Origin of the sequence: Acanthopleuribacter pedis, assembly GCF_017377855.1 — a bacterium.
GTDB classification, from domain to species: domain Bacteria; phylum Acidobacteriota; class Holophagae; order Acanthopleuribacterales; family Acanthopleuribacteraceae; genus Acanthopleuribacter; species Acanthopleuribacter pedis.
In genome coordinates this window covers 115343-173013 of record NZ_JAFREP010000002.1, presented here as the reverse complement: position 1 = coordinate 173013, position 57671 = coordinate 115343, and the positions used below count along the sequence as shown (strand labels likewise).

At 56.3% G+C, this 57671-nt stretch carries 42 protein-coding genes (2 of these 42 running past the window's edge); 24 read left to right on the top strand and 18 right to left on the bottom strand.

The features are described 5' to 3' along the window. Nucleotides 1-1673 carry the 3' portion of a serine/threonine-protein kinase gene (locus J3U88_RS02525; protein ID WP_207856556.1) on the top strand. 925 nt of this gene lie to the left of the window's left edge, so only the last 1673 of its 2598 coding nucleotides appear in the window; the start codon falls outside the window, past its left edge; the stop codon is at nt 1671-1673. A gap of 23 nt (nt 1674-1696) precedes the next feature. On the opposite strand, the gene J3U88_RS02520 is transcribed toward J3U88_RS02525, so the two are convergent. Together J3U88_RS02520 and J3U88_RS02515 are read right to left on the bottom strand one after the other, a co-directional pair. Beyond that, on the bottom strand, nt 1697-2287 hold the full coding sequence (locus J3U88_RS02520; RefSeq protein WP_207856555.1) for a GNAT family N-acetyltransferase: 591 nt from the start codon (nt 2285-2287) through the stop codon (nt 1697-1699). Between the two features lie 263 nt (nt 2288-2550). Beyond that, on the bottom strand, nt 2551-2943 hold the full coding sequence (locus J3U88_RS02515; RefSeq protein WP_279382466.1) for a DUF3224 domain-containing protein: 393 nt from the start codon (nt 2941-2943) through the stop codon (nt 2551-2553). 180 nt (nt 2944-3123) lie between these two features. Here J3U88_RS02515 and J3U88_RS02510 point away from each other — a divergent pair, with 180 nt between their 5' ends. Beyond that, complete coding sequence (locus J3U88_RS02510) at nt 3124-3942, top strand: helix-turn-helix domain-containing protein (RefSeq protein WP_207856553.1); 819 nt, start codon at nt 3124-3126, stop codon at nt 3940-3942. On the opposite strand, the gene J3U88_RS02505 is transcribed toward J3U88_RS02510, so the two are convergent. After that, the gene (locus J3U88_RS02505; RefSeq protein WP_207856552.1) at nt 3939-4475 is read right to left on the bottom strand and encodes a hypothetical protein; all 537 of its coding nucleotides are present in this window, start codon (nt 4473-4475) and stop codon (nt 3939-3941) included. The two genes, J3U88_RS02510 and J3U88_RS02505, sit on opposite strands and share 4 nt — an antisense overlap. Nucleotides 4476-4576: 101 nt before the next feature. Continuing rightward, nucleotides 4577-5413 carry a PoNe immunity protein domain-containing protein gene (locus J3U88_RS02500; RefSeq protein ID WP_207856551.1) on the bottom strand — a complete coding sequence of 279 codons (837 nt, stop codon included), beginning with the start codon at nt 5411-5413 and terminating at the stop codon, nt 4577-4579. A 532-nt stretch (nt 5414-5945) separates the two neighbouring features. On the opposite strand from J3U88_RS02500, the gene J3U88_RS02495 reads away from it, so the two are divergent. The 6 genes from J3U88_RS02495 to J3U88_RS02470 all read left to right on the top strand — a co-directional run bounded on the left by J3U88_RS02495 (nt 5946) and on the right by J3U88_RS02470 (nt 12060). Next, entirely contained in the window at nt 5946-8297 is a 2352-nt protein-coding gene (locus tag J3U88_RS02495) for a type VI secretion system Vgr family protein (protein WP_207856550.1), read from the top strand. A 12-nt stretch (nt 8298-8309) separates the two neighbouring features. After that, nucleotides 8310-8705: a PAAR domain-containing protein gene (locus tag J3U88_RS02490; RefSeq protein WP_207856549.1), complete on the top strand. Its 396-nt coding sequence runs from the start codon at nt 8310-8312 to the stop codon at nt 8703-8705. A 176-nt stretch (nt 8706-8881) separates the two neighbouring features. Further along, nucleotides 8882-9796: a DUF4123 domain-containing protein gene (locus J3U88_RS02485; RefSeq protein ID WP_207856548.1), complete on the top strand. Its 915-nt coding sequence runs from the start codon at nt 8882-8884 to the stop codon at nt 9794-9796. A 42-nt stretch (nt 9797-9838) separates the two neighbouring features. Further along, entirely contained in the window at nt 9839-10765 is a 927-nt protein-coding gene (locus tag J3U88_RS02480) for a hypothetical protein (RefSeq protein WP_207856547.1), read from the top strand. A 10-nt stretch (nt 10766-10775) separates the two neighbouring features. Next, nucleotides 10776-11267: a hypothetical protein gene (locus tag J3U88_RS02475; RefSeq protein ID WP_207856546.1), complete on the top strand. Its 492-nt coding sequence runs from the start codon at nt 10776-10778 to the stop codon at nt 11265-11267. Between the two features lies 1 nt (nt 11268). Beyond that, complete coding sequence (locus J3U88_RS02470) at nt 11269-12060, top strand: cell division cycle protein 123 family protein (RefSeq protein ID WP_207856545.1); 792 nt, start codon at nt 11269-11271, stop codon at nt 12058-12060. 77 nt (nt 12061-12137) lie between these two features. Here the strand turns inward: J3U88_RS02470 and J3U88_RS02465 are convergent, their stop codons facing one another. The 10 genes from J3U88_RS02465 to J3U88_RS02420 form a co-directional block, all read right to left on the bottom strand. After that, nucleotides 12138-13064, bottom strand: coding sequence for an alpha/beta hydrolase family protein (locus J3U88_RS02465; RefSeq protein ID WP_207856544.1), 927 nt, complete (start codon nt 13062-13064; stop codon nt 12138-12140). A gap of 292 nt (nt 13065-13356) precedes the next feature. Next, complete coding sequence (locus J3U88_RS02460; protein ID WP_207856543.1) at nt 13357-14214, bottom strand: alpha/beta fold hydrolase; 858 nt, start codon at nt 14212-14214, stop codon at nt 13357-13359. A 116-nt stretch (nt 14215-14330) separates the two neighbouring features. After that, nucleotides 14331-16508: a TonB-dependent receptor plug domain-containing protein gene (locus J3U88_RS02455; RefSeq protein WP_207856542.1), complete on the bottom strand. Its 2178-nt coding sequence runs from the start codon at nt 16506-16508 to the stop codon at nt 14331-14333. Between the two features lie 99 nt (nt 16509-16607). Next, complete coding sequence (locus J3U88_RS02450; RefSeq protein WP_207856541.1) at nt 16608-18086, bottom strand: sodium:solute symporter family protein; 1479 nt, start codon at nt 18084-18086, stop codon at nt 16608-16610. Next, nucleotides 18076-19554 carry a class I adenylate-forming enzyme family protein gene (locus tag J3U88_RS02445; protein ID WP_207856540.1) on the bottom strand — a complete coding sequence of 493 codons (1479 nt, stop codon included), beginning with the start codon at nt 19552-19554 and terminating at the stop codon, nt 18076-18078. Before J3U88_RS02445 ends, J3U88_RS02450 begins: the two co-directional genes overlap by 11 nt. Beyond that, complete coding sequence (locus J3U88_RS02440) at nt 19544-20347, bottom strand: alpha/beta fold hydrolase (protein WP_207856539.1); 804 nt, start codon at nt 20345-20347, stop codon at nt 19544-19546. The genes J3U88_RS02445 and J3U88_RS02440 overlap by 11 nt, the downstream gene beginning before the upstream one ends. A 12-nt stretch (nt 20348-20359) precedes the next feature. Beyond that, nucleotides 20360-21085, bottom strand: a complete 726-nt coding sequence (locus tag J3U88_RS02435; RefSeq protein ID WP_207856538.1) for an SDR family oxidoreductase — start codon at nt 21083-21085, stop codon at nt 20360-20362. Between the two features lie 47 nt (nt 21086-21132). Further along, complete coding sequence (locus tag J3U88_RS02430; RefSeq protein WP_207856537.1) at nt 21133-22149, bottom strand: 3-oxoacyl-ACP synthase; 1017 nt, start codon at nt 22147-22149, stop codon at nt 21133-21135. Nucleotides 22150-22363: 214 nt separating this feature from the next. Then, nucleotides 22364-23203 (bottom strand): alpha/beta fold hydrolase, encoded by an 840-nt coding sequence (locus J3U88_RS02425; protein WP_207856536.1) that lies wholly within the window; start codon nt 23201-23203, stop codon nt 22364-22366. Beyond that, on the bottom strand, nt 23197-23850 hold the full coding sequence (locus J3U88_RS02420; RefSeq protein WP_207856535.1) for a TetR/AcrR family transcriptional regulator: 654 nt from the start codon (nt 23848-23850) through the stop codon (nt 23197-23199). Before J3U88_RS02420 ends, J3U88_RS02425 begins: the two co-directional genes overlap by 7 nt. A gap of 618 nt (nt 23851-24468) precedes the next feature. Between J3U88_RS02420 and J3U88_RS02415 the strand changes: the two genes are divergently transcribed. Beyond that, nucleotides 24469-29472 (top strand): ATP-binding protein, encoded by a 5004-nt coding sequence (locus J3U88_RS02415; protein ID WP_207856534.1) that lies wholly within the window; start codon nt 24469-24471, stop codon nt 29470-29472. An 11-nt stretch (nt 29473-29483) separates the two neighbouring features. Beyond that, complete coding sequence (locus J3U88_RS02410) at nt 29484-30782, top strand: ATP-binding protein (RefSeq protein ID WP_207856533.1); 1299 nt, start codon at nt 29484-29486, stop codon at nt 30780-30782. Between the two features lie 29 nt (nt 30783-30811). On the opposite strand, the gene J3U88_RS02405 is transcribed toward J3U88_RS02410, so the two are convergent. From J3U88_RS02405 to J3U88_RS02395, 3 genes are read right to left on the bottom strand one after another with little or no spacing between them, the layout of a single operon-like run. After that, the gene (locus tag J3U88_RS02405) at nt 30812-32332 is read right to left on the bottom strand and encodes an AAA family ATPase (RefSeq protein WP_207856532.1); all 1521 of its coding nucleotides are present in this window, start codon (nt 32330-32332) and stop codon (nt 30812-30814) included. A 47-nt stretch (nt 32333-32379) separates the two neighbouring features. Continuing rightward, nucleotides 32380-34539, bottom strand: coding sequence for an ATP-binding protein (locus J3U88_RS02400; RefSeq protein WP_207856531.1), 2160 nt, complete (start codon nt 34537-34539; stop codon nt 32380-32382). Continuing rightward, nucleotides 34536-35876 (bottom strand): OmpP1/FadL family transporter, encoded by a 1341-nt coding sequence (locus J3U88_RS02395; RefSeq protein ID WP_207856530.1) that lies wholly within the window; start codon nt 35874-35876, stop codon nt 34536-34538. The genes J3U88_RS02400 and J3U88_RS02395 overlap by 4 nt, the downstream gene beginning before the upstream one ends. 640 nt (nt 35877-36516) lie before the next feature. On the opposite strand from J3U88_RS02395, the gene J3U88_RS02390 reads away from it, so the two are divergent. The 7 genes from J3U88_RS02390 (at nt 36517) to J3U88_RS35210 (ending at nt 46612) form a co-directional block, all read left to right on the top strand. Beyond that, on the top strand, nt 36517-39735 hold the full coding sequence (locus J3U88_RS02390) for a hypothetical protein (RefSeq protein WP_207856529.1): 3219 nt from the start codon (nt 36517-36519) through the stop codon (nt 39733-39735). Nucleotides 39736-40110: 375 nt separating this feature from the next. Next, nucleotides 40111-41421, top strand: a complete 1311-nt coding sequence (locus tag J3U88_RS02385) for a DUF4032 domain-containing protein (RefSeq protein WP_207856528.1) — start codon at nt 40111-40113, stop codon at nt 41419-41421. A 160-nt stretch (nt 41422-41581) separates the two neighbouring features. Further along, nucleotides 41582-42034, top strand: a complete 453-nt coding sequence (locus tag J3U88_RS02380) for a hypothetical protein (protein WP_207856527.1) — start codon at nt 41582-41584, stop codon at nt 42032-42034. After that, complete coding sequence (locus J3U88_RS02375) at nt 42031-42438, top strand: hypothetical protein (protein WP_207856526.1); 408 nt, start codon at nt 42031-42033, stop codon at nt 42436-42438. The genes J3U88_RS02380 and J3U88_RS02375 overlap by 4 nt, the downstream gene beginning before the upstream one ends. 448 nt (nt 42439-42886) lie before the next feature. Then, a complete protein-coding gene (locus tag J3U88_RS02370; RefSeq protein ID WP_207856525.1) occupies nt 42887-43270 on the top strand; it encodes a hypothetical protein in 384 nt (127 codons plus the stop codon). A 301-nt stretch (nt 43271-43571) separates the two neighbouring features. Next, nucleotides 43572-46106 carry an esterase-like activity of phytase family protein gene (locus tag J3U88_RS02365; RefSeq protein ID WP_207856524.1) on the top strand — a complete coding sequence of 845 codons (2535 nt, stop codon included), beginning with the start codon at nt 43572-43574 and terminating at the stop codon, nt 46104-46106. Between the two features lie 356 nt (nt 46107-46462). Continuing rightward, a complete protein-coding gene (locus tag J3U88_RS35210) occupies nt 46463-46612 on the top strand; it encodes an IS66 family transposase (RefSeq protein WP_207856523.1) in 150 nt (49 codons plus the stop codon). A gap of 1412 nt (nt 46613-48024) precedes the next feature. On the opposite strand, the gene J3U88_RS34580 is transcribed toward J3U88_RS35210, so the two are convergent. Beyond that, the gene (locus J3U88_RS34580) at nt 48025-48159 is read right to left on the bottom strand and encodes a hypothetical protein (RefSeq protein ID WP_279382461.1); all 135 of its coding nucleotides are present in this window, start codon (nt 48157-48159) and stop codon (nt 48025-48027) included. A 37-nt stretch (nt 48160-48196) separates the two neighbouring features. Here J3U88_RS34580 and J3U88_RS02355 point away from each other — a divergent pair, with 37 nt between their 5' ends. The 7 genes from J3U88_RS02355 to J3U88_RS02325 form a co-directional block, all read left to right on the top strand. Next, on the top strand, nt 48197-49753 hold the full coding sequence (locus tag J3U88_RS02355) for a sensor histidine kinase (RefSeq protein WP_207856522.1): 1557 nt from the start codon (nt 48197-48199) through the stop codon (nt 49751-49753). Between the two features lie 23 nt (nt 49754-49776). Further along, on the top strand, nt 49777-51018 hold the full coding sequence (locus J3U88_RS02350; RefSeq protein ID WP_207856521.1) for a sensor histidine kinase: 1242 nt from the start codon (nt 49777-49779) through the stop codon (nt 51016-51018). Between the two features lie 414 nt (nt 51019-51432). Continuing rightward, nucleotides 51433-52896 carry a methyl-accepting chemotaxis protein gene (locus tag J3U88_RS02345; protein WP_207856520.1) on the top strand — a complete coding sequence of 488 codons (1464 nt, stop codon included), beginning with the start codon at nt 51433-51435 and terminating at the stop codon, nt 52894-52896. Nucleotides 52897-53487: 591 nt separating this feature from the next. Beyond that, a complete protein-coding gene (locus J3U88_RS02340) occupies nt 53488-54618 on the top strand; it encodes a PAS domain-containing sensor histidine kinase (RefSeq protein WP_207856519.1) in 1131 nt (376 codons plus the stop codon). Continuing rightward, entirely contained in the window at nt 54602-55075 is a 474-nt protein-coding gene (locus J3U88_RS02335; RefSeq protein WP_207856518.1) for a response regulator, read from the top strand. The genes J3U88_RS02340 and J3U88_RS02335 overlap by 17 nt, the downstream gene beginning before the upstream one ends. Further along, the gene (locus J3U88_RS02330; RefSeq protein ID WP_207856517.1) at nt 55066-56340 is read left to right on the top strand and encodes an ATP-binding protein; all 1275 of its coding nucleotides are present in this window, start codon (nt 55066-55068) and stop codon (nt 56338-56340) included. Before J3U88_RS02335 ends, J3U88_RS02330 begins: the two co-directional genes overlap by 10 nt. Nucleotides 56341-57467: 1127 nt before the next feature. Next, on the top strand, nt 57468-57671 hold the 5' end (the start) of the coding sequence (locus J3U88_RS02325; RefSeq protein WP_207856516.1) for a hypothetical protein. The gene runs 2172 nt beyond the window's last position; only the first 204 of its 2376 coding nucleotides appear in the window; its start codon is at nt 57468-57470; its stop codon lies beyond the right edge, outside the window.

The following is a 57671-nucleotide window of genomic DNA, read 5'->3' as shown; positions in this document are numbered from 1 at the left end:
TTCGCGAGCAGGCCGCGCCGCCGGCAAGCACACGCCTGGCCGGTTGGCAGCGCGACAAACAGCGCGAGGCGGCACGCCGCCGCGGCACCCAACCCCGCGCGTTAATCGCTTATTTGAAACAGGATATCGACTGGATCATCGCAAAAGCCCTGGCCAAGAACCGCGATCAACGCTACGCCGGCGTCAGCGATTTGCTGGCCGACATCCACGCCTTCCGCGGCTTCCGTCCCATCGAGGCCGCGCCCGACAGCCGCGCTTACCGTGTGCGCAAATGGCTGCAACGCAACCGCGTCCTCTTCGCCACAACCGGCGCGGTGATGGCGGCGCTGGTCGCCGGCACCGCCATGGCCGTCAACGGATTGGTGCAAGCCCGTCAAAGCCAAGCAACCGCCGTGCAGGAAGCAACACGGGCCAAACATTCGCTGGCCTTGTTGGAAGATTTTTTGACCTCGGTCGAGCCGGGGGAACGGGGTTATGAAACCCGTTTGCTCGATTTGTTGGACAGCTTCCGGGTTCGCCTGCGCGAGGAGGATTCCATCGATCCCCTCACCCAAGCTCATGTGTACCATGTGATGGGCCGGAGTTATACCAAGCTCGGCCAATTCGAACCGGCACGCGCCTGCTTGGAAAACGCACAGCGGATCCGATCCAACGCCCTGGGCGCGGACCACTTGGACAGCCTCGAAAGTCAATTGTTGTTGGCCAACCTGGATCGCGTCACCGGCAACCCCGCCGCCGCGGAAGCCGTTCACCGTGCCCTTTACAAGCAACTGGTCGACGGCCAGGGTGCGCGCCATCCCCTGGCGCTCCGCGCCTTGTCGGAACTTGCGCTGGACCGCCACGCGAGCGGCAACCCACAAGAAGCCTTGGCCAAAATGGTCCAGGTCGTCACCCTGCGTACCGAGGTGTTGGGGGCCGAAAACGAAGCTACCCAAAACGCCATGGACAGCCAAGCGGTACTGTTGACCGACTTGGGACGCCACGGGGAAGCGGAAGAGATTCACCGCAACATCCTTGCACTGAGAACCAAGCAATTCGGCAGCGATCATCCCAAAACACTGGTTTCGATGCACAACCTCGGCCGTAATCTGGCCAGACAAAACCGTCACGACGAGGCCCACGACCTCCTGGCCGAGGTGGTGCTGCGCGGGGCGCAGGTTTTGGGCGAAGATCATCCGCGCAACCTGAATTCCACCGCGCAATTGGGGCGTTCGCTGCTGGGTTTGAAACGGTATGCGGAGGCCGAGGCCTTGTACCGCGGGCTCTTGCCACGCCAAATCAAACGGGTCGGCGAAGACCACAGCTTGGTGCTGGGTACCAAAAACAACCTGTGTTTGGCGCTTTGGTATCAAAAACGGCACGGGGAGGCGGCCCGCCTTCAAGAGCAAATTTACCGTCAAAAAATAAAATTGCTCGGCCCGGACCATCCCAGCACCCTCAACAGCGGCAACAACTTGGCCTACATGTTGGGTGCAGGCGGTGAAACGGAAAAGGCGGAGCGCTTGGCGCGAGAGATTTTGGCGAAAATGAGTGCCCGCTTGGGGAGGGACGCCAAAAATGTGGTGGAAGTCGCGAAAACCCTCGTGGGCATCCTCAAACGCGCGGGCAAACACGATGAGGCCCGCGCGGTAACCAAAGCGTGGATCCCGCAAGAAGACAAACCACAGCCGTAATTAAGCACCTTATTTAGAAAGGTTTATCCAGGCAACGTGCAAGCCGGCGGTAACGGGATGGGTGGGGGAACCAGATCCGCGTGAAGGTCCTGGGTTTTGCCACTAAACACAAATTTCGGGTTCCTTAGACTGGGATCCTGAATCGCCGTGGACCCAATTTGGTAACCAAGTCTTCGGTATAACGCCAACTGACCACCCGTGGTATTGGTCATCCCCACGAATGAAGCAAACCCCTTGCGAAAGAAAAAGGATTGTCGCCGACGCACCAATTCGGTGCCGATCCCTTGGGACTGCATGAAGGGTGAGACAAAAAGCCCGGCGCAATAAAACGCATCTTCGGCCTTTAGGTGGGGCCAAAACCGAGAAAAAGGCAATGCCAAATCGAGCAAGGCCGTCGGGAAACCCAGGGCGGCCCCGATGATGCGGCCGTCGGCGCTAAAAGCCAGAACAACCACGCCGGAACGAATCGAAAGAAGCAATCGCTTGGCTAACTTTTCGGAACTCCAGGGTTCTCGATATTCGGGTGAGCCCAAGGTGCGCGAAATTAGTTCGCTTAACTGAGTGCTTGAAGAGCCAAGCATGGTTTCTTCAAGGTAACCGTAATGCACAGGCATGGCCTTACCTCAACACCTGCAATTTTTGTATAAATCCTCAGCTAAATTACATGAAATCACCCGGCGTTGCAGCAGAAAAAGCGCGGCCGATTATCATTTCTAACTTCGAACTAACCACCTCTATTAGAACCACTTAATCAACAACCGAACCCTCTTCAGTTATCCTCAATTCACACCAGATAAAAGCGCACAACCCCGAAAGTTCAAGCCGCGTCAAGGATCTCGACGGAGAAAAGGCGCCCAACCGTCGAGACCCGGACCCATCACTGGGGGAGTCGGTAGTGCATTTCGTAGAAGTGAAGGCCGTCCTTGATGATGATTTTCATCGTGCCCTCGATTCCGGCGAGTTCCCCCGACCCGGAGTTGGGCACCACCTCCAGTGTCTGCCGCTGTTCACCCTCGTGCATGGTGGCGGCATGCTGCACCACAAAACTACCGCTTTTCCCGTCGAGGCGACCGCTAATCTGTTCCATCGCCACATATGCCGCCGAGGACTTTACCGAGGTTCGCGCGCTTAGCATTTCGCCGACACCAACCCCTTCTAGGTCGCCGGAAAAGGTTTTGTCAAAACCCATCCGACCCAACACCACGCCTGCTTCACCCGTCATCGAACATTCCAGCGGTTTCAACCGCACCTCAAAAGAACCCTTCGCCATCAAAACTCCCCTTTGGTGGTCGCCCTCAACACCGGAACCCAAAAAAATCGCCGTTGCCAGCCATGTTGCGGTAACAATCACACGCCACCTCCTGAAATGGTGCCGGTACCCGGCATGCGTGTTAATTTAAGACGGCGGCCATCGGCCGGTATTGTAAAAACGCGACGAACCGAGGTCGGCATGGCCCCAAACCACCAGGAAATTCGCGGCGTGTTGCACCTGGCGCGCGGTCGCGATAACTACAACTTAACCCGTATCCCGCCCTCCCCGGCACTGGCGCCGTACATCGAACGTTATTGGTTGGTGGGCTGGGATTTACGCGGGCGCGAACCTCAAGTGCAGGAAAACATCCCCCACCCCAACGTCCATCTGGTGATTGAACAGGGCCGGAGCGAGATCGTGGGCGTGGTCACCCGTCGCTACACCCGGATTTTGGAGGGTGAGGGCCGTGTCATCGGGGTCAAATTCCATCCCGGCGGTTTTTATCCGTTTCTTAAGAAACCGATCACCTCCCTAACCGACCAAACGCTGCCCCCCGCGCACCTGTTCGGCGCCGCCTTCAACGACCTAGAAAACGCTGTGCTTTCCGGCGCCACCCACGCGGAACAAGTCCACCATTTGGAACGCTTCCTCAAGGCGCAACAGCCCGACCGGGCGGGGGTCACCGATGAGGTGCGCCTCGCAACGGAAATCACTCACTGGATCGCCGCCCATCCCGAGGTAACCAAGGTCGACCAAATCGCCGACCATTTCGCTGTCTCCAAACGCCGACTGCAACGTTTGTTTCAAAAATTCGTGGGTATCGGTCCCAAGTGGGTCATTAAAAAGTACCGCCTCCACGAGGCCTTGGCCCAATGCGAAACCGCGCCCCCCAATTGGACCGATTTGGCCTACACACTGGGTTACAGCGATCAGGCCCATTTCATCAAAGATTTTAAGGCGCTTACCGGGCACACGCCGACCGCCTACCTACGCCGAAACCAACACCCGCGGGATTAAGGCGCCAAAATAAACAGGTCGGCACCCTCTTCTAGGTTGCGATACCCTTTCATCACAAAATCACGGTAAAAGGTTCCGCTGCTGGTGTAGGTCCGGCCCGCAACCACGACAGGCACGCCGTGATTGAGGATTTGGCACAACACCCGAAAATTCCCAGCCAAAGCATCCCAATTTTTGGGGTCCTTGTTTTCCCGTTCCCATGTGGCGACGTCCTTGTCGGGCACCACCCATTCTTTGATAGGCACAAAGAGTTCCACGCCGCCCTTATCCAAGCCAAGCCGAAAGTGGTCGTCGTCCGACAGTAAGGTTTCAAGGAACTGCTTTTCAAAACCCAGCAAAGGCGTCGGCCATCCCTGATCGCGTGCCCACTGCTTTGGCGCTTTCTTCAACGGCGTTTTCTTGCAGTGTTTTGGGTGGAACCCGTGGGGACAATTCCAATTGGTCAACAAGCGGCCGGCAAGGTGCGCCTTCTCTGCCGCCAAGCGTTCGTTGACACCGACGCGTCGGTAAATCCACACCAAGTCCAGTTCCACGCGGCACCTCCCAAAGGCGTATTCAAAAAGGCTTTGCTCAAAAATACCTGAGCCCAACCAAAAAGAGAACGGCGGCGACCCAAGCGCGTGCTTAGGCCGGCCTAATCCTCAAGGGAAACGCCGAGTTCCATCGAGGGTTTGGCGATCTCCGGGGGGGTGATTTCCGGGGGTTCCACCTGGACACCCAAATCGGGATCGCGGTGGCCGGCCAGGTCGCCGGGGTACAGCATGTTCATCGCAAAAGCTTCATCGCTGAAACCCAGTTCGTGGACCACCGCGGCCAGGGCAAAGGACCAAAAGCCGAAATATTGGCCGTCGTTATCCATGTGGGATTGGCTCCAAGGCAAGGACTCAGTGCCCTCGCGGTAGCGATCCAAAAACCGCAGCACGGCCAAAAGGCGGTCATCGTCGTTTTCAACCTGGCAAACATCTTTAAGGGCTTCGTAGGGCTCGGGATGGAGCAGGGTTTCGACCGGCTCGCGGCCGGCGTCCCAGCAGGAAATCAGGAAATCCAACACAAAGTCACGAGGCGGTGTTTTGCCGGCCGGGGCGGCCTCAACCACCTTAACCACGGCTTCGAACCATTCGCGCGGTACGTCGAACAAAAGCCCTAAAGCAAGGATCTCAACGGCATAGGTATATTGTTCTAAATCGTTTAAGTCAAGCGGTTGAAAACCGGGACTCTGTTGGTAGGCGCACAACGCTTTGAGACACTCGGCAAACAACTGTTTGACCTCGTCCAGGTTTCCGCCGGCTGAATACAACGAAACCGCCAATTTATAACGGCGGATGAACAGCGGATAGAGGTACAAGGCGGTGTCGCCGTTGTTTTCCTCCGCCTCGCGCACCGACGCCTCAAATTCGGCTACACTCTTTTTTCGCCGCGCTACATCTTGCTCGAAGTAACCCTCGGATGCGAAAAACGCACGATGTGCCATCCTTCCCTCCCAATTACGTGATCGCCATGTTGTGAAAACCCAACCTCAGTGTACGCGATGAAAGAGGCCGCGGTTTATTTTTTTTAAAATTCCCAACAACTCATTCTTTAACAGATCTTTACATTAATCATACTCAGCCAAGCACCCTAAAATCAGCGCTCTTTGAAATTTTTTTTGAAGAAAATAGCCCATCTCTGTCGTAATCTTTGTAAGAAGCCCAACGGTTATCATACGGATCGGGGTCTGCCGTCCCACCACAACCCTTTTCCCGGCAAGCGTCCTTTTTACACCGACTTGCTCCACGGGATTCGCGCAAACCAGGCGAATGGGGTGCTCGGGACAAGCGTCTCGGCCGTCGTTGGATTTCCCACGTTTACGCCATTTTTTTATCACATCGCTTTTCTTCATTTAGAAGGCTTTATTTTATACGGCGAGCGGCGAACCTTTATTTCACGCCGCAACGACAACATATGCTGTCGTTTTTCGCCGAAACCAACCGTTCATCAGCTTATGGTACAAAAAGAGGTCCTACATGAGTGTTTTCCACAAACACAACGTCGACGATATTCTGTGGCGGGGCCCGGGCGAACACATTAAGGTGTTGCGTTACGGGCTGGAGGAACGCCTGCACCAAATCGGGGTACTTTGGGTCGAAATCGAATCCCGAGGTCTGGTGCCGGCGGCGGCTTTTATCAACCAATTCGCGGGCATCGACGTGATGGCCGGCAAAGAACAAACCACACCACGTCCCATCAACGGCATCGTCACCCAGGTACGCCAATTGCGCGGCGGTTTCCACGACACCGACGATCCCACCCAGCAACAGTACCGCTATCGCCTGGAAATCAAACCCAAAATGAGCCTGCTGGGCAAAACCAAACGCTCGCGCATCTTTCAACACAAAACCGCCCAAGACATTATCAGCGAGGTCTGCGGCGCCATGGGTGTCCCCTTCGAATGGCGCACCACCGACAGCTTCCCCGAACGGGAATACTGCGTGCAATACGACGAAAGCGACCTCAACTTCGTCAAACGCCTGCTTGAGGACGAGGGCGCTTACTTTTTCTACGACCACTTCAGCCGCAATATCGTTTTTGCCGACGCCCCAAGCGCCCACCAACCCTGTCAGCCCCACGCGGTGGCGAGTTACGACGAGGAAGGGCAAGTCAAAGAAAAGGACGAGGAAGTGGTGATGTCGGCCGAGTTTGTGTTGAACGTGGTTTCCGGCAAAGTGGCCTGCCACGATTACAACTACCAAACCTCGTCGACCCAACTCAACTCGGGGCAAACCAACGCCGCGCCGGCCGCCTTGGCCGACCTGGAAATTTACGACCACAACACGCTTCATGCCGACGGCGGCAAAGGCGACCGCATGGCCAAAATCCGCGCCGAATCCCATTTGGCGGAAATGTGCGCGCTCAGCACCCACGGCAACACGCGCTCCTTTGCCACGGGCGCGACCTTCACGCTCGAAAACCACTTCGATGAAGAACTCAACACGACCTGGCTGATCAAATCGCTGCGCATCGAAGGCGAACAAGGGGATTTCCGCTGCTGGTCCGAATGCTGCCCCACCGGCAACGTGTTTCGCCCGCGCGCGGAAACACCGCGTCCCCGCGTGCACGGTCTGCAAACCGCCACCATCACCGGGCCCGGCGGCAGCGAGGTTTACCTGGACCAAATGGGCCGCTGCAAACTGCAATTCCACTGGGATCGCGAGGGGCCCGGCAACGACCGTTCCTCGATGTGGGTGCGCGTCAGCAACAACTACGCGGGCCGCGATTACGGCATTCAGTTCATTCCCCGCGTCGGCCACGAGGTGCTGGTGGAGTTTCTGATGGGGAACCCGGATCACCCGGTCGTCTGCGGCCGGGTCTACAACGACAACCAAGCCGCACCGCTCGGCCCGGAAAAAAAATACCAGAACGCGATTAAAACCATCAAAGACCACCACATCATCTTTGACGATTCGGACGGCAAAGAGATGTTCGACATGCGTTCCCAGAAGGACATGCAAATCCTGGTGGTCAACGACCAAACCCGCACGGTCGGCAACAACCAAGCCACCATGGTCGGCGTCAATCAGAGCTTGGCGGTGGGCAACAACCGCTTGATGACGGTGGGCAACAACCAAGGTTTGAACGTGGGCAACAACCAGGCGATTACGGTTGCGGTCGACCAAGGCACCGCGGTGGGCAACGACAAAGCGGTGGCGGTGGGCAACAACCACACCGAACAAATCGCCAACGACCAGGTGACCCTGATCGGCAACGTGCAGAACACCGGGATCGGCGTGGATCAAATCACCCAAATCGGTGTCAACCGCGGTTTGCAGGTGGGCGTGGATCAGTCGGAAGTCATCGGCAACAACCACAGTGAAATCGTCGGCAACGACCACAGCGTGGTGGTGGGCAACGACAAAGTGGAAACCATCGGCAACATCAAACGGGAAACCATCGGCGGTAGCAAGGCACAACTCATCGGTGATAGCAAAAGCGTCAACATCGCCGAAAACTACTCGGCCAACATCGGCAAGGTCAAAATGGTGAACGTCGCCAAGGCCTCGGTGGAAAACGTGATGCAAGCCAAAGCCTTAACCGTGGCGGGCGCCTACATGGTGCAGGTCGGCGGGGCACACAACATGATGGTCGGCATCTCCCACACGGAGGAAGCCCTGGTGATGCGCAAAATCATGGCCGGGGTGATGCTCGGGCTGAAATGCGGCCCGGCCAAAATCTCGATGAACCGCGCCGGTGTCATTAATATCGAAGGCACCACCATCAATATCAAAGCCAAGGCGGCGTTGAACCTGGAAGGCGGCACCGTGGCGATCAAAGCCAAGGGCAACGTCACCGTCCAAGGCTCAATGATCAGCTTGAACTAGAGAGGGTCAACCATGGGAAAACCGGCGGCACGATTCAGTGACAGCACCGTGTGTCCCCTGCCGATGCACGGCAAAGGGGCCTTGTACCAAGGCGCGACCTCGGTGGTGATCAACAAACAAGCGGCGGCGCGGGTCGGCGACATGGCAATGTGTCCCGGTTCCGCGGCGGCACCCCAAACCATGTCCTCGGCCAAAGGCGGCGGCGCGGCCATGGCCGGCGGCGATTGCGACGGCGGCAAATGCGATGAAGGCCCCGCGGGCGGCGCGGGCGGCGGTGGCGCGGACATCGTCGCCATGGGCAGCGGAACGGTCTTCATCGAAGGTCTGCCCGCGGCGCGCATGGGCGATCAAATGGCGCACGGCGGGAAAATCGTCAGCGGTTCAAGCAATGTCGTCATCGGTGGATAACTTCCGGTCGTGTTAGAGTGCTCTCATCTTATCGTTCGGGAGCCATTACCGTGAATGCAGTCATTTTTCGCCAACGCGGATTTTTCCGCCTCGGGTTCATCGTGTTATGCGCGATGTTCGTGGCGAAGGCCCCCGGGCTTTTCGCCGACTCCCGCACATCCATCGAAGAGGTTTCCATGTTAGAACACGAATCTGGACTCGCAGAAGAACCGGCCACCTGGAGCGAATTGCTCGACAGTGCCGAACAGGGCCGTTTGTACGCGGTCATCGACGCCTGCAACATGCCGCCGGTTTTGAAAAAAGCGGAAAACTATCCCGCGGTGTGCCTGCACGGCGGACCCAAGGACAAGGGCCGGTGGCCCAGCGCGCCCTGGCTGTTCAAAGCTGACGCGGCACTGATCGACTGGGTGCGCGAGGACCTGTTTGCCGAGCCCTGGGGTTTTTTCCTCGAAAGCAACGCAACGATGAACGAGGTGCACGAGCATTTAAAAAACTTCGAACACATCGCCGATCTGGAAAAACGCAAATACCTGTTTCGTTATTACGATCCCCGCATTCTGTCGCCCTTCTTGCTCAGTTCCACCGCCCCCGAGGTGCGTCATTTCTTCGGCCCGGCCCAACGCATCACGGCGGGCACGGCGCAACTGAGCCTGGTTCACTACAGCACCGTGTCCCGCATTGAAAACGAAACCTATCCGTACCGCACCATGCGGTTGACCGAGGCCCACAACAGTGCCTTTTTCACCTACGACGAGGAACGGTTTCTCAAGGAAGTGATTGCCTTCATCCTCGACGAATTCCCCAAAAAACGCGACCTCGACCCCGACACCCTCGAAATGTGGTGCGAGGGCGGCATCCAACGGGCGCGCCGCAACGGTTTCGTTCTGGCCAAGGACATCATGGCGTTTGTGGCCTTGATGTTCCGCTTTGCACCCGACTTCGACCAAGACGAACAGGTACGCGCGATTCTCGACGACGAGGCCGTCGCGCAGGACCAAAAACTCCGCGCGTTGCTGGACCGCATCAGCGACGACCATTGGATGAACATCATCGCCAAAGGCGATCCCTCGGCTTGGTTCGAGGACGACTAAACCAAAAGCTACGAATGATTAGTACCGTCCTGAGAGGAAATTATGGGTTTAAACAATGCCACCGGGGATTTGGTCATTCCCGACACCATGTCCGCGCGTTTGGAGGAATTGCTCAAAAAGCTGAAAGGCGAAATGGGCGAGGCCGTCACGCAGGGCGTGCTCGACATCGCGGGGATCTTTGACCCCACGCCGGTTTCCGACCTCGCCGGTGGTTTGTTTAGCTTGTGGCGCGGCGATTTCGTCGGCGCCGGTTTGTCGGTGGTCTCGATGGTGCCCTACGTGGGCGACGCCGTCGGCAAAACCGGCAAGCTGGCCAAGCTGTTCAAAACGGTTCAAAAGATGCAAGATCGCTTGAAGTCGATGAAGGCCATTTTCAAGCACATCGAAAAGGCAATCGATCCGGCGACGGCGCGACGCATCAAAAGGTTGATCGGCCAGTTGGACGCCATCAACCAAAAATGGGATTCAGCAGTAAGCGCGGTGGAAGATAGGCTCAAAGGTTTGTTCAAGGGCCGCAACGACGAGTTGCTGGAAAACGCGCAGCGACGCGTGGCGGATAGAAACAAGGAAGGCTGCGCCAAAAAACACCAGCGCCAGACCATGGAAGCGGAGGAGCGCAAAACGGGCGCACACCGCGACACCAAGGGACCGGACAACCGACCGGACGGCACCTACGCGGAGTCGAACCACTCCCCGGCCAATTCCTCGAACCCGACCGTGAGAACGGACGACGGCGGGGCCTTCCAAATGAACTCCCAGGACCACGCGCGCGCGGCCACCACCGGCAGTTCCCACGAGGCTAAATTGTTCCGCGGCGTTCAGGAAGAGATGAACGGTCAGGGTTACTTGAAGGAAGCGGTCGAGATGGACCGCACCGATTCGGCGCTGAAATTTGGCGACGAGTACGATCTCCAGTACGACGACCTGCAGGACAATTTTTGGACCGACGCCAAACTGGACGAATTTTAGGAGGCCGCCCATGAGACTCGACATGCATCCCTACCAAGGTGTGGGCCCGATCCAGTTCGGCATGACCCGCGAGCAAGTGCGCAAAGCCGCGAGCGAGCCGGCACACCCGTTCCGCAAGAACATGTTCAGCTTGTGCGATACCGATGAATTCACCAAAGCCAGGGTCCATGTGTTTTACGAGGCCGAGGGCGACACCGTGGAGGCGATTGAGATTTGGCAGCCGGCCAAACCCACCCTGGGCGGCGCCACCTTACTGGACAAACCCATTGTGCTGTTGCGGCAGCAACTGCTGGAAACGGATCCCGAGATGGCGGAAGAAAAGGTGGGCGAGTTGCAGTCGGACAAGCTGGGTTTGTGCGTGTGGGCACCGACGGCCGACGCGGACCCGCACCTGCCACCGCGTTCGGTGATGATGTTTTGCCGCGGTTACTGGGACAATTTTGAGGAAAAACGCAAAAACGCGATGCTGCACGTGATGAAAAAGTTGGCGGAAGGCTCCTAGCATGGTGCCGTGGAGCCTGGAGACCTTCTGGGAACGCATCGCCCCGACCTTTATTGAAAACTGGCCGCAAGCCTTGCGCGAGCGTTCCCTGCCCGCGCTGGACTTACAGGTTCCCTGGGACGAGCTGCTGGCGGCAATGTCGCATAGCAAATACCGCGGCTGGTTTCCCAACCTCCAGCCGCATCTGTCGCTGGATGCCTTGGAAGAACGCATCGACGCGGGTTTGGCGCAAATCGGTGGGCCGGCCTTTTTGCGGCTGGGTTCACGCAGCCCCAAGGACGGGCTCCAGGCGCAACAGTTCGGGTTACGCATCGAACACGGCCATCAGGGCGTGCGCCTGCTGACAAGCGATTCGCGCCGCGCGGCGTTCGACATCCGCTGCGCCATGGATTACAGCACCATGCCGCGGCTGTTTCTGCGCCCGTGGCGAACCATCCCGACCTGGAGCGAGTTCCGCTGCTTCATCCAAGGCGGCGAGGTGGTCGGCATCTCGCAATACGATTTCCGCGACCTAGGCCGTTCCGAAATCATCGTGCAACACGCGGAGCGCATCGAAGCGGTGTTGCGCGAGGCGTTGGCGGCCATGCTTCCCGAGTTCCATTTACCCGACATCATCGCCGATCTTATCTTGGTTCCCAATGAAGACGACAGAAAAGAAATTACCAAGGACGCTGTAACCAACAATCGCTTCGACGCAATGCTCCTGGAACTCAACCCATTCATTGTCCAGACCAACCCCGCCCTCTTCACTTGGCTGGAACCCTTCGACAGGCGTTTCCGGTTCATTCACTGAGGGCTTTTCATCCAGAAAGGATGAGGCTATTGGCTTCTTAGCGTTAAACCTCAACCCTTGCAGTCTTTCCGATGAACTCAATACCCAAGGCGATCCAGTTGGACGGATGTTGTTAGGTCTTTGCAGTTGAAGTGGCCGTAGGGGGTTTCGCTGTAGACGGTTTCGCCGTCTTGGCCGTTGATGCGGGCGGTGTAGCGGCCGTAGACGAGGCCGCCGAAACCGACGATTTCGTCGACGGTTGACCAGATGGTATAGACCTTGGCGCCTTCGAAACCCGTGGTGCGGTTGAGGTCGGTGAGGAAACGGCTGACGCTGTAGGGTCCCCACACGCCGGCCATGTAGCCGGGGTAGAAGCCGTTGGTGGCGCCGCAGGTGGGGGTGCTGGGTCCGGTGAAATAGCAGGAAGCCAGGCCGTGGTTGGCGCCCGCGATGCCGATGAAGGTGTTGATGCGCGCGGTTAAGGGGCTGCCGAGGTTGTAGGTTCCGCCGTCGGCGCTGTCATTGCCGCCACCGCCTTTGATGGCTTTTCTGGCCAGGGTGACCCCCATTGAGTGGGTGATGACGTCGACTTGGGATGCGCCGGTGTAGGCCAAGACGGCCTCGATGAAGGCGCGGGTGCGGTCGAGATAGCTGTAGGAATGGTATTGCAGAGAAGCAAGGGCCGGGTTGGCCGGTCCCCAGGTGGTGGCGTAGAGTTCGGCTTCGCTGTAGCCGGCGGCGAGGAAGGCGTCGCGCGAGGCACGCCAACCGGTTTGGCCGAAGGTGCGGCCCCAGGCACGGTCGCCGTTGCCATGGACGAAAATGACGGGGCGGCGGTTGACGGCCTGGCCGGCGGTGGTTTTTCCGCCAAAACTGCCGCCGTCGAGATCGTCGCGGGCGAAGTCGTAGGCGGCGTAACCGTTGGCGTTCAGCCAGTTGCGGAAGTCACCGCTGAGTGTCGGCGCGGTTTGGGCGAAAGCCGGGGCAAAAAAAACACAAACGAACAACATACGAAAAACAGACATAGATATCTCCTTACCCGCACTTCTCGCCGAGTTCAAATCTATGGAGAATCGCGAGTCGTCCCCGGCCGGTTCAAACATCAGAAACGCACCCCGGCCGCGGCGAGCGGGTTGTGCAGCGCTTGCTCGTGAAGGGTCCGTTTCACTCTGTTTGTCTCACCGAGGGATTGGCTAAGGACCGAAATCCATTGAGATTAAGTTCAGGATAGACCGCCAAACGTGCGCCACACCATTGAGCAACGGTTTCTAGAAATAAAACACGTTGGCGATTTTTATTTTGAGGCAGTCATTCTGATTAAAAGGTTGGTGCGGTGAAGGCTAGGATCGCCGCCGCGGTCGCCTCGACGCTGTCGATGATGCACAAATGGCCGGCCTTTGGCAGCACCACGGTTTTGGCGTTGGGAATCGCTTCCCCGAGTTTGCGGCCGTTGGCGACCGGCACAACGCGGTCCAACGCGCCGTGAAGCACCAAGGTCGGCACGGCGATGTTTTGCACAACGGCGCTTTGGTCGAAAAAGAAACCCGCCATGGCGTGTTTTTGGACAGTTGTCGGCGGCGGTTGGTAGGCGGCCTCGCGCGCTACCAGTTCCCCATGGCGCTTGGGGTGGTCGGCCTCGAAGTCGGGACGCAAGGCCAGCACGTAACCCTTGCGCACGGCCGCCTCACGCGGCAAGGTCGCCGAGGTCGCGAAGAATTGCAGTACTTCCTGATCCGGCACCACATGGGCTTTGCCGCCGATGCTGGAACCCATCAGCACCAATTTGTCGACGCGCTCCGGGAACTGCAGTGCCATTGATTGCGCCACAAACCCGCCCAACGAAATGCCGGCCACCTGGCAACGGCGTATGTTGAGATGATCCAGCAGTGTCGCGGCGTGGCGCGCGAGGTCGGCCACGGTGCCGGCGGGTTGGTGAGCGCTGCTGCAACCCAAACCGGCGGGGTCAAAACGGATCACGCGATGGTGGGCGGTTAGTTTGGGCAACAGATCGTCCCAAACCGACATGCGGTTGCCGAGCCCGCCGATCAACAACAGCGGGGGCCCCTCCCCGGTTACCTCGTGGCACAGGTCGCCGCCGTTCAACGCCGGCGTGGTTTGCGACCACAGCCAGGCCGGTGCCGTCAGGCCCAAAAAAAGCAAAAATCCAAAACGCACGGTTCCCCCTTGCCCATGGGGCGAGCGGTTAACCGCCCGCCCTAACCCGCATATCTCACAAGGTTTTCTGCTTCTCGCTACGAATCCTTGTGAGAAATGCGGGCTAAGCGAATCGCTTAAAACTTTTGGTAGATCTCGAAGGTGAGGAAACTGGGCTGCGCGGGCGTGCCGAGCAACTGGGTTTTGTCCTCATCGGTGACGTTGGACCAACTCAACTTGAGCAGGGTGTCGACCTTGGGAACCGTGTAGCCCGCGGCCAGGTTGAACTCGCTGAAGGTATCGATGCGGCCGGACCAGTTGCCGGACAGGTAGTCGTAGGCATTGACGCGACGGCCGGTCAGGGTCAGGAAGGAATTGGGCGCGAACAGGTCTTTGATGTTCAGGCTCGCCTTGTACTTCCATTCCGGGGTGTTGAAGGGGATGTCGGGAATGGTGGTGGTGTTTTCGAAGGAGTCCAGCTTGGCGTAACCAATGCTCGACTTGAGGCTGATTTTGTCGTTGAAGAAGTAATCCACCCCCAAATCAAAACCTTCGATCTGAGCCTTGCCGTAGTTCAAATAGGTGAACAGCAGCGGCAACACGGCGCCTTGACTGTCAACGGCGGTCGTACCAAAAGCGGGGTGGGCCACCACCTGCAGCGGGCTAATGAAGTCCTCGTAATCGGAGCGGTAAGCGACGGCGTCGATCATCAGGGCGTTGTTGAACAGGCCGCGGTAACCAACCTCAAAGGTGGTGACTTCTTCGGGCGCCAAACCGGCGATTTCGCTGATGGTGTTGCCGGCGGCATCTTGAATGGTGAAACCATTTAAATTGCCGCGCGCCAAGCCGTTGAAGAAATACAGGTGGGTTTCGATAATTTCCGGCGCACGGTAGGAACTCATGAAGTTGGCGCGCAGGTGGTGGTTGTGGACGTTGTAGGTCACGCCCAATTTGGGGCTGAACTGGCTGTCGAACTCGGAGAAGTCGTCGTAGCGACCGGCGGCAACCACGCGCAAACGGTCTTCCATCAAACGCCAATCCGCTTGTAAGTAAACGCCTTTTTCATCACGGGAAATATCGTTTTTGGTGCCGTCCGGCAGGATGAAGTCATCTAAATAGCTGCCCTCGGAATTGGGCTGGTACTCACGGTAACTCAAACCGGCGACCAGGAACAGGTTGCCGACCTCGTAGTTGGTTTGGAATTCGACGTCGTTGAGGTAGGAATCGTTGATGAACTTGGCGGCGTCGGCGGCCTGCTCCAGACTCAAACCGGCGGCAAGTTGCGCGGGCACGTTTTGGATGGAGTAGGTGTTGCCGGCATCTTCACCGGTGCGGGTCACCTGGAAAAACCAGCGCGGCGCGCTCGCTTTAAACTGCACGTGGCCGATTTCCCAACCGTCGATGCGGTTGCGGCCGACGTTGGTCACGCCAAAGCTGTCGTTTTCGGACCAACCCACGAGCGCGGTGAACATGGTTTCCCCACGACGGTAGTACGCGGTCATTTCGGCTTTGGTGGACAACACATCGTAGTCGCCCACCACCAAGTCTTCCTCGCGGTAGGCGGTGCCGGCGTCAAGCGCGGCCTGCAATTCGGCCTGGGAGGCGTAACCGGTTTGATTGGCGCCGGAAACGTCAAACACGTTGTCGGAGACAAATTCGTCGGCGCTGAGGTATTGGCCGGTGAGTTTAAAGCCCCAGCCGCCCTCAAACACCTGGGCGTAACGGAACTTGGCGTCGACGAGGTTCTGTTCGCCGCCTTTAAAAGCGACACTCAAACCTTCCTCGTCCCAGGGGGTTTTGGTGATGATGTTGAGCACGCCGGCGGTGGTGTTGGAACCGTACAATGCGCCGGCGGGGCCGAGAATTAACTCCATCGAACGAATGTCCAGCGAAGAAACCGGTGCCAGCCCGCCCTGGGGCAAACCGGCGCCCGGCAGCGTCGACAAACGGCCGTCGACAAGCGACAGCATGCGCGAGTTAAACGAGGAGCTGAAGCCGCGCGTGGATACTTTTTGCAGGTTGATGCCGCCGTTGGCGAAATCCACACCTTTGACCTGAGCCAAGGCGCCGGAGAAGGTGGTCGCTGCCGATTCCAGCAAACCTTGGCTGGTCACGGTTTCAATGGTCGAGGGCGCTTCCATGCGTTTTTCCGGGCGTTTGGAAGCGGTGATCACCAGGGATTCCTCCACGGTGACCGCGTCGGGTTCGGTTTGTTCTTGGGTTTCGGACTGGGCCCAAAGCGGGCAGGTCATAACAAGCAGTGCGGCGAGCATCAAAAGCCGTTGGGGTGAACGGTAGGCACTGAGGACTTTCATCGTGGCGCTCCTTCAAGCAGAAACACGGGTGAACCGCGATAGACGAAACGGTTGAGCCGCATTTTTTAGGTATGGAAACAGGGGTTGTTCGGTCGTGGATCATTGGGGTTCGGCGGCGGTCACGGTCGCGCCAACCTCGGCGGGACGGTCGAGCCCCAGACACACAAAACCCAGACAGAAACTCGCCAAAATGGCGTAACTAGCAGATACACTTGGATTTGCCACCCCGAAACCCAAGTGCAGAGCCAGATGAACGGTCAACCCACAAACCGCGGCGGAAGCCGCGATCCAGGCCGACACGGGACGACGCATCAGCACACCGAAAACAATCGGTACAACCGACGCCGCCGCCAGCCCGTACACCCCTTTCTGCGCGAAAAGCCCCACCAGAGCAGGCGGTTGCCACGCCAAAGCAAAGGCAACCAAACCAATCACAACCAGCACCAGCCGCGACAAGTGAAGCCCGAGGCGTTCCTTGTCGGCCGCTTTGCTAAAAGGGAAATACAGGTCGTTGACCACCATCGCCGAAAGCGAAACCAATATGCCGTCGAGGGTAGACATCCCCGCGGCCAGCAACGCGATGGTAATGATGGTGAGAAAAAAAGTGCCGCCGACGATGCCTTCCATCTCGGCGGCAATATAATGCGCAACCACGGCGTCTTGGCTCCCTACTTCCAAGCCGCTGAGGCGCGCGTAAAAACCAGTGAACAGCATCAGTGAAAAGATCAGGCCGGCACCGATGGCGGTAACCAGGAACCATTTCACATCGCGATCATTTTTGAGGTACAGGACCTTGGTCAAAATGTGGGGTTGCATCATCAGCGCGAAGGTGACGATAAACCCGGAGGCGAACACGGACCAAAAGTCGTAGTAAAGCGTTGATTCGGCATTAAGAGGCGCGGCAAATTGGGGCGAAACCGCCGCCAGGCTGCCGAAAAAGTCGCCGTTGAAATAACCCAAACCGGAAACGAACAAAGCCACCGCGATGAACAGCATCAGCACGGCTTGGAAGCTGTTGGTGTAGGCGTGGGCGTAGGTGCCGCCCATGAGCACGTAACTAAACACGAACAACAACACGGCGATGAGCGCGGCTTGGCGCGAGATGTCGAACAGTTGCGCGGTAAGAATGGCGCACCCCACCAGGATCAGCACGACAAAGGTAATGCTGAGCAGATTAATCAGCGCGAAAAACAAGGCCAGGCCGCGGCTGCCGTAGTGTTCGCGGATCCAATGGGGGATCGTCAGCGCCTTGTAGCGCGCGCCGGTGCGGCGGAAGCCGTGGCACAGCAGGAGCAGCGCGGCGATGATGCCGCCTGAAGCGGCCACGCCGTAGTGCAAAAAGGCGGACAATCCGTGGGTGTAAACGAAACCGGGGTTAATGACAAAGGTTGCGGTGGAGGCAATCGAGGAGGCCATGGTCAGACCGACCAGAACCGGGCTCATGTCACCGTTGCCGATGGAAAAACCGGCCAGCGATTTGGTGCGACGCATGCCTTTGACGCTGAGGAAATAGGTCAGGCCGACGTAAAAGGCGGTAACCAGGTAGGCAAACCAGGGAATCGATGTTTCAGGAAGCATATTGAACCCCGGCTTGTATGGTTTTTAGGGCGGTTTCGGTGAGTGCTTTGCGGTTGACTTTGCCGTTGGCGAGCAACGGTAGTTCGGTCAGACAGACCAGGTGGCGCGGGTGTTTGTAACGGGACAGGTGCGGTTCGAGAAAGGCGCGTACGGCGGCCACATCGTAGCTTTGTTCGGTGAGCAGGAAGGCGAAACCGACCTCGCCCCAGCGTTGGTCGGGAACACCGATCACATGGGCGTCGCGCACGTCGGCCATGTTGATCAGGTGACGCACCACCTCGCCGGGGAACACGTTTTCGCCGCCGCTGATGTACATCTCTTTTTTGCGACCCACGATGGTGTAGCAACCTTGGGCGTCGCGTTGAGCCAGGTCGCCGGTGCGCCAGAATTGGCCGTGGCGGGCTGATGCGGTCGAAGCGGCGTTGTTGCGGTAGCCGGCGCACAGGTGCGGCCCGGCGATGCACAGCTCGCCCACACCGCCGTCGCCAACGGGTTGGTCATCCTCGTCCAACAACAGCATGCATGTGCCGAGCATCGGCCAACCGACGGCGGCCGGCTTGCGGCGCGCGGTGGCGTCGTCGATGGTGAAGCAGTTGGGACCAACCTCGGTCATGCCGAACCCTTGGCGGAAACACACGCCGCGTTCGCGCCAAACCTGCATCACGGCCTGTTGGCAGGGGGCGCCGCCGGAAATCACGAAGCGCAGTTGGGATAGATCACAGCCGGCGAAGGCGGCGTGACGCGCCAGCAAGTCGAACATGGTCGGCACGCCGAAGAAAACGGTGATTTTGCCGGCGTTCATTAAATCAAGGATCTGGTCAGGTTGAAAACAATCAACCAAAAGGATGCGACCGCCGGCCTGTAACAGCGGCAAGGTCAGCACGTTGTAACCACCGGTGTGGAAAAAGGGCGCGTGGGTACTGCTCGCATCACGGCTGTCCAGTTCCCAATTGAGGCGGGTTTGTACGATGTTGGCGCCGAGCATGGCGCCGTGGAGCAACACACCCTTGGGGCAACCGCTGGAACCGGAAGTGAACAACATCAACAGCGGCCGTTGTGGATCGACGGGCGCGGCGACAAAAGCGGTCGTTTCAGGCAGGGTCACCAAATCCAAATAGAAGGCGGCGGGATGGTCGAGATGGAAGTCCGCGCCGAGCAAAACACATGTGGCTTCAATGTGATCCAACTGTTGGGTCCATTCGGCCGGGCTGAGGCGGTAGTTCAAAGGAACCAACAAGGCACCGAGGCGCAGGCAGGCGAAAAAGAGGTGCAGATGTTCGGCGCGGTTGGTCGCCAGCACGACGACGCGGTCCCCTTCCCCAACACCCAGTTGGTGGAGGTAGGTCGCCCAACGGTCGGCAAGCCGGTCCATGGCGGCGTAGGTCATGGTGGCGCCGTCGCCGGCCTGTTCCAAGGCGATGCGATCACCAAAACGCGATGCGTTTTCGGCTAAAAAATCAAACCACATGCGCGTTTCCTCCTTGTAAACCCGCGAAAAAAGGCGCGATGGTTTCTGCAAACAACGCGGGCCGTTCCAGCAAAGCGGCGTGGGCGCCGGCAACCACGGTGAGCCGGGCGTCGGGCAAGGCGTCGGCCATGGCTTGCATCGCATGGGGCGGGGTTAATAAATCGTGCGCGCCACTGAGCAAGAGGGTCGGTGCCTTAACCGCGCTTAGGTCAATCGACCCGTCGAGGGCACCGAGGATCAGGCTTTCCACCGCGGCGTGATCGCGGTCGTCGGCGCGCTCGCGGTAGGATGCGATCAGGTCGGGTAAATCGCCCATGGCCGTTTCGCTCCAAATCCAGGGGGCGGCCACGTCGAAGCGACAGGTGCCGCCGCCGGCGCGATGGGCCTCCAGCCAGGATTGCAGCACCGCGCGCTGGACAAGGGTCGGGTTGGCAAAAGCGTGGGCCGCGGCGATGGCGACGACCCGCTCCGGGTGTTTGGCCGCCAGGGCGAGGGCCACGCGGGCGCCGTTGCTGATGCCCGCCAGGTGGCAGCGCTGAATGTCCAACCCATCCAATACGGCGAGGGCGTCCGCGACCTGTTGTTCCAGACGGTAAACGCCTTCCGCCGCGGGGGTTTCCCCCTGGCCGCGCGCGTCGTAACGGATGACACGCGTTTGGCCAAGGTAACCCAGGGCGCCGTCCCAGCTTTGCCGCGCGGCGAACAAGCCGTTGAGCAGCAGCAGCGGGACACCCTTTTCGGGACCGATCAATTCGGCCCCGAAAAAAGCGGCCTTCACAGAGGAGGAAGACAAGGCAATCACCGCTTAACCCAGCACCAAACCACCGTCGACGTTGAGGGTCGTGCCGGTGATGTAGCTAGCCTCGTCACTGGCCAGAAACGCGTAGGCCGCGGCGATTTCGTGGGCGTGACCCATGCGGGCCAGGGGTGGTTTTTGGCGGATTTTGTCCAACACTTTTTCGGGAATGGCCTCCGTCATCGGGGTTTCGATAAAACCCGGTGCAACCGCGTTGACGCGTACATTGGCGCGGCCCAATTCGCGGGCCAGGGTTTGCGTCATCGCGATCACACCCGCCTTGGTGGCCGCGTAGTTGGTTTGGCCGAAGTTGCCGTTGTGGGCCACCACGGAAGAGGCGTTCAGAATCACACCACTGCCGCGTTCTTTCATCATCACGGCCGCGCCTTGGCAAAGTTCGAACACGGCGGTCAAGTTGACGGCGATGACTTTGTCCCAGTCGGCGCGGGTCATTTTGGTGATGGTCGCATCGCGGGTGATCCCCGCATTGTTAATCAAAACGTCGCAATTTTTGTCGCGCAGAAGCTCGAGTGCAGCCTGCATGCCCGCGGATGTGGCCAGATCGGCGGCGAGCAGATGGTGTTTGTCGCCGAAACGTTCGCGGGTCACGTCGGAAATGTCGCGGTCCACCAAACAGAGGGTACTCCCCTCGGCCTCAAACCGCTCGGCGGTCGCCCAGCCAATGCCCTGGTTGGCGCCGGTAATCATCACGGTTTTTTGGTCTAGTCCTTTCACGGTTGGTCTCCTCACACGGCGCCGCTCCGGGTCGCCGTCCTACATCATTAAATAAGGGTGGCGGTGTCCTCGCCGTGAAAAACGGCGCGGTTCCATTCAAAAGCTAAAGCGGACCAAGTGTAGCCAATCCCGGCGCTTGCAAGCACCACCAGGTTGCCTGGCTGGAGCAGGTTCTCTTTTTCGGCCAGCCCCAGCGACAGGACTTGGTCGGGGGCGCCGAAATGACCAAAGTGGTCGAGGTAAATGCTTTGCGAGGGTTTGAGTTCGAGGTCCTGAAGCAAGGCGTCGTGGGCCGAGCGTTTGATGTGCAGCAAGGCCAGGTAATCAATGGCGCGGGATTGGGCCGCTTCGCGAATGACCTTGACGAAATTGGGTTGGGACACTTCGCCCAAGCGTTTGCGCATCTCGCCAATGTGGGGCACGGTCAGAAAGGTATCGGCGTGGTCCAAGCCACCGCGGCTGGTTTTGCGGGTACCGCCGCCGGGAATAATCACGTCCTCGCTGAAACGGCCGTCGGTAATCACCGAGGCGCCGCGCAAGGGATTGTCGCCCTCGCGATCCAACACCATGGCCGCGCCGCCGTCGGCCAGGCTGTAGAGGAACCGCGAATTGGGATCTTGGTAATTGGCGAGGTCGCCGGTACGGTGGCCGCCGCACAACAACACCCGATTGATGTTGGGATCCGCGGCCATCATCGAACGGGCGATATGCAGGCCGACGACGTTGCTGGAACAACGCGCGGCCATGTCAAAGGCCCAGGCGCGGCGTAGGCCGAGCTGTTCCTGCACGTAAATGCCGGCGGACCAAACGGGGTAATCTTTGTATTCGGAACCGGTCCACATGAGCAAGTCGATGGAATCGGGATCGATGTCGCGCAGGGCAAGGCGCGCGGCACGCACGGCCATCTCGCTGGGGTGCATTTCGGCACGGGCGCGGCACTTGCGCACGATGCCCATTTTCTCACGCACGACCTCGAGGGGAAGGTCGGCGGCGGCGGCAATATCGGCCGCCTGTTCGCGGTCGGGCGGCAGCCAAACGGCCGCCCGAGCAAGTGAAATGTCCATGGTAAACTCCCGTGAAAACAAGGCGAACGCGAAAACCACCAACAGCCTCCCCCGGACGGGGGTACAGCGCGGGAATCGACGCCGGTCGCATGACGACCATGAGGGTCGTCGCCGTCGGTCAGTTAACGCGACGGCCGCCGCGGCATAAAGCGGCAATTTATAAAAAATGTTATGGTTTTCGGAACATTATCAGACTCTGTGTAAAGACTTCCCTTTACTCAGCCTGGGATTCCGTGGCCTTGTCACCCGCGAGGAAGGTCGCAATCGCCGCGGCCGTTTCGTGGTGCCGTTCCCAAAAAAACCAGTGATCGCTTTCGGCAAAACGCGTCACCGACGCGTTCGGCAGCTGATCGGCCAGTTGGGTCGCATGTTGGGTGGGCACCAGGCGGTCGGCGTCGCCCGTGAGCAACAAGACGGGGTTGTTAATCAGGTGCAGCGGCACCGGGGATTCAAAGTAACGCGCGACGGCGCGGCGTTGTCGCAGTAGGGAGCGCAACGGTGCCACGTGGCGAAGGCGTTGGTCGAGAAGCAGTTGGTAAGCGGCGGGATCGCGTTGGGCGAAGCCGGGGTGGACGGTCGCCTCACTGTTGGCGCGAACCATGGCCGCGGGTTCCATTTGGTACATGGCGTGGAGCTGCGTTTCATCGAGTAAGGGAATCGCCTCGATGGTTTCATGCGCGGCGGTGGTGGCCAATAACACGCATGAGGCAACGGCTTCGCCGTGTTGAAGCAGCAGCTTTTGGGCGATAAAACCGCCCATGCTGATGCCGATCAGGTGGTAACGGGGATGGCCCAGCCGCTGCATCAAAAAGTGGCAATGGTCGGCCAATTGTTCAAAGCTGTAATCACAACCCGCGTCGGGACTGGCGCCCATGCCCGGCAGGTCGGGCAATAGAAACGAATACCGAGGTTGGAGCTGCCGCGCAATTGGTTTAAAAAGCCAATTGCCGCAGCCGAAACCGGGAATCACCAAAACCGGTTCACCGCGACCAATGCGGTCGATGTGAAGATCGAAATGCGGAGAGCGCCGCACCGGCAGCGGTGAAGTTAACATGAGGGTTCCTCGCCGACACCGTGGGGTTTGCGGCTGGGATCCAACAAACCGTGTAACAACAGTTGCGATACCTTGCCGCCCACTTCCTCCGATTCAATACCGAAATGGTTTTCCACCCCGAACGAGGTTTCAACCAGGTAGTACTGGAACAAAAAACGAAAACACATCATGACGGCGAACAAGGGATCGGCATCCTCGTGTAAAGCGCCCTCGCGGCGCAAGCGGTCAAAATGATCGCCGAACGCGTTCTTAAAGTTGGCGGCCATATTGTGGTAAAAACGCTGAATGTGGGTTCCCTGGAACTCGATCACATCAATGTAAATCAGCATGATGGATTCGCGATTGGAAACGACAATATCGCGAATGGCCTCGGCCAAGGCGGGAATATCGTTGGGAAAGTTGGACTTAAGGATCAACTGGTTCAAGGGCAATTCGGGATCTTCCAAGCGGCGCCAGTAGTTATCCAGCAACTCGGTGAACACTTGGAGTTTGTTATCGAAGTGATGGTACACGCGGCCGATGGAGATATCGGCACCGCGGGCGATATCTTTCATGGAAGTGGCCTTGTAGCCGTTTTGGGAAAAACAGCGCAGGCCGGCGGCGAGAATAAGCTCGCGTGATCGTTGTGATTTAAGCGATTGTTTCATTTTAAAAACCGAACACTCGTTTTGTTTTTTAGAATTCTGCGCCTCAGCGCGCGGGCTGTCAAGGTTTTTTTCGCACTTTTTCGCGCAACCATCTAGCCCGCATTTCTCACAAGGAATTCTGCTACGAACCCGAAACCCATGCGATTACGTGGGGGCGGCCTTCCGCGGGGCGGCCATCCGCATTACTCGGTCGAGCCGCCTTCCCCTCAGCTGCTACGCCGAAAGGTCGGCCCCGCGAAAGGTCGGCCCCGCGAAAGGTCGGCCCCGCGAAAGGTCGGCCCCCTATGCCGTCTCTCGGTCGTAATCTTCGAACTCACAAGGCTTTCAGCTTCTCGCAACGAACCCTTGTGAGAAATGCGGGCTAGGTGACGCCTGGGTGCGACCTGATTCGTCGTTTTTCCTCACGACTTACAAAAGAAGCGATTTTCAAACCATTCTGAGATACAATTCTTCACCAAGCCACCACTTTAACGCTTTTTCTCAATACCACCGCGCCAACCCACCTTTGCGGTTATATGAGTCATGACCCTCACCCACCTTTTTTCACCCATCACCTCCCCCCGGAGTTTTCTCCGACGCGGTAACGGCTTTCCTGTGCTTTGTCTGATGGTCGGCCTTTTGCCCTGGGCACAGGTCTCCGCCGGCCCCCCCTTGTTCAGCACGCGTTACAGCACGGAGGAAGGGCTACTCAACTATCAGGTCAATTGCCTGTTCCAAGATGACGACGGTTACCTGTGGATCGGCACCAATAACGGGCTAAACCGTTTCGACGGCCACGCCTTCTGGAAAATCCAACCCGACGTCGCCGGTGAGGCAGTCAACCCCTACATTTATATTCGTGCCATCGACGCCGACAGCGAGGGAAACCTTTGGCTGGCGGCCTCGGAAGGACTCTATCGCTTCAACAAAAACCGCGATCATCTGACCAAGGTGAAAGCACCGCGGACAGCAACCGAATCGGGGTTTCGCAACCTGCTGGTGGACCACCAGGACCGGGTTTGGGCCACGGACACCTTGGGTCGCCTCTGGCGCTATACCCCCACTACGGAAAACCTGGTCAACTTATCCGATACCATCCCCAACCCCACTCCCGAGGAAGCGATTCGCTGCACTGCCCTCACCGACCTCGGTAATAAACTGTGGCTGGGAACCCAGAAGGGCCTGTTCCGTTGGGACGCGGGCCACGACCGGCCCGTCCCGGTAAAAAACACACGCAATGCCGCGACCCCGGCCTTTGGAAGCGCGGTTCAGATCCTGGCGCGCGACCCCGAGGGGCGACCCTGGGTCGTGGGCGACCAGGGGGTGGCCTCCTTCTCCATGGCACTGGGCGAGTTTCTCCCTCGTTTTCTGTTTGAACAGGACACCCAGGCGCAACCCCCCTACCACGCTTTAGCGGTGGTCGATGCTTCGACCTTGTGGCTGGCGGGCAGGGATCATTTGCTCCATGTCACGTTACGCGGTACCCCGACGGCAACCCGCTATTCCTACGGCGCCATTCACGCGTTAACGGATGATCGGATCCGCACCATGCTGGTGGACGAGGCGGGCACCCTGTGGATCGGCAGTTTGTTTGGCGGTTTGAATCGGATTACCCGGGCCAACACCATCGAATCACTGCCGCTGACCCGTCCCGCCGGGGTCCGTTCACAATATCCCTCGGTTCGCGCGGTAGCCTTTGCGGACAACGATGTGTTATGGGTGGGCGATTACGATGGTTTGTTTTCCCTCCAAAACGGAACCACCCTGCAGCACCAGGGTGATGCGGGCGAGGTCCCAGAGAAGATGCGGATCGAAGCGCTGTTGCCCACCCGACGCAACCAATTGCTCATCGGCGGCACACCCGGCCTATACCAGCGTGCTTCCGCCTCGGATATGGAGAATCCGGGTTTTACGCCGTGGCGCGCGGGCGCGACAACCCCCTTCGGGGCGATGTCGGTACTTAGCCTTCACCAAAGCAGCTCGGAAACTATTTGGGTCGGCACGGCCCAAAACGGCTTGTTCAAAATCGACGAGGCACGAAACAAGGTCACCCCTGTCACGGTGGCCGGCACCCCGCTCCAAAAAATTCTGGGCAAAATTCTGTGCTTAACCCAAGACGCAAATAAGGCGCTGTGGCTCGGAACCAACCGCGGCCTTTACGAATGGACGGCGCGTGGGAAATTACAGCCGCACCTGCTTCCGGTAGACGGCCCGCTGGACAGCCGCCAAATTCGCATTAACAGCCTTTTTGCCCAAAAAGGCAACCAAAGCTTGTGGGTTGCCACCAATGAAGACGGGGTGTTCTTTCGAAACGCGGGAAACAAGGACTTTCAGCAACTAAGCCACAAAAACGGCTTGCCCGGCAATAAGGCACTTTCGCTGATGGAAGACCGGCTCAACAACATGTGGATCAGCACCGTCGCCGGCATCACCAAATACGATCCATTCAGCAGAGAACTGACCAACTATCCCTTTAACGACGGTTCGCGGGCGCTTCGTTTTGTGGGCAACACCATGGCAAGGGACGGCAGCGGCGCGATGGTTGTCGCCGGCACCAACGGCCTTTATCGGTTTCATCCCGGTGCGTTCCGCGGCGAGCTCCCTTTGCTGCAGCCGCGCTTCACCAGCTTAACCCTCTTCCAGGAGGGTAACCTTCGCGAGGTCATCCCCGTCCCAACCGTCACCGAGAGCGACGGCCTGCCCACCCTGCGCCTGCCCTACCAGTCAAGCCACTTCAAGTTACGGGTCTCGGCCCGCAAAATCGCCGATCCCAAGCTGGTGCGCTATGAGTACCAACTCGGCGACGAAGGCAATCCCTGGCAGCCAATCAACCACCCGCTCCCGGTGATTCAATTTACCCACCAGGAACCGGGAAGCTACCTGCTGCGGGTGCGCGCCCACCACGCGGGGAACCGCACGAGCCGGAAACCAACGCAGTTGCGGGTGGTGATCGTGGCCCCTTTCCATCGCAGCACCCCGGCGCTGTTGCTTTATGCCTCGCTGCTCCTGGCAGCCATGGGCACCTATGTGTTTTTTCAGCGGCGCACCACCCTGCGCCACCGGCGCATGACCGAACGCCTGCGCCACTTGGACCAAACCAAGGACCGCATCATGCACAACATCGGCCACGAACTCAAAACGCCGCTGCAGAGCATGATCGGTATCGCGCAAGCCCTGGTGGGCGGGCGTCGCGGCAATTTAAGCCCGGAAGCGCGCAACGATTTACGGGTCCTCATCGACAGCGGCGAGGGTTTGGCGGCCACGGTCGGCGACATCATGGACCTGGCCAACTTAAACAAAAAAGAGCTGCGATTTCACATCACCACGGTCAACCTCAAACAGGTCGTCGATGTGGTGGTGGCCCTATCCAAACCCTTCATCGGCGACAAACCACTCAAGCTGAGCAACAGCATCCCCGAACATTATTTCGTCAAGGCGGATATCAACCGCACAAAACAAATCCTTTTTAACCTGGTCGATAACGCGATTAAGTACAGCAAAAACGGGGTTGTCTCACTTTCGGCTAAAGAAAACGGCAACCTGACAACGATCAAAGTGACCGACCAGGGCCGCGGCATCGAACCCCACCAGATCGACCATATTTTCGAGCACTTCGAACGGGCCGACTTCAACATGGTTGGCAGCTTGGGCGGGGCTGGATTGGGTTTGGCCATCACCAAAACCCTGGTGGAACGCCACGGTGGCGACATCTACGTGCAGTCCACCCCGGGGGAGGGTTCGTCTTTTTATTTCACGCTTCCCAGGGCGGTTCCCGAGGAAGACCCAGCGTCGGAGGCCTCGATCTTCGGCGCGGTAACCCTCAATGATGATACGGGTTACCCAGTGCACGACCACGGGCGCAAAGGGTTCAAAATCCTGACCGTCGACGACAATCCGATCAACCTGCAACTGTTGGTCAATATTTTGTCGGCACAGGATTACCAAATTCAACAGGCCCAAAACGGTTTTGACGCCCTCGAAATCCTCAAAAACGAACCCGAAATCGATTTGGTTCTGCTGGACATCGCCATGCCGAGGCTGTCCGGTTACGACGTATGCCTCAACATTCGCGAGCGCCACGGACCCTCGCAGTTGCCGGTCATGTTCCTTTCGGCCATGCACCAAACCAGCGATATCGCCCGTTGCTTCGAGGTCGGCGGCAACGATTATTTGGCGAAACCGGTCACCAAGGTTGAATTGCTGGCGCGCGTCAAAACCCAACTGGACCTACTGGACGCCCACCGAAACTTGGAAGCCAAGGTCGCCGCGCGCACCCGCGAGGTGGAATTTTTGGCGGAAGTCGGCCGCGAGCTCACCGCCAAACTCGACTTTACCGAGGTCGCGCAAAGGCTTTACCACCAGCTCACCCCACTGATGGACACCTATGGCTACGGTATCGGCATCCACGAACCGGATTCGGCCATGATCCATTTCAAACACCTGATGCGCAACAACAGCCCCATCCCCGACTTCTCACTTGAGGTGGCCAATGGGGAACGCTTGCCCGCCCTCTGTATCCGCACCGGCCAAACCATTCATATTAACAACTTGGATGACGAGTTCCACCGCTACGTCGAAAACCCAAACGCGGCGGAATTTTACGACGGCATCAAATCCTACCTCGCTATTCCCATGATCGATCACGCCGTGGAAGGTGCGCTTGCCAAAGGGGTGATTCTGCTGTTCAGCCCGGAACCTTACGCATACGAGGAATCCCAACTTTCCGTGTTGCGCTCGCTCGCGGGTTCAACCTCCATCGCCTTGGAAAACCACCTCGCCTTTAACGCCATTCGCAAACAAGAGGAAGAAATCCGCCGCACCCAATCGCAGTTGGTGCAAAACGAAAAGATGGCGGGTTTGGGGACCTTGGCCGCGGGGATCGCTCACGAGATCAACAACCCCGCCAACTTTGTCAACGCGGGCACCTTCAACTTACGCGGCACCCTCGAGGCATTTCAAAAATTCCTCTTTGACCTGATGGAAGACGAGGCGGACGAACAGCTGGAAGCCCTGTTCCTGGAAAAATTCGACAAAATGAAAGGCCAACTAAGCACCATCCAAAACGGCGTGTCACGCATTCACGGCATCGTCAAAGACCTGCGAACCTTCTCCCGCTTGGATGAGGCCGAGATGAAAACGGTCAACATCCACGAGGGTTTGTTGTCCACCCTGCACCTGGTCCGCACGCAACACAAAGACAAGGTCACCTTCGACATGGGTTTTGAGGGTGCCTTGTACTGCGAATGCTGGGCGGCGGAACTGAATCAGGTGTTTATGAACATCCTCATCAATGGGTGTCAGGCGATTTACGCGCGTGATGATCAAACCAGCGAGCCCGGTCGGATTTCGATTACCACCAAAACCGTGGGCGACTTGGTGTGGATCGTGTTTGAGGACAACGGGTGCGGCATGGACAAAGCGCTGCGGGAACGCATTTTTGAACCCTTTTTCACCACCAAACAAAACCATGGCACCGGTTTGGGTTTGTCGATTTCCTACGGCATTATCCACAAACACAACGGCACCATCGAGGTGCAATCGGCACAAGGTGTCGGCAGTAGCTTCACCCTAAAAATCCCACTCAGTCAGGCGGTTCATCAAGACGAGAAATCGCCAAAACACCCATTGTCACAAAAAGCATGATGAGGTCGGAAATGGCATTATTTAATAAAGATAAAATCGCGGCCATTCGCGGGAGCAACGACAATAAGCCGTTGATTATGCTGATTGACGACGAGCCGGACAACCTCACCGTGTTGGTCGATCTGCTTGGGGCCCAATACCGTTTGATGACCAGTCCCAACGGCCGCGACGCTTACGCGCAAATTCAGGCCATGGACAACCGCGAGGAACTGAGTCTGATCATCAGCGACCAACGTATGCCGGAAATGACCGGCACCGAGCTGTTCGCACAAATCAAGGACCTGATTCCCGACACGGTGCGCATCATTCTCACCGGTTACGCGGACGTTAAAGCCATTATCGACGCCATCAACGACGCCAACATTTACAAGTTCATGCTGAAACCCTACGACCCACCGCAGCTTTTGCTCACGGTCAAACGCGCCCTGGAATACGCGGACATGAAACGCAAAATCCGCCGCTACACCAAAACGCTGGAGACCAAGGTTACGGAACGCACCCTGGCCCTCCAGCAAAAAAACGCGGAGTTGGAACAGAAAAAAGACCAATTGGTGATGCAGGAGAAAATGGCGGCCATGGGGGTGCTCACCGGCGGTTTGGCCCATGAGTTTCGCAACCCGCTGAACTTCATCACCAACCTATCGCGCATGATGTGCGAACTGGTGGCCGAGGGCCGCGCACTGCTGCACCAACCCCTGGACGAAGCGGGCAAGATCGCCTTGGACGGGGTATTCGAGGATTTGCACGCCAACGCGGATGTGATCAACACCCAAAGCGGGCACATGAACCGCATTGTCGACGCCATGGCGGCGATGATCCGACCGACCAGTGGGCAAAAGCGCCCCACCCCGTTAAACGAATTCGCCGCGGAATACGTGAATTTCGCCTACCACCACCACAAGCTGGTCCACGGCGGCCTGTCGGTCGATTTGATGTTTCATTTGGACGAGCGCCTGGGCGACATCATGATCAACCCGCAAACCCTGAGCCACGCGTTACTTAACTTGGCCAACAACGCAATTGAAGCAGTCTCAGGAGAAACCGGTAAAGCGGGCCGGGTTGTTTTGAAAACCCAACAGGTGGCGGACGGGGTGATCATCCGCTTGGAGGACAACGGATGCGGCATCAAAGAAACAGACCACACCAAAGTTTTTGAGCCCTTCCACACCGCGAAAGGCGTGCGTTCCGGGCACATCGGTCTGGGCCTCTCGGTCGCCTACGATATCGTGGTCAAAGAGCACGGCGGCGATTTAACCCTCCAATCCAAGGCGGGCGAAGGCACGGTGGTTTCGATTCATTTACCCGCTTGAGGCGAAAAAGCCGCGGCGCCGGGGACCCGTTAAAAAACCGTTTTGAGATCGGTTTCCAGGGCGGAAAGGGCGCTGTAGCGGCTGTCGGGCCGCACCTTGAGACACCGTGCCGTCACCATCGCCAGGCGGCGGTCCGGGAAACGCGCCACCTCGGCGTCGCTGAGCACAATGTCGTTTTCGGCCAAAAACCCGGCGCGTTCCCACAAATCACCGTAGCTTTCACCCGGCGCGTGGCCGACAAACCGATGGTACAGGTACAAACCCACCAAATAAACCTGGGTGCGCGCATCGCCGCTCACCTGGTTGAGGTATTCCGGGGTGGCACCGGCGAGGATCATGTCCGGGGTGATTTCGGGGTCGCGCAGGGATTGCACCAACTCGAGGCTGGGCGGTTCTTGGGCGCTCTGGATCCACTCGGCTGGATCGTCCGCGGCCAGCAGTTGCGCGGGCATCATTGCCGACAGCGGTTTGTCGCGGCGGGCGAAACCGCGCAACAATTGGAACACGGGATCCTCGGCCCTGGGTGGCGCCGGGCCGGGGCTTGCGTTGGCCACCGGCGGTTGCGGCGCCGTCGCCGGGTCCAGGCCACCGGTTTCCAGCCATTGCAACAGCGGGCTGATGTGAACCCGGCCGTCGCGTTCGACGGCCAGCGCCGACTGACGCACGTAAGCGAAATGGGGATGGTTGACGGGCAGGGCCGCGATTTGCGCGGCGGCGTTGCCGGCTTCCCACCAAGCGCGCATTTCGTCCGGCAAACACATAAAATTGGAATTAAAAAAGTAAAAGGCCGCTTTGCCGTGTTTGATCTCTTCCAGCACCAAATCCAAATCACCATGGCGCTCGTAATGTTCACCCAACAAGGCGACAAGGTGTGGATTGCCCAGGGTAAGGCGGTGAATATCGCGGCTTACCGTTTCTTCCAAACCTTTGCTCATCAGCACCTTGAGGCTTTCTTCCTCGCTAAACGGACCGAGCAGGCGCGGCGGTAGGAAATCGGGCAAAAACGGCGAGGTGCGCGCCTGGGATTCGTCCAAATCGTACATGCGCATCGAACCCGCCATCACGATGGTCAGGTTACGCGAACCGTGGGTTAACTTGCGAAACACGGCCAAAACCGCGGGTTCCCCCGCGGCCACGTCAACCAACTCCTCGCATTCGTCAATCAGCAGGTAACAGCGTTTGCCCTTCAGCGTTTTGACGCGGCGACGGAAGCGGTTGATCAGCTCTTGAAAGGTCGCTTCCTCGAGGGCGTCGAGGTCCAGATCCAGTTCTTCCGCCACTTCCTCCGCGTCTTCCAAGGCCTCCAAAAACGAATCACGCAAGCCCTCGACATTGCCCGATCCCTGCAAATCCCAATACAGCGCCATCTGATCCGGCCAGTAACCTTCACGGCACAGCCATTCCACCTGGCGCAGCAACGAACTTTTGCCGACGCGGCGGTTGCCCAGAATCCAACTGGTGCGCAGCCCCTCCTGTCGTAAAGCTTCCAAGTGTTCACCGCGCCCGACAAAATCCTTGCCGCGTACCCAGCGATTAATGACAAATGACATGCGTGTTTTCCTCTCAAATTAGCCGGCGCCGCGTGCCTTCACGGCCCTCATGCGCGCGCCTCTTCACTTTTTTCTTGCAGTAATTGTTCCACGTCGCCCAGGCGAATGTGAAACAAACCGGATTGCAGCTTCTGGTCAACCAACTTGATGCACAGCTTTTGAATCAGGTAGGGATGACCGGAAGTGGCCTTGAGCAAGGCGGTCACAGCGGCGGGTTCGTAGGTAAAAATGCCCTCGACGGGATCGAGGATCAGCTCGCGCGCGGCCTCCTCGTCGAGCGATATCACCGGCACTTCCTCAAAGAAGTTGTACCAGGGTGAACCACTGCTCTCCCATTCTTTTTTGAGGTGAATCCCGGCCATGATACAGCTGAGATGCTCGGCGAAATCCTTCATAAAAATACTGCGCAGTTTTTGGTTGGTCTTGTCACTGAACTCGTTCAACACGTCGACCTCGTCCATCAGCAACACGATCAACACATGACGGTCGGCGTGATCGGCCAAGCGCCCGATCAACCGTTTGATGTCCTTGGCAAAGTGCCTGGCCAAGTAACCTTCTTGACGCTGATGGACTTCAAGATCCTCGTGGTCCACGTCCCAATCGGCGGCGGCGGTACACACCTCGGCCATCAAATGATGAAACAGGTCGGGTTCATGCAATCCCTGAAGGTCGATGAATACCGGGTAAAACTGATATTCAGGGGCGTCCAGGGCTTCCAAGTTGCTTTTGAGTTGCAGCAGGAAACTGGTTTTGCCGATGCGGCGGTCGCCGTGAATCATAAATGAGTTTTTGTGGAGCGAACCTTGGATGCGCTGCATCAGGCGTTCCCGACCAAAAAACATCTCGGGTCGACGCACCGGGCTGCCGGCGATGTAGGGGTTGAAATGGCGCAGGCGCGCCAGTTTGCGGGCCTTGTTGCGGCGCACCACCCGCATGATCACCAATACCAGCAGCAACAGGACGAGGGCCAGGTACAGTTGGAAATGGAGGTACCAAGGCCGGGTCAGGGTGAGGCTTTCCCGCAATTCGAGACTGCGCCCCAAATCATCGCGAAGCACCAAGGACACCTCGTAATCGCCGAAGTCGGTGGCGTTCAGGCGACCGATGCGGTGGTGTTGTTGGGGTTGCTCGGTGGGCATCACCTCGAGTTCGAGGTGGTGTTCCTCGCCGTTCACACGCAGGACGCTGTCTTGAATTTGTTCGGCACCGAGGAACCGCGCTTCAAGCAGCAGTTGCCGCAAACCCTCGCGCCGCAGCAACAAGACCCCGGTGAATTCCGAAGGCAACGGCATGGCGTCACTCGCGGTGCGTTCTTTTTCCAACTCGTCCTGAAGTTCTTTGTTTTTCCCCTCGGAGCGCGCCAGTTGGTTGGCGAGTTGGGCTTTTTCTTGTTCCAATGACTTGGCCTGTTCCTCGATTTGAGCCAGCATCGCCTTGGTGTCGGCATCTTCCTGGGCGTCTTTTTGGGCGGCGGCGTCCCGGTCGGCCTGACTGCGGCGGCGCTCGGATTCGAGGGCTTGGATGCGTGTTTCAAACTCGCCTTGCCGACCGGTTGGAATTTGATCGCGGTAGGTGTTAAACAGGGCCTTGGCCACGGCCAAGTCACCTTGGTCCAGGCCGGTTTGAATGCGTTCGGTTAACTCGCGGCGCAAGCGTTGGTCCTTGGCGGCGACATCCTCGCGCATTTGCAGCACGGCACGCATATCTTCAAAAGCGCTTGTATCAACGCCTTGCCGCGCCAGCTCGGCCAATTCTTTTTGAAAATCATCGAGTCGACCGTTTTGCAGGTGTTGGAACAGACGGCGACGTTGGTCGAGCAGCACCCGTTCCGCTTCAATGGCGGCACTGAGTTCAGCGGCCTTTCTGCGATAAGCCTCGAAGATCGGCGTCAAATCGGCTTGCATTCTGGCGGATTGCGCCACCACCTCGCCGCGGAACGCCTGCTGGGCGGCGGCATTGGCGGCGGGTAATTGATCCAGCGCGTAATGGCTCAAGGCTTGGTAATAAAACGGGGCGTAATCAATTTTTTGGACGGCGCGGGTGAACTGATTGCGCTTGGGTTCGGCTTTTTTGGCCAAGGCGGCCTCCATCGCGGCGAGGCAATCCTCGTAGCGTTGCGCCTGGTAGTGTTTGACACCCTGTTCGTAGTGCTCGTACCAGGTCCAGCTCGGGTTCTGGACCAGCATCAACCACAGCAGCACCATCATTTCTTTCTCCAAATCACCGACAGCGTGACCTCGCGGCCGGTTGACCAAAGGTCCGCGGCGAGGTCGATCTCAAACCGGTTGTTCCACACCCAGCCAAAACCGACGGTGGCGTGGTCCTCGTCGCCTAGACCCGTCACCGAAAAACGTTCCGCCACCCGTTCGTCGTCGCCGCGATAGCGAATGGTGTGGCGGGGGTTGCGGAAGTACCCGCCGCGCACGGCCCACACGTTGTGGTTGGCGGCGATCAAATACTCAAAGCCCAGGTGGAATTGATCGATGTCGTCAACCACGTAGTTCTCGACCCGTTCCTCCTCCACGTTCTCGACAATGGCAAAATCGTCGCCAATGATCTGACTGTAGAAAATTCTTTGCCAATCCAGCATCAGACGCGCGGTCGGCAGCACCCGATACTGAACGCCGCCGCCGAATACGTCGGGCACGGCAAAAGGGACGGCAATCTCGTCTTCAAAAAACGGCAGGCCGTTGCGGCTTTCCGAAACCTGCTCCTGTAAAAACAGTTTGGGATTGCTGCGGTACACCAATCCCCAGGTGAAATCACCGCGCACCTCGTGCAACAGGCCGATGCTCCAGCCGAAGGCGTGATCGGTATCATCAATGGACGAGTTGAAATCAAAGGTTTCGGGCAATTCACCAATGGTTTGTTCAAAACCCTCGCGGCCGTAACTGGTTCGCCCCACCAATTCGAACCAATTCAGGGTGGCCCCCAATTTGAAGTCACCGTAGCGGCGCGCCACGCCGAGCCCACGAATATCACCGCTTAAATCAAGGGAAATACGCCGCTGCTCACCGATTTGCGTATCGCCGGTGAAGGAGCTGGAAACAAAGTCTCGGTTTTGCCGATCCTGCAGGTAGCGGTACTGGAAGGCGCCGAAGTACCAGGAGCCGAACCGGTAGTTGGCGGCAAAGAAGTTAAGCTGTTCAAAGTCAACAGCTTCCTGAGTAAAAGAGGTGTTGCCGGCGTTGAGAAAAAAGGCCTCACGGCCGTCCCGCTCGGTCAGGCGGTACTCAAGGGTGATGGCGGGTTCGGCAAGGAACGCCAAGCCGGCGGGGTTGGCATAACTGGCGGAGGCATCGTCGGCGGTCCCGATAAAAGCGCCACCCAGGGCGGCGGCACGGGCGCCCGGCAAACTGAAATCGAATTGGAATTCGCGAAAAACTTCCTCGTTGGTCTGGGCCCACACGGGAAGGCCACCCAAACAGACGATCAATCCGAAAAGGGGCGGGATATGTCGCCGCATGGCGAGACAGGGCAACATCCCGTTCCACAATCGATGCATCAACCGGCCGAGTGCCATGGTGAACCTATCCAAAATCAAAAGGTATTCCCAATCCTTTCATAAAAGCGTCATCGGGAAGCGGGCCGGGCTCATGAAGACCGACCGAGGCGGCGTAGACCGTTCGCGGGTGCGCTGGGTGGTTGGCCGGTTGGAAGCCTTGCCGAGGAACAAAAAGATCCCTAGCAAGAATCATTCATGGTCGGGCAACAACGGGGATGCCGCGTGGGCCGGCAGATTAGAACGAACAGGTGAAGAAGCAAGGATGGTTGTTAACGCGAATCCAGATGCCGAGACAGCTCGGGAAGGCAGCGGCGGAGCAGCCTTCCGGGACAGCCGTTAAGGCAAGCCGCGTCATAAATTAAGGAGCAAGCATACCCTAAGCCTCGTAAAAAAAGAAAGCGCGCATTTGTGGGCAATCGGGAAGGTTGACAGGTCGCGGGACAAAATGACCGGGCGCAAAAGGGAACAAAGGAAACGAACACGACCGGATCCCACGCGAAATCGCGCGTTGATCCATTGAGGGCGCGAAACGCGGTTTACCTCGACCTGTACCAATTCTCACTGGCCGTTTTGGCCCGACGATTGCTACAATCAGTGGTTAGCCTTGAGCTTGGGGTTTTATCGTATGTTGCGAATGATCTGCTTTTTATTCTTATGTGCGGCCTTATGCGCCGTTCACTTGCATCCCTTACAGGCCTGCATCGCCGTCCCACTAAACGCCACCTTGACCTCGGGAAGTTACACCGATGTGGTCGAGGTCAACGATTATATGGTGTTGGCCACGGGCAACGGTCTTGAGATTCGGTTCTTGGATCGCAGTCGCACGGATTTGTTTACCGTCCCCATTCCCGGTGAAATTACCCAACTCATTCCTCAAGGCAACGCCGTTTTTGTGGTCACGGCCGATGTGGGTATGACCCGCGTCCCCCTCGACGGTGACCCCGCCAACTGGAGCGCCCGCGCCCGCGAGATCCTGATCCCCGGCATCCAATCGGCGACGGTGGTCGGCATTAACGTGATCACCCGCCACGCGGACGAAGTCCAATTGCACGAATTCCGAACCCTAAGCGACATAGACTTACTGGACACCTGGCCGATTGCGGGCCACGGGATCTTGGCTTTCGGCAACGTTGTCGCGGTTCACACCAAGGAAAACAATGTTCAGTGGCGCTACGTCGAAAACGGTCGCTTCGCCGGGCCTAGCTTTACCCTGGACGTCGAGGGCCAAACCCGTTTCTACGGCATGGAACTACAGAACAATGTCAATCCCGGCCATCGCCTGGTGGTCCGTGCCGCCGACCGCATCCTTTGGGCCGGCTTCGATGAAAGCGGGCTCGCCGCGCGTACCGGCGAATACTTCCGCAACAACGCCCGGGATCTGGTTTTCGGTTGGTCCGTTTCAGATACCCATCTTTTCCTGCGTTTTGCCGACCGGCTCGAACGACGCAACATCATCCCGCCGGACAGCCCGATCCAACTGCCGATGGCGGGCACCCCGCTCGCCGAAATCGGCGCCACCCGCCTGCGCGCCGTCGGTGACCACGTCTACTTCATTTATGAAGGCAACGACAATGTCGATTGGACCTTGCGCAGTTTCGAACCCTTGGCCGGCGGTTTAGCGCCCGGTCACGATTTGAAAAGTCGTTACGGCGCCATTTCCAGTGTCGCCGTCGCCTCCGGCCACCTCTTTTTTGCCTCGGTTAACGGCTTGTTCAGCGCGGGTGTTGCCGGCGATTTTGTCGAACAAGTCACCCCCCGCGAGGCGCAAACCTTCGCCGGAAAAATCCAGTCGATCACCGGCAACGGTCAAGTTTTGTACGTTGTTACCAGCGAACCCGGCGCCAGTCTCTCCAAGTTGACCGTCCTCTTGGTCGACGCCGACGGCGGCATCAGCCCGGTCCTGGAAGAAGCCTTTACCGGCGCGGTTGAGCGGGTTTCGGTTTACGAGGACCAACTCGCGATTCTGCTGGTCAACCGCAACTACCAGGGACGCAACTACACCGGTTATGTGATCGATCAAAACGACCTGATCAACGGATCGGCCACCTTCGCCAACGCCGCGACCTTTACCGAATTGGTCTCCTTTGACTCCGAGGTTTCCCACCGCGATTTCACCCTTTCCCAAAGCGGCCTGATCCACCACGACGGCGCCACGGTGCGGTTGCACCCCAACCTGAACAACTTGAATACCCGGGTCATGTTGGACCTCAATCAAACGGAGCCGGTACAAACCGTCATCGTGCGCAACGACCAACTCTGGCTACAAACGGCCTCGGCACTGCACCTGTACCGTTTGGACGGGGACCAAGCCCAGCGCATTGGTTCCTACAACAACTGGCACAGCGTCAGTCGCCTGACCGGCAACGAAATCATCGCGCAAAACACCAAGGACCGCAGCCCCGGCCGTTACTACACCTTGGAAGCAGCCCCCAACGGTTTGGTGCAAGCGGTGAGCAGCTTCCGCTCCTCAAGCCCTCCCCTGTTTGCCGACGATACGCGCGACAGCGAAGAACGCCGCTTGTTTACCGTCGAAGCCTCTTCCCTGCGCAGCTACCGCATTGAGTGCAAGGACAACACCGACCGCTACCTGTTCCCTTTCTCCGATAAAGCCGAGTTAGAAGTGTCCACGCTCCTCGACAGCACCGACCAAATCAACTTCACCATCTTTGATCGCGAGGGCAACATCATTGGTTACCAACGCATGGACGGTGATTTGATCAGTATTTTTAACGGTGAACCCCTGGAAGAATGGATTTACGAGTACAACGAACGCGCCGAACCCTACACCGTGGTTTTGAACTCCACCCGTCCCATCGGCCCGATTCTTTCCGATCAAGCCGGCGCATCGCCCAACTCGCGCTACGCCTACCGCATCCCTTCAATCGACGAATTCAAGACCGACATCTACATGCCCCACGTGCCCGATCCGGCTGACTGGAGAACCACCCTTGTTTTGCAAAATGCGCAGCCGGGTTTAGACGACCTGGACGTGCTGAATACCAAAAACGAAACCTTGACCATTGAACTGCAGAACTCCAGCGGGGAACGGCTGTCGCGCCAAGTGCCCTTGGGCGGCACGGATCGTTTCGACATCGGCCTGGACCTTTTTGAAAAAGAAACCAGTTGGACCAAAATATCCAGCTTCGATCTGGGCACCCGCTTGGCCGGTTTCGGTTTGATCCAGCGCAACAACGAAAATCGCGCCGCGGCCATTCCGCTCACCAACACCTTGGGCGAAATTTTGGTGGTCCCCTATATCGCCAACGGCCGTGACCCGGAGTGGTTTACCGGCGTGGTGATGTCGAACCCCAACCCGGAAGAAGCCGTCGTCCGCGTTTTCCCCTACGACGCCGAGGGCCAGATTCTGCCGGCACAGACCATCACCATTCCCGGCCGCTCGCGGCGTGTCGATTTGGCCGAGGACCTTTACCTGGTGCCGGAAGGCTCGAACGAACCGGTATGGATGGTGGTGGCCTCGTCACACCCCATCATGGGCATGTTGCTTTACGGCGATTTTGACGACCAAAGCTTGGCCGCCCTACCGCTTTCTTATTTCGACGGAACCGAACTGCTCATTTCCGGCATTCGTCAGAACGACACTTATTGGTCGCGCATTTCGCTGACCAACATCGACATCACCGACACCACCGTGTTCATCCGCGCAATTGACGATTTGGGCCAAGAAATCGCATCCAAAACCTTGTTTATGCCGCGTCGCGGACACGTGGAGCAACCGGTCAACGAATTGTTTCCGAACCTGACATCACAGGAGTTAGCGACCGTTCGCACCATTCACGTGCAAAACGACCTCAACAATGTTTACGGGGTTTTGTTCCGCGGCCGCTACGATTCCGATTCGATTGAAGCGGCGAGCGCGCTGCACCTTAACGGCAACTAGCCCGCATTTCTCCCAAGGAATTCTGCTACTAAGCCGAAACCCATGCGATTACAAGGGGGCGGCCATCCGCCTTACTCGGTCGAGTCGCCTTCGCCTCAGCTGCTACGCCGATAGGTCGGACCCCTGTCCCGTCTCTCCGTCGTAATCTTCGTACGCACAAGGCTTTCGGCTTCTCGCGACGAATCCTTGTGAGAATTGCGGGCTAGCCCGATCCACGGTTCATCACCCGATAAGCCACCATTCACAACACCGACCCTGGGTTCCCACGGGCGACGCTGCATAAAATGACGTGTCGCCTCCGGTCCAAAGCGACCGGTTTCATGCGGCACAAGCTGCATGAATGCACATGCTTCGCCTGTATTGAAGGAGCCCAGCATGCGGATTCAGGTGTGTTCCCCCTCCGACCTCATTTCCGGTGCCGACCTGCCCTGGGAATTGCCACTGAAAGATTGGCCGGACGATATTTTGGTGGAAATGCCGCGCGGGATCTCACGCAACACGGTTCGCTTTGCGGCCCGCAACGGGATCGTTTACGCGGTCAAGGAATTGCCCGAGCGTCCGGCAACCCGCGAATACCGCTGGTTGCGCGCCTTACAGGAACACGACCTCCCCGCGGTTCAACCGGTGGCACTGATCACCGAGCGCGGCGAAAAGCCAGGACACATGATGGCATTGCTGATCACGCGTTTTTTGGAGTTCGCACTCCCCTACCGGACGTTGCTGAGCGGCAGCAGGCTGCCCATCGACCAGGATCGTTTGCTGGATGCGATGGTGAACCTTTTGGTACGACTGCACCTGGCCGGCTTCCACTGGGGCGATTGTTCCTTGTCGAACACGCTGTTTCGTCGCGATGCAGGTCGCTTGGCGGCGTACATGGTCGACGCCGAAACCGGTGAAATGCACCCGCAACTTTCCGAGGGACAACGGCGTTACGACCTTATTGTGGCGGAAGAAAACGTGGCAGGCGAGCTGATGGACGTCGCCGCGCAAATCGGATTACCGCCGGGCATCGACCCCATCGAAACCGCCAACAACTTGGTGGAACGCTACGAGCGCCTGTGGCACGAAATCACCCGCGACACGGTATTCCGCCGCGATCATCAGTTCCGCATCGCCGCCTACCTGAAGAAACTCAACAACCTGGGTTTTGACGTGGAGGAGCTGGAAATGCGCACCACGGACGACGGGACGCGGCTGCGCATGCGCCCCAAGGTGGTGGAGGAAGGCCACCATCGCCGTCGCTTACACGAGCTGACCGGCCTGATCGCCCAAGAGAACCAAAGCCGGCAAATCCTCAACGAAATCCACCGCCACCGCGCTTGGCTGAGCGAGCAGGAGAAACGCGACATTCCCCAGGCGGTGGCGGCCCACCGCTGGCTGGTTGAGGTCTACAAACCCGCCTTGCTCAAAATCCCGGAAGACCAGGCCGGCAAGCTGGAGGGCCCGGAGTTCTTCCACCAAATCCTGGAGCACCGCTGGTTCTTATCGGAAGCGGCGGCGGCGGATGTCGGCACGGAGGAAGCGACGCGCGATTACATTACCAGCATCCTGCCAAACGTGGCGGAAGAGCGCCTCAGCGGCAAGGTGGAAGAACCGACGACCCAAGTCACAACGCCTGAGCTAAAAACCGTAAAAAAACCGATTGAAATCGACCTCGCGAAAAACGAAACAACGCGTAAAGAATAAGCAGCCCACCTATCCCACCCGCGGGCCAAACCTATTTTTTTCAACACTTAACCCAGACCAAAACATCTCTCCAACACAAAAAAGACTTTCTTGTTTGCACATCTCCCTACAAGGGAACTAGAATTGATTAGCCCTGATTCTTGGGAACGCAAGAGCATCCATGGAAACCCTTCAAATTGACATAGAGGATTTATGGCAGGCTTTTAATCTAGCCTCCGGCATCTCCTCTATCATTGGTCTGCTTCTATCCATTTGGGTTCTTTACGGCGTTACAAAGCTCAGAAAAAGCTTCAAAATCAAGGCAGAACTACCACGCTTACTGGCGAACCTAAAAAAAATCCAAAACGATTTCAGTCAAATTAATGCTGAAAACACAACGCGCCTCATTGAACAAGCATCGCTTTTCCACACCTCTCTTGAAACGATCATACTTCAGGATTTAGATCGTAAGACCAAAGGCAGACTGGCAAACAATAATCAGTCTATTTCAACACTCTTAAAAGTAAAACACTTCCCAACCGACGGCAAAACCCGAATTTACATCCTAATGGTTCAGAGTATTGGCATCATTAATGATTACCAAAACCTCAAGTTAAAGTGGAGCGAACAATGAACGCCAACGAGAAGAAGTGGACCACCATAATATTAAGACTTATAGAGCTAACAGCAGAAAGAAAGCTATCATGGACAAAGTACATCCCATCTGATAGGGAGAACGCAACCAGTAAGCGCCTCGGAAGCATAATTGGCTTAGCACGTGTCGACAATTACGCTCCAAGCGAGTACTTTCATGCATTTCTGGACGACACAGAATTCTACCTCGAAATTAAGTGGGAGAGCTTAAAAGGGCCAATAGGTTCATTGAAAATTATTAACGCCCAAACGCAGACTATAACGACACCAGAGAAAGGGTTAGCGGCCTTAGAAGACCTTATCACTGTCATCAAGGAAACTTCAAAAGACGAAGGTGACCTTCTCGATTCGCTACTAGAAAAGCTCAGCGCAACGGCCAACTAACGCCCTCTCCTCCTTTAACCTAAATTGAGCGATCCTTGGCGGGCTCCTCCCACAGCCTGTTGAGCTACAACATGTCGTGAAAATGCGCGACGTGCTTTCCAAGTACGCGTCGTGCGCAACCCCGGTGCACTTTTCCCAACACGTTTCGCACCAACATTCTGCGCGCTTGCATCCACCCGAATCGCACACTTTAGGTAAGAAGCGCGATAACTCGCGGTAATTTTAGCTAAACCTCTGGGCTGAAACGGCCTGTAAAAATGCTCACTGCACCCGGTGGGTGCACCTCCGCTTTTTCCAAGCCATTTCGCTCCAGATCTTTAGCCAAAAATCCTCGCTCTTATCGCGCCTCTTAGGTTAAATGCACAACACCATCATCTTTTTTCCCGATTACAAATAGAGATTACGACATGTTGTCCACAAGCAGGAGTGCCTTTAACAGGAGCAAACCATGAGTGCTATTACCGACAAATGGTCCGACACCATTCTAAAACTCATCGATATCACGCGTGCCGGCACCCTCATCTGGAAACAACTGTTTCCAGAAAAGGGAGAATCTACTACCAGAAACCACCCATCCTTCGTTCCTTTTATCTTGGAAGTATTCCGCGCTACCTCCCGTCATAATCGAGTTGAAATCACCGTGGCCCCACCAGGTGTTTTCGGCTACTCAAATAGAAGACCTTCGTACCGCTTGACCATCACGGATTCAAGCGGTCGGACCGCAACATCTCACGATACCAGCGCAATCGGCGATTTGGTGGCGGCAATCAAGAAAGCAAAACACAAGGAAAGTGAGGTCTTGGAATCATTCCTTCAAGGTCTTGAGTCTTAATTTTTCCCACAACGTATATTTACGACGACTCACTCTATTTGATTTCCATCATCATACGGTTAACACTCTGCGAGAATGCAGGTTAGCTCATCATATCCTAACAAGAGACGGGCGCAATAGGGCGGCCGAGCCGAGCACCTTTTCGGAGCAACACGACTGGCTCATTTTTCCCTTCGGCCTCGGTCACTTATTTTTGCTCCCGTTGCGCCCTCGTTGCAGCCGCGCCCAGCCATGTCCTTCGCTCGGCAGGCTCGCGTCGGCGCGCGGCAGCCCCTTTGGTTTTTCAATCCTGGAGGATTTGATGATTGTTTCCTGTTTGGCCCAATCCGCCCGTCGCCTGCTCAAAGGTTTGGCCACCGTGGGTTTGGTCGCCACCGCGACCCTGCCCGCCCTTGCCCAAGAACCCATCCTGCGCGGCCGGGCCGTCCTTCCTGCCGACTCCTTTGCCGCCGGCCCTTATTCCGGTTTCCATCTCGGCGGTACCGAATTTAACGGCAAAACCGCCCCTTTCCGCACCGGCCAACCCGTCCAAGGTTTTTCTTCCGTGCTGCGCAACGCCGACGGCACCTATCAGGCCATGTCCGACAACGGCTTCGGCGGTATGGAAAACTCCGCCGACTACATCTTGCGCGTCTACCACATCCGCCCCAACTTCAAAACCGAACGCGGTGGCGACGGCGACATGGACGTGCTCGGGTTCTTTAACCTTTCCGATCCCGACCGTCACATCCCTTTTACCATCACCCACCACTTCACCGATGAACGCCTGCTGACCGGTGCCGACTTCGACATTGAGTCTTTTGTTAAAGCCGCCGACGGTACCTACTGGTTCGGCGATGAGTTCGGTCCCTTCCTGCTCCACACCGACGCATCCGGCCGCCTGCTGGAAGCCCCGATTCCCTTGCCCGATTTCGAAAATCCCGGGCAGTACCTGCAAGCGCCGCAAAATCCCCATCGCGAGGAAGCCTCCGCGGTGCGGATGATGAACGCGGTCCGCCACCACGCCCGCATGCACGGCAACACCAAAACCCCGGTTTTCTCGCCCTGGCACGTGATGTTCGCCGACGACGACGAAACCACCCACATCGGCAACCGCGCCAACCCACCCGCCGGCTCCGGGCTTACGGCCGCCGACTCCGAAATTTTTAATGTCCAATCACTGCAGCGCGCCGGCTATCCGGTCGTTTGCTGGACGGTTAACGACAAAGCACGCATGCTCGACTTGATGGCGCTTGGCGTGGACGGCATTATCTCCGACCGCCCCGACCTCCTGTGGGAAGCGGTTCAGGAATTCGACGCCGACGGCGACGGCACACCCGGCGATTTTCTCGACGCCCATGGGTTAATCGATCTCAACCGCTTCGACGCCCAAGGCCACCGCGGCGGGCGCAACCTACGCCCCGAAAACACCATCCCCGCGGTGGAAGTAGCCCTCGACAACATGATGACCACCCTGGAACTTGATTGCGGCGTGACCGCCGACGGCATCCCCGTCCTCGGCCACGATCCCTACCTGTCCGCTGCCAAGGTACGTCGCGTTGACGGCGCAAGCTACGAAGCCGCCGACGAAATCTTGCTCAAAGACATCACCGCCACCGACTTGCAAAACCAATATGTGGCCGACAAATTGTTCCGCGGCCCCGAGCAGTTGAACGACCCCGCCTTGTCACCCGCCGGCGTGGGTTTCTTCGGCGGTGAGGAAGGCATTTACAAGGTGCCCACCCTGCAACAGGTTTTTGATTTCGTCGAATACTACATCTGCTACTACAGCTATGGCCCAGGGACCGCCCACCCCCAAGCGGAACAACGCCGACGCAACGCGCGTCGGGTTCGCTTCAACATCGAAACCAAAACCAACCCACGGACGGATCGCGATCCCAAGGGCAATGTCTATATCGAGCGCACCCATCCCGCGATCCCCTTTGCCGATGCCGTCGCCGAGGTCATCAAAGCCAACCACATGACGGAACGCGCCGACATCCAATCCTTTGACTTCCACACCCTGCTGCAGGTCCAAGCGGCGCACCCCACGATCCGTACCGTCTACCTGTTCGGGGATTTCCCCATCTACGCGAACGGCGCGGCCGGTTCCGACGACGGCACCAACCTACAGGATCAAGCGGGCGCCAACACGCCTTGGCTGGCGGGCATGCTCTGGCCCTACCGTGTCAACGAGGCCAACGCGCCGGCACGGGTGCGCGGTAGCGGCGGCTTTGAAGGCATGGCCATGAACCCCGAGGGCACGGCCTTGTTCCCTATGTTGGAAAAACCCTTGACCGACGCATCGGGCAAGCAGTTGCTGATCCACCGCTTTGACCTGGCCACCAAAACCTTCACGGGCGAACAGTACACCTATGAATTGGAACCCGAGGCTTCGGCCATCGGTGAATTCATCATGTACGACCCGCGCTACGGGTTGGTCATTGAGCGCGACGGCAGCCAAGGTGATCTCAACGGGTTCAAAAAAATCTACCAGGTGCAGTTCCCCAGTGAAGGCAACGCCCTGATCAAAACCGAGGTCCTCGACCTCTTGAACATCCGCGACGCCGCGGCGATCAGCGCGGGCAACGCCGGTGAAGCACGTGACGCCGGCGACGTCGGTGTCGGCGAAACCTTCGCCTTCCCGTTTGTCACCATCGAAAGCGTGGTGTTCTACAGCCCCTTCACCCTCGGCATTATCAACGACAACAACTATCCTTTCTCCGTGGGTCGCCACATCGGCAGCGGCGCCCCCGACGATAACGAGTTCGTGATTGTGCGTTTGCCGCAACCCTTGGCGATTTCACCCAACACGGCCAAATCGAACGTGGACCCACTCGCTCAAGATACCTACTAAACGCCATCCATAAAGCTTTTTGGGCCGCAAACAAGGACACCTCCATGTTTGCGGCCTTTCTCTATCTGGAAGCTGGATTTTCTCCAAACCAAGGCGCCGTCAAATATTTCGTAAATCCACCAACAAAGGTTCAGACACAAACAGTCGAGACAGCTACACTTCCTGAAAAAGGTTCTGGAGGTTGCCTTGGGAAAGCTAAGAATCGAGCCAAACCAGAAGTTACCAGGTTTCATTCGTCTCCAGGTCGAATCCGAGCAAGCACAAGCAGACATCACGCATGTGGTGGATTATGTGCCGGCTAAGTTCATTAATCGCCAGAATTCCCCTCCAGGTCATAGGCGACGCGGCCCGGTACCTTGGTTGCCGATGATTATACGGGCTACAATATCCAAGTCGCGGAAAACGGACTATTGCGCAGCCAGTCCTGGTCACATACGCGGCGGTATTTTATAGATATTCAGCATTTGGAATCAGACATAAAAATCTACTTAAACCTCGTCGCCTAACTTTACTAAAAAGATCGCGATTTTAACCTAAGAAGCGCGATAACTCGCGGTGATTTAAGCTGAACCTCTGGGCTGCAACGGTCTGTGAAAATGCTCACCGCACCCAGTGGGTGCGCGTCGTGCGCGACCCCGGTCCGCTTTTCCCAAACCATTTCGCTCCAAATTTTTTAGCCAAAATCCCTCACTCTTATCGCGCTTCTTAGGTTTAAGGCCTGTTCGGCTCAGACACAGGCGCATCGCCGTGCCCTGTGCGACCCCGTAATCGATAAAATCGATGCTTGGCGCAAGCGGCAGCGTGACTTCCCCGAGTCGGCAGTCATCGAGTTGCTCCCATAAGCAAGTTTTATGTTCATTGGATTATATTGATCCAAAAGCGTGAGCCATAAATAGAAATTAGTCGTGGTTGAAATCTATATCTTCGGTTATGGTGATCAATTTTAACGAAAAGGAAGAAACATTGATAGTTTCCCAGTTTGGATAAGCAAGATTACGGAGGTCTTTTTTACATGAATTGACCTTCTGCTTCATCAAGTATTGTTAGCAGAATTTGGGTGGATATGTGGACATTTTTGAAGTCGGTGAAGTCACTCAATTGTTGGTTGTACAAGATTTCCACTATGAACAACTCAATGTCATGCTCGTTTGCTTTTTGAACGATCCTTCGAAGATCGTTGCTTACTTGTATATGATCATTTGAAAAAAGCTCACAACTATAAAAGAAGTTTGCTTTTCCTGCCCGTAGAGCTGTTAATACTGAGCTTAGGCTAGAGTTGGTAAGTTTTTTTATTGAATAAGCGAATTTATTGTTGTTGACGGGCGTGTTTGTCGATACAAAAATTTTTGACATTGAATGAGTCCTTTTAAATCATCTGGGACGAAGTTATCTATTGAAACTCCATTGGTTGATATTTGATAGTTATCACTATACCACTTCATTGGGTGCTCGTTTTCTGTTACGGGCTAAAGGTTCCAATCTTTGTCGGCAAGCTGAGGATGAATCAAAGCACGATTCATGTGGTGAGCTTGTAGGGGTTTTCCTAATGAAATTCGGCTTTTTTCCAGAATTCAGGTTCAAACGTTCGATGAAGGGCACAGGAGTGACCGCGATCTTGTATTCGATCTGGGTATTGTGCGCATGGTGCGGCGTCGACCCAAAGAATTACCTGTCAAAGCCGATATTGCGAATCCGCAACGGCCGCGGCTCTCAGTTTCCCTTTCTCGATGCATTTGCCAATAAGCACGAATCCTTAATCCTGATTTAGCGTTGTCTCGTGGCCCTAGCTTAGCCGAAGCCGGGGCACTTTTTTGTCTGCTTGTTGGGAGGCTCACAATATTTCTCCCGTCCGGGGCGGGAAACCCACGGCGTCAACCTTGCCGGCGCGGAACAAACCCCATAGAAAGCAGCACCTTTCTCAAGAAAGCAGGCCGAATGCGCTACCACTTTTAAAACGATGAAGGTAAAGTAAGGTTTTGAACGCCCCCCCAACATCCATCGTTTTCAGCCTCAACCCAAGCCCGATCCCACCGGCATTGATCAGCAGCGGCATGCCTCGCCGCCCCGACACGTTTTCTCAGGAGTCACCCATGAACCCACCCCCTCACCTCAAGCGGGAAGTGATGCAACGCTTGGCCAACGACGAAGCGTTGTTTGACTGGTTTGAGGCGGCCAAAGGTGAGGGATTGTGGTACCGCGATCTCACCCGCCCGGACAACCTGTGGTTCAGTGATGGGTATTTTAAGCTTCTGGGTTACGCCACCCCACCTGAGCAACACCCCTTCCGGCTCTGGGAAGAAGCCATGCATGAGGAAGACCGGGATACCCATCATGAAAACTTGGCAAACCTACTGGAAGACGACACGGCACCAAGCGACGACATCCTCCGCTTTCGCAACCAAGAAGGGCACGTCCTGTGGCTGCGCGCTCGGGCGCGTACGGTGCGCGATGAAAAAGACCAACTGGTGGGCATGCTGTGTACCGTCGCCAACCTCACCCCCCTGATCCAGGCCGAACATCAACTGGAAACCCTCACCGACGAGCTTTACGAAATCAATCAGCGCCACACCTTGGCATTAAAAGCGTCCGGCATCGGGATCTGGGATTACGACAGCCTCAACGACGTCCTGATTTGGTCCCCGGAAATGTACGATCTCTACCAGGTCGCCCCCGAACAGTTCAACCATAACTACGCGGCTTGGTTAGACCTCGTCCTTCCTTCCGACAGAAAAAGAACCGAAACCCTTTTTGAAAAGGTCGTTGCCAAAGGCGAGAAAAAATTTGTAACCGAATTCCGCGTGGTCACCAAAGACATGAGTATCCGTACCATCGGCGTCAATGCCAACATCTTTTATCGGGACGGCCATCCCTTCCGCGTGCTCGGCGCCAATTGGGACCTCACCGAAACCCGCGAACGCGAATGGGTGCTGCAACAACGATCCCACGAACTGAAACGCTCCAACCGCGATCTGGAAGAATTCGCGACCATCGCCTCCAGTGACCTGCAAGAACCCCTGCGCAAGATCCACGGCTTTACCGAACTGCTGATTGAGGAATGCAGCGACGCCGTCAGTGAAGACGGTCGTTTATACCTGGAACGCATCGCCGATGCAGGCAGTCGCATGGAACAGTTGATCGGCAATCTGCTCGAGATCTCCCAAGTCTCACACGGCGATCTGGAACCCGCGCCCGTTTCACTCGGCACCTTGATCAAAAAACTCAAAAGCGAAAGTGAAGCAACGATTCACCTCAGCTGCGATGCGTTGCCAACCTTCACCGCGGATCGCCACTTACTCCACCAGGTTTTTTTTCACTTGCTCCACAACAGCCATCAATTCCGCAAAAAGGGCACAGTCGCCACCATCCATGTTCAAAACATTGGACTGGTGGCGCACCAAGGTCGATCTTTTTGGGAAATCCGTTGGCTGGACCAAGGTATCGGCCTGGAACCGGCCGAATGCGAGCGAATTTTCAAACCCTTTGAACGCCTCCACCAGGGGGGTCGGGAACACGGCGCCGGCATTGGCCTAACCCTTTGCCGAAAAATCATGGAGCGCCACGGCGGATGGATTTCGGCGGAAAACCACGGCGGCGGCGCAGTCTTTCGCCTGCTCTTCCCCGAAACCTCGGTCCTCAAAACCCCGTAACCCATAACATTCTGGGGAGTACCATGGTTCAGCGCCTTCGTATCCTACTCATCGACCCTGATCACGATGAGTTTTTTCTCATCAAAAAATGCCTTTTGCGGCTATCGCACCCCTTTTCGCTAAACTGGGCGGTCGATTGGCCCTCGGCGCGGGAGCATCTTGAACGGGAATCGTTTGACGCCTGCCTGCTTGACTACACGCTGGACCGTGCCCAAGGATTTACCATCTTAGAGCATCTGCGGCGTCAGGACGCCGGCTTACCCGTGATCATGTTGGGCCGTCATCGTCAAGTTTCCCTGGACCGCGCGGTCATCAAATTGGGTGCGGATGATTTGCTGCCGAAGTTTGCCCTCAACGGCTATCTCTTGGAGCGCGCGATTTCTCAAAGCATTGAACGGCGGAAAATCACCCAAGCCCTGCGCCAAAGTGAACAGGATTACCGCCACATGGCGGAGATTTCCACCTCGGTGCTCCACAACATGGGTAACTTTCTCAACAGCCTGCTCACGGCCAACAGCAAGCTAAAGCAGCTCAATGAAACCTCCAAAATTGATACCCTCCCAAAAATCAATCGCCTGCTTGCCAAACACCAGGACAACCTCGCCGATTTTTTGGTGAACCACGAAAAAGGACGTAAATTACCGAAATTGTTGTCCACCCTGTCTGAAGTGCTCCGCGATGAACAGCGCCTGGCGGCGGAGGAAATCGAACGGGGCCGCCACATCATCAAACTGATGACACAAACCATTCGACACCAACAGGATCATGCCAAAGCCCACGCGTTTCATGAACCGATCCACTTGGACCAAATCCTCGATAACGCGATTTCCATGTGTGGGGAGATGTTAAAGAAACACGCGGTTCAACTCCAGTTGGACAAGGCCGGTACACCCATGGTCGAAGGCTCGCGCTCACGCCTCACCCAAATTTTGATCAACCTCATTAAAAACGCGGTGGAATCCATGGAAACAACCGCGATCAAACGGCTCGCCATCACCTTGGAAGACGAGCAGGACATGGCCAAAATCACCATCTCGGACAGCGGTAAAGGCATTCCCGCTGAAAAACAGCCCTTTCTCTTTCAGTTCGGTTTCAGCGATAAGCACGAGGGTCATGGTTTCGGTCTGAGTTTTTGTAAAAACGCGGTGGAAGAGTTGGGCGGCCAATTGGTTTTGGTCCACAGTCGCGAGCAAGAGGGAACGACCTTTTCGCTGACCCTCCCCATTTTGGCGCACAAAGCGCCGCCCTCATCCGAACCGGCTTAGGTCCGACCCAACTGCCGGATTTGGGCCTCGCGGGCCGTTATCACGCCTAGCCCGCATTTCTCACGAGGATTCGTCGCGAGAAGCTGAAAGCCTGGTGAGAAATGCGGGCTAATTCCGAAATAACGCGGAAAACCCTGCTTCTTTTTTTTACGAAAATTCCCAACCGAACCGATAGACCAAATACATCATCAAAGCATCTTGAACCGCACTTCCCACCGCGTATGTCAAAAATCGAGCCTGCAGCATCCTACAGGAGCGCAGGTCGTTTGGGTTTCGGGTGTTTTGAGTCCATCACCGGGCACGATAAGACCCGGCAACAATCCTATATTTGAGGGACATATGGCTAAAGAACGGTCTGGCGGCCAAAGGCTCACGTTCAAATTTTTGCTTCCTGTCTTGGGATTACTCCTGGTCATGCAAGTCATCGTCGGTTTTTTTGTCTTGCGCAACGAACGGGCCACCCTGGAAGAAAACCAGAGGATCCTCGGTCAAGAGTACGCGATGGCGCTGGCCCTTATCTCTGCCGACCTCGTCAGCAAGGATAACCGGCAAGAGCTCTCCCATCTGGCCACCCAATTAAAGAACCGGGATCCGAAAGTCTCCTACGTCGGCTTCTTTTCCCCAAGCGGCGAGAAAATCGCTGATTGCCAATCCCAGGTCATCAGCGAACACACCACCTACACCGGCGCCATTCAGACCAACGGCCAAACTATCGGCCAAGTTCAGATTCTTATCGATCCCAAGGCTACCGATGAAGCCATTCGCAGCATGGCACGAACCCTGGTTCTAACCTTCCTGGTCGCCCTTTTCGCGATGAGTTTTGCGGTTCATTTTGTATTCGGAAAAATCGTGCTCGGTCCGCTTCATGAACTATCCAACGCGGTGGCCGGCGTGGCCCAGGGCGACCTGACCGTTGACATTCACTACCATTCCAACGACGAAATCGGCGACCTTGCCGAGGATATTCGGGTCATGGCCGACAACCTGCGCCACATCCTCCAGAACCTCGGCCGCAACGCCCAAACCCTTTCCGAAAATGCCGGCACCCTCGACCAGATCAACAACGGCATGACCGAACACTTGGGTTCCCTCAGCACGCGCACGGATACGGTTATCGCATCAACCGAGGAACTGACGGAAAGCATGACCAGCACCACCAACCAGATGGAAGGTTCGGCGATGGAGGCGCGCCAAATCGCGCATTCGGTTCGAGAGATGCGTCAAGCGATCAACAGCATGGCGGAAAGCGCGGAGCAGGCGCGCGGGGTCACCCGCGAGTTGGTGGATGTGGTGAATCGCGCCGCGGCCGGCACCGACCATCTCACCAACGCGGCCGGGGAAATCACCTCGATCACCAACGTCATCGACGATATCGCGGAGCAAACCAAACTCCTGGCCTTAAACGCCACGATTGAAGCGGCCCGCGCGGGCGAATTGGGCCGTGGTTTCGGCGTCGTCGCCAATGAAGTCAAAGAGCTGGCCCGCCAGACCAACAACGCCATCGAAGAGATCAGCGGCAAAATCGGGATCATGCAAACCACCGCCGCTTCAACCGCCGACGAGATGGCCACCATCAAAAAAATAATGACCGACGTCGACCAAATTGTGTCCCTGATCGCCAGCGCGGTAACCCAACAAACCGCCACGGTCCAATCGATTTCCGACACGGTGACCGGCATCGCCGCCGGGATTAATCAGGGCAGTGCCACCGTAAGCGAAAGCGCCCAAATATCTCAAAACATGTCCTTCGACATCAAGCAGGTCAACGAGGCCACCGAAGAAGTGCGCAACGTGGGTGCCCGCATCAAAGAAAGCAGCTTGGCCCTCACCGAAATGGCGGAGGAACTCAACAAAACCATGGCGCGCTTCCAGTTGTGAGGTTCAGTGCCTGAACCAATAGGGCGCCGTCATCAGGGGTCAGCATGGCGTTAGAAATGGCTTTGAATTGGAACGATGCGCCCCGCCTACCCCCATTGCCCTCCTTACCAGGCGTACTGAGCAGGAACCTGGCACGGCGTTGGCGATTGCAACCTAGAACACCCTTAAACCTAAGCGGCGCTGAAGCGAGGGGGTTTGGCTAAAGACCTGGAGCAAAATGGTCTAAAAAAAGAGGGCCGGGGTCGCGCACGACGTCCACCCATTGGGTGGTGCGAGCTTTTCCACAGCCCTTTTTAACCCAGTGGTTTAGCAAATCCCCCGCGAGTTATCGCGCTCCTAAAGTTAACGTGAGCCACGGTATCCACGCCCTGTGATGAGCCGCGGCTGCCAACAAATTCGGCCAAAGGCACAACCCGATATTACCTAGCGACGAGGCCCTGTTAGCGGCAACCAACGGATCATTCACACGGATAACCTCATTTTTTCAGGCGAAGACGCCGTGCCTTGAATTGCAATAGTCTCGGACGTCCTCAAAAAATAAAGCCCTGGTTTTTAAGATCCGATATGGCTAGAAAAAATAGGGCTATCCTCATGCAGAATGAAGAAAATTATCTATACAAAGAGCTGGTGTATCTCTTCCAAAAGGACACAACAATCCTCAACTGGCTTGATAGAGGCTCATTAGACGGTATGTGGTTTTGGGATTTGGAGACGCCGGAAAATGAATGGTTGAGCCCACGGTTTAAAGAAATTTTCGGTTACGCCGAAGATGAAATTCCCCACACTTCTGATTGGTGGAAGCAAAATATTTTTGAAGAGGACCTGCCGCTCGCCCTAGAAAATTTCCAAAATCACCTGGATGATCCGTGTCATCCCTACGACCAAGTGGTGCGCTACAGGCATAAGAAGGGTCACACCGTCTGGGTTCGATGTCGCGGAATCATCATTCGGAATGAAGAAGGCAAACCCATAAGGATGTTGGGCGCGCACACTGACGTAAGTAGCTTGAAGCGCAAGGAACTTGAACTTGAAAAGAGCAATCAAAGCCTCGAAAACTTTGCGTTTATGGCGTCGCATGATTTCAAAGAGCCTCTGCGTAAAATCACGGCCTTTGGCGAACTTTTCGAGAGTGAATATAGAGATCTGGTCGACGAAGAGGGAAGGTATTACCTAGGACGTATTACAGATGCAGCACATAGGTTAGAGCTCCTTGTAGACAGCCTTCTCGGATTATCAAAACTAACCGAAAAGGAGCTAGAACGTGAGTCTGTTTCTCTTGGGTCGGTCATTGAGCAAAGCATCAACAATGTGCCTGCAGCTTTTCAAGTAGCGCCATCCTGCCACACAAAAATCTTCGTTGATGCGGTTCTATTATTCCAAGTCTTTAGTAATTTAATAAGCAATTCAATAAAATTCTCTGATACATCTCGGCCCTTAAAAATAACCATTTCCTGCAAACCTTTTATGAAAAGAGAAAACTTTGTGGAGGTGACTTTCTCAGATAATGGACTGGGATTTGGTGGCAATGACTTTAGTGGCATATTTCAGCCCTTTCAACGATTGTTGCCAAAGAGTGACTATCCGGGAAGTGGACTCGGCCTGAGTATTTGTCAAAAAATCATCACGAAACACGGTGGAATAATCTGGGCTAGTTCTAACAAAACCTTTGGCGTAAGTATTTCTTTTACACTTCCTAGGAGTAATGATGAAAAAGACACCTAACATCCTAATGGCTGAGGATGATCATGACGATGTCTTCCTAGCCAAAAGAGCAATAAAAGAGTCTAAAAAACCGCTCAACTTCAGCGTTGTGAAAGACGGCGAGGAGTTACTTACCGAGTTAAAAAATCGGTTCACGAATGAAAAATCAACATTTCCAGATTTGATTCTTATAGATATTGACATGCCGAAAATCGACGGCATCGAAGCGCTTGAGAAAATTCGCAAAAGTTCTTCGTTTCAAAATATTCCAATTGTTATGCTGACTACATCAAGCAACAAAAGCGATATTGAAGTCTGCTATTCTCTTGGCGCGAATTCGTATCTAATCAAACCAAAGTCTCTTCCTGAACTTACTCGAATATTTGATGTATTACAAACGTACTGGTTTGAGACCGTCCAAAGTCCAGGTATTGCAGAAAAACACAACTATAAGATGGAAGAACCGAAATGCAGATAGCCCCAAGTGAAACAGACAAGCACACTTCAAGTTTAAATTCAACAAGAAGACTAAAAATCCTTGTTGTTGAAGACGATATCGACGACTTCTTTCTTCTAAAGAAGTACTTAAGAAGCAATCGATACATCTATGACGTTTCACATGTTGAAAATATTCAAGACGCCCTTCTGTTCGATTTAACGGAGTATGATCTCATTCTCTTGGATTACAAGCTCAGATCGAACACAAGTTTGGACTTAATCGCCAAAGCACGAAAACAGAACCTAAGCCTTCCAATTATTTTAATTACAAACCTCAATGATGAACGCTTGGATGATCTTTCGTTTTCGATGGGTGCCGATGATTTCGTGCCAAAAAACGAGTTATCTCCGACCCTACTGAATCGTACCATTCATCATTGTCTAGAAAGAGAAAGGAAAAATCGGGAGCGAAACAGGGCACAACTTGAATTCAGAAATCTCCTTGAGGTTTCCACAACGACCCTCCACAACACCGCAAACATCCTCAATACATTAATGGCCACCTTAGAATCTATTGAAGAATTGGTTAAGGCCTCTCGTGGTGTCGACCTAATGAAAATTAGCGATTTGTTGCGCGGAGACGAAAAAAAGCTAACGAAAATTCTCAGCTCTCCCGAGAAAAGCGAAAAAATCCTTACGTTTATTGACGCCTTGAGCAATGTCCTTGAAACAGAAAGAAGTCAAGTCTTAGATGAAACAGCACTTGCGATTCGTAAAACGAGAGCAATGCGGGACGTTATCCAAACACAACAGTCGAAAGCAAGTGACGGTTTGTACCTAGAGCCAATTTCTTTTCAGGATTTAATTCAAGAAGCTGTTGAACTAATAAAAGAAGATCCCCTAAGTCATGGTGTCTTATTCGAGAAGGTATTCAACGGAAACCCAATTATTCGCGGCCCAAAAACACTACTCACTCATGCAATCTTTAACATCCTTAAAAACTCACTAGAAGCCATGTCTGATTCTCCTGAGAAAAAAATCACGTTCTATCTTGACACAAAAGCGGCAGCAGACCTACGAATTGTTGATACCGGTCACGGTATTTCTCCCAAAATAATTAAAGATCTTTTCTCTCCTGGTTTCTCAACAAAACCGAATGGCAAAGGCCTCGGTTTGCAATTTTGCCGGAAGATCATTGAAGAATTGGGTGGTACTTTAGAAATAGACACCGGCTTAAAAGTCGGCACAGGAATCACCATCATAGTTCCGTTATACTCATCCCCTCTACAAGAGAAGTTGCATTAGCTCTTGCCTAAGAAGCCCGACAAGAGTGGGGGATTTTGACTAAAGATCTGGAGCGAAATGATTTGTAAAAAGCGGACCGGGGTCGCGCACGACCGCACCCTTTGGTTGCGGTGAATATTTTTTAAAGCCGTTGCAGCCCAGAGGTTTAGCCAAAATCGCCACGAGTTATCGCGCTTCTTAGGTATTAGGCCAAAGGGAGCGCCCCTTGAACAGCGAATGGGACAGATTAGCCTAGCCCGCATTGCTTACAAGGCATTCTGCTACGAGACAACCCATGCGATTACAAGGGGACGGCCTTCCGCGCTACTGGGTCGAGCCGCCTTCACCTCAGCTGCTACGCCGAATGGCAAGCCCCGCGAACGGTCGGCCGCCGGCGAGGGTGCGCACATCCCCGAGGCAAAAAAAAGGAAATTGACGCGACCCCAAAATCTTCCCATTTCCTCCATACTTCCTCCAAATTCCTCGGGCAGGATAGATCACCAAGCAGGGCGGCATAAAACCGGCCCTAACGCGAAGAAACAGGTTCCTTCTTTTCAGTGAGGAACCCTTTTCCAGCGAACTTGAATCGCTAAAAAACAGAGATGACTCAAAGGGCATCCTTCGGGTACCGGAACCTGGCGCTCGTCTGTTCTCTCGCAAATAAAATCGTGGTTTTTTATCCACCCAACCCGCGAAGCGAACGATTTGCACCAAGGGAATCCACCAGGTCCGACCCTTCCAGAGCGTAACCGCCGGCAACAATCAAAATGCGGCTGTTTCACGCCCGACACAAACCAAAACAAACCCGAGGCGGACCAACTCAAGGTCCATCGCCTGTGCGGGTGAACAGGGAAAAACAACGGCCGGACGCGGCCAAACAAGCATGCGTCCCCGTGGCGACACCCCGGCTAACGCAAGCTGTGCTCGCGTGAAGCACTTTTCTCGCGAGAACCCGCGAGGAATGAGCCGGCAGGCCCAGGCCACCCCTGCGCCGTTGCCGGCCCGCCTTTCACCAGGCTTCGCATCACGCCTCGAACAACCGTCCCGTTTCGCAATCATTGAACACCGGCGATCAAACCCATCCCCCGTAGCCAGGCGGGTGGCGCATTCATTCACGGGTATCGCCCGGTCTATTTTTAGGAGTGCCCATGTTTCCGAAAGTGCCCCAACAACGCGTCCGTTCCCAATCAGCCCCCTTACCCAACTCGGGTCTTAAACCACTCGGTAAATCCCCCAATCCGTTGAAATTGGGCATGGATGATTCTCCCAAAATGGGACCGCTTCCTTCTCCCAAAAAGGAGAACCAGCACATCGGCCAACTGGTCCCCCTACAACAGGTTCAATTGGAAAAT

What these genes read in the sequence shown, in the direction of transcription:
- J3U88_RS02490 (WP_207856549.1), top strand. Translation starts at nt 8,310, where the DNA reads ATGGGAAAACCGGCGGCACGATTCAGTGACAGCACCGTGTGTCCCCTG.
- J3U88_RS02410 (WP_207856533.1), top strand. Translation starts at nt 29,484, where the DNA reads ATGGCATTATTTAATAAAGATAAAATCGCGGCCATTCGCGGGAGCAAC.
- J3U88_RS02425 (WP_207856536.1), bottom strand. Translation starts at nt 23,203, where the DNA reads ATGTTAACTTCACCGCTGCCGGTGCGGCGCTCTCCGCATTTCGATCTT.
- J3U88_RS02430 (WP_207856537.1), bottom strand. Translation starts at nt 22,149, where the DNA reads ATGGACATTTCACTTGCTCGGGCGGCCGTTTGGCTGCCGCCCGACCGC.
- J3U88_RS02465 (WP_207856544.1), bottom strand. Translation starts at nt 13,064, where the DNA reads ATGTCTGTTTTTCGTATGTTGTTCGTTTGTGTTTTTTTTGCCCCGGCT.
- J3U88_RS02475 (WP_207856546.1), top strand. Translation starts at nt 10,776, where the DNA reads ATGAGACTCGACATGCATCCCTACCAAGGTGTGGGCCCGATCCAGTTC.
- J3U88_RS02455 (WP_207856542.1), bottom strand. Translation starts at nt 16,508, where the DNA reads ATGAAAGTCCTCAGTGCCTACCGTTCACCCCAACGGCTTTTGATGCTC.
- J3U88_RS02515 (WP_279382466.1), bottom strand. Translation starts at nt 2,943, where the DNA reads ATGGCGAAGGGTTCTTTTGAGGTGCGGTTGAAACCGCTGGAATGTTCG.
- J3U88_RS02500 (WP_207856551.1), bottom strand. Translation starts at nt 5,413, where the DNA reads ATGGCACATCGTGCGTTTTTCGCATCCGAGGGTTACTTCGAGCAAGAT.
- J3U88_RS02445 (WP_207856540.1), bottom strand. Translation starts at nt 19,554, where the DNA reads ATGTGGTTTGATTTTTTAGCCGAAAACGCATCGCGTTTTGGTGATCGC.
- J3U88_RS02330 (WP_207856517.1), top strand. Translation starts at nt 55,066, where the DNA reads ATGCAGATAGCCCCAAGTGAAACAGACAAGCACACTTCAAGTTTAAAT.
- J3U88_RS02450 (WP_207856541.1), bottom strand. Translation starts at nt 18,086, where the DNA reads ATGCTTCCTGAAACATCGATTCCCTGGTTTGCCTACCTGGTTACCGCC.
- J3U88_RS02400 (WP_207856531.1), bottom strand. Translation starts at nt 34,539, where the DNA reads ATGATGGTGCTGCTGTGGTTGATGCTGGTCCAGAACCCGAGCTGGACC.
- J3U88_RS02350 (WP_207856521.1), top strand. Translation starts at nt 49,777, where the DNA reads ATGGTTCAGCGCCTTCGTATCCTACTCATCGACCCTGATCACGATGAG.
- J3U88_RS02385 (WP_207856528.1), top strand. Translation starts at nt 40,111, where the DNA reads ATGCGGATTCAGGTGTGTTCCCCCTCCGACCTCATTTCCGGTGCCGAC.
- J3U88_RS34580 (WP_279382461.1), bottom strand. Translation starts at nt 48,159, where the DNA reads ATGCCGCTGCTGATCAATGCCGGTGGGATCGGGCTTGGGTTGAGGCTG.
- J3U88_RS02420 (WP_207856535.1), bottom strand. Translation starts at nt 23,850, where the DNA reads ATGAAACAATCGCTTAAATCACAACGATCACGCGAGCTTATTCTCGCC.
- J3U88_RS02485 (WP_207856548.1), top strand. Translation starts at nt 8,882, where the DNA reads ATGTTAGAACACGAATCTGGACTCGCAGAAGAACCGGCCACCTGGAGC.
- J3U88_RS02335 (WP_207856518.1), top strand. Translation starts at nt 54,602, where the DNA reads ATGAAAAAGACACCTAACATCCTAATGGCTGAGGATGATCATGACGAT.
- J3U88_RS02520 (WP_207856555.1), bottom strand. Translation starts at nt 2,287, where the DNA reads ATGCCTGTGCATTACGGTTACCTTGAAGAAACCATGCTTGGCTCTTCA.
- J3U88_RS02380 (WP_207856527.1), top strand. Translation starts at nt 41,582, where the DNA reads ATGGAAACCCTTCAAATTGACATAGAGGATTTATGGCAGGCTTTTAAT.
- J3U88_RS02355 (WP_207856522.1), top strand. Translation starts at nt 48,197, where the DNA reads ATGAACCCACCCCCTCACCTCAAGCGGGAAGTGATGCAACGCTTGGCC.
- J3U88_RS02365 (WP_207856524.1), top strand. Translation starts at nt 43,572, where the DNA reads ATGATTGTTTCCTGTTTGGCCCAATCCGCCCGTCGCCTGCTCAAAGGT.
- J3U88_RS02370 (WP_207856525.1), top strand. Translation starts at nt 42,887, where the DNA reads ATGAGTGCTATTACCGACAAATGGTCCGACACCATTCTAAAACTCATC.
- J3U88_RS02470 (WP_207856545.1), top strand. Translation starts at nt 11,269, where the DNA reads ATGGTGCCGTGGAGCCTGGAGACCTTCTGGGAACGCATCGCCCCGACC.
- J3U88_RS02480 (WP_207856547.1), top strand. Translation starts at nt 9,839, where the DNA reads ATGGGTTTAAACAATGCCACCGGGGATTTGGTCATTCCCGACACCATG.
- J3U88_RS02345 (WP_207856520.1), top strand. Translation starts at nt 51,433, where the DNA reads ATGCAAGTCATCGTCGGTTTTTTTGTCTTGCGCAACGAACGGGCCACC.
- J3U88_RS02495 (WP_207856550.1), top strand. Translation starts at nt 5,946, where the DNA reads ATGAGTGTTTTCCACAAACACAACGTCGACGATATTCTGTGGCGGGGC.
- J3U88_RS02405 (WP_207856532.1), bottom strand. Translation starts at nt 32,332, where the DNA reads ATGTCATTTGTCATTAATCGCTGGGTACGCGGCAAGGATTTTGTCGGG.
- J3U88_RS02340 (WP_207856519.1), top strand. Translation starts at nt 53,488, where the DNA reads ATGCAGAATGAAGAAAATTATCTATACAAAGAGCTGGTGTATCTCTTC.
- J3U88_RS02375 (WP_207856526.1), top strand. Translation starts at nt 42,031, where the DNA reads ATGAACGCCAACGAGAAGAAGTGGACCACCATAATATTAAGACTTATA.
- J3U88_RS02510 (WP_207856553.1), top strand. Translation starts at nt 3,124, where the DNA reads ATGGCCCCAAACCACCAGGAAATTCGCGGCGTGTTGCACCTGGCGCGC.